The following is a 53,960-nucleotide window of genomic DNA, read 5'->3' on the forward strand; positions in this document are numbered from 1 at the left end:
CCCGACGTGTCTACTTTCCGGGGGTCAGGCCCTGCCGCTGGTCAGCACACGCACATGCAAAGAGCATCCCTGAATACGGCAACAAAGCAACGAAAATGGTGACTTTCACCCCGGTGTGCTTGAAGGGTCGTACAGGCGCATTTTCGTACCTGCCCAATCCACCTGCATCGTATGCCCTGGTGCATGGGTGATCCGGGCGGTCAGCCCGGCCGCGTCGACATGGGAGGCAACCAGTTGGCGGAACCGGTCGTAGCTGTAGTGACGCTGGCCCGGCTGGGCCAGCGTTGTGGTGTAGCGAGCCCACAATACTTACAATGTTAGCTTCACACGTCTTGTGCGTGCTTTGACGACCGCGTCAAAGTCAATCGGGACGAACGTGCCTTGCCCGCTACTGCGCTTATCTACGAAAATCGCGTCCAACTCGTTATTGATGGGCATGTGAAATATGACGGAATCACCTACGGCAAACCGGTGGATGAGGTCATCCGGGCGGAGCGGCAGCGTGAAAAGCACATCCAGAATCTAGGCTTTGTTGTCTTGCCGTATTCCCCGAGCGAATTGCTTTATGAAAGACCACGAGTGGTCAGTGAGGTGCGGGCAGCGCTCAAGGCTGTGAGGTCGCACCGTAGCGCATAGTGGTGGGGTGGAAAGCGAGCCTCATCAAGCACCGCCGAGTTTAGATGGTCCTTCTACTTTGGTTTCTTAGTGCTGATAAGGGACCATCTCCACACCAAAACCCCATACAAATGGTCCCTTTGCTGAGTAAAGGGGACCAGAGTAAGGGGACCATTTGCGATGAGGGTGGCGCAGGCTAGTTGTTGAGCGGCTTGCGGGTCGCGGCCATGTGCTTGGCGCGCTCCACGTTGGCGGGCAGGAGGACCAGCGGTACGTCGTACTCCACCTCGCGGTCGCAGAACTCGGTGAAGCTCAGCGAGCCGGAGCCGGTGTACATCTCGGCGAGCTTGGCCACGATGACGTGGTCATTCTCGGTGGTGCCCTCGATAGGCCAATCGCGGTCGAGGGCGGGGGAGCCGGAGTACATCTCAATCTCCTCATCGGCCGGCGGGGTGTAGGAGCCGGCCAGGGTGGCGGCCTCCTCCATAGCGCGGGCGAGGACGTGGTCGTAGGACATGAGCACGACATCATCCGAGGACAAAAAGCCAGCCTTCTGTGCCTCGAAAGCAGACGAGAAGTTGCGGGCGGACGCGATGAAATCGAAGGCCTTCTGGTGATAGTCTTCGACACCGGCCGCCTTGAGGCGCTCCAGCGAGGAGATGGTGCCGGTCCAGCCGGGGTAGAGGCCCACGGTGCGCTCCGGGAAGCCAAGGCGGGTATCGGCGTGGGCCACGATGCGGTCGCAGGCCAGAGCGGTTTCGAAGCCGCCGCCCAGAGCGACGCCACGCACAGCGGCCACGACCGGAACCGGGGCGAACTTAAGGGCGCGTAGGGTGGTCGAGCCGTCCGAAAGGAGGGATTCGACGAGCGAGGCATCGCCGGACTCACCAGCGGAAGCGATGGAAGCGAGGTCTGCGCCCGCGCAGAAAACCGGCTTGTCATTACCAATAACCAGCGCGACGAGGTTCTCCGAGGTCACGGCGCCCAGAGCGGCACGGATGACTTCGAGGGCGGGCGTTGGCAGGGAGTTCATCGGGGTGTGTAGGTCGATGATGCCGATGCGGCCAGCCGGGGTGGAGACCGCGTGGACAGCGCCCGCCTCCTGAGACACGATGGTCTCCGCATCCAGAGAAGCCAGGGTGACAACACCCTCGCGCGGCGCGAGTTCCTGACGTTCTCCCTGAGAAGAGAGCACCGAGCCCTTGCCGTAAAAACCGCCCGCCGAAGCCGCGGCGGAGACCAAGACCGGGACGTTGGAGCCGTAGGCGGAGGCGACCCAGTCGATGCCGATGGCGTCGGCAAGCGCGAAGATGCCCTTCTTCCAGCCGAAACCAAGAGTAAGGCCCTCGTCGATGAGGCCCACGTGGTCCGCAATGTCAGGTGCGACCTCGCAGCAGTACGCCAGCGTGCCGAGGAAGACGGCGCGGGCAAAACGGCCGCCCGGCGAATCGGTCTCCATGACCTCGCGCGGATCTTTGAGTCCCACGACAGGATCGGTGGGCTGAGTGCGGGGTACGTATTCGTAGGAGGCGTTGATGACCTCGTCACGGCCGCGGTAAAAGCCGCCGTCACCGGTGCGGCCGGTGAGCCCTCGAGAAACGAGACCTTCGATAAAGGAGTCATCGCCGAGGGGGACGTCAAGAAGCGGATCGCCCGCCGGCAGGGCCGTCTCCAAAGACTTCCAAATCGGCTTGACCAGCTGGAGGCCGATGTAATCGAGCAGCCCGAAAATACCGGTGCGCGGAATGCCGAAGGCACGGCCGAAGGAGGCGTCGGCAAGCTCGTAGCTCACGTCGAACTCGCGGGCGCGTGCCACACCGGCGGCCATCCAGTAGCAGCCCACGCGGTTGGCAATGAAACCCGGGGTGTCGCGGCATTCGAGCGCAATCTTGCCCAGGGTTTGCTCGATGGTCGTGCGCAGAGCGGCCTCCGTGGAGCCGGAAGCGATGAGCTCCACTAGACGCATGACCTTCGGCGGGTTGAAGAAGTGCGTGATAGCGAACTTCTCGCGGCGGGCCTCCGGCACGCCCTCCAGGAGGGAGGCCAGCGGCAGGGTCGAGGTGTTCGAACTCAACAGAGCATCCGCAGACAAATAAGGCTCGATGGCCTCGTAGAGCGAGTGCTTGGCGCCGAGGTCCTCGAAGATGGCCTCGATGACCCACTCGCGGTCCTCCAACAGCGCGTAGTCATCGCTGGCGCGCACGCGCTCGGCGAACTCTGGCAGGTGGAAGCCTTTGCGCTTGAGCTGGACATCGACGCCCTTTTGAGCGCCCTCCACATTCTGGTCAAGCAAGACCACGTCCATGCCTGCGGACGCGCAGAGTGCTGCGATGCCAGAACCCATAGAACCTGCGCCGATAACGGCTACCTTGGTGATGCTCATTTACTTCGCTCCATTCTCAATAATCATGGCGATTCCCTGACCGCCGCCGATGCACATGGTGACCAAGCCATAGCGCTTGCCCTGGTGGCGCAGCGCATAAGCCAGCTTGGTCAGCAGGATGACGCCCGTCGCACCAACCGGGTGGCCGTGCGCGACAGCCCCGCCGTAGATATTCGTCTTGGCTGGGTCAAAGCCCAGCTGGTCCTGCACGGCGATGGCCTGGGCGGCGAAGGCCTCGTTGGATTCGATGAGGCCGATATCCTCTAGGCTCAGGCCGGCCTTCTCCAGCGCCTTCGGGACGGCAGCGATGGGGCCGATGCCCATACGCGTCGGGTCCACGCCCGCGATGGACCAGGACACAATCTTCGCCAGCGGGTCCAAGCCACGCTTGGTTACTTCCTCCGCGGTGGCGAGCACAGCGGCCGCCGCGCCATCGTTGATGCCGGAGGCATTGCCGGCGGTGACGGTTCCGTCCTTAACAAAGACGGGCTTGAGCTTCGCCAGCTTCTCGACGTCCGTCTCCCGCACCGCCTCATCAAAGTCCAGCTCGCCGACGGGGACGATTTCTTCCGCGTGGACGCCTTCCGCGCGGGCCTGGGCGGCCCGCTCCTGGGACTCGGCGGCGAACTCGTCCTGGCGCTCGCGGGAGATGTTGTTATCGGCGGCGACGTTTTCTGCGGTCACGCCCATGTGGCCGGTGCCGAAGGGGCAGGAGAGCGCGCCAGTAAGCCAGTCATAAAGCTTGCCGTCACCCATGCGCTTGCCAAAGCGCGCACCTTCGACGGAGTAGGGCGCGTTGCTCATGGATTCCGCGCCGACGGCCAGCGCCAGGGAGCCGTCGCCAGTCTGCAGGAGCTGGGCCGCGCTGATGACGGCCTGGACTCCGGAGCCGCACAGGCGGTTGACGCCCATCGCAGTGGAGGAGTCCGGCATGCCGACGTTCTTGGCAATGGCGCGTGAGAGGTAGAGGTCCTTCGGCACGACGGGCATGACGTTGGAGGCCACAGCGGTATCGAGGTCTGCACCAGTAAGCCCCGAACGCTCAATAGCCGCTTCGGCGGCAAGCGAACCGAGCTCGGTAAGGGAAAAACGGGCCAGGCTACCGCCGAATTTTCCGATGGGCAGGCGTGCGGCGCCCGCGATGTAGATGTCTTGGGGCATGAGCTCCTCCGTAGGTTTAACGAATCACCATTAGTTAACTCGGTATCCTAGGTCACTTTTTCGCCGCGCGCAACGGAGCTCCACTGGAAAGTGTGTGAGGGACTGTAGTTATGGCGTGGGTGTAACGTGCGCCACCCCCGCGTTGTTTACAGATTGTTCAACAACCCTTATGCTTTCACCATCGTTAAATGCGACCTTCGTCACGAAAGGTGCCCAACAATGAGCTTGGAATCAACCAATTCCTCCGCAGCTTCCCAGGAAGCAGCCCAGGGAACTACACAGGACGCGCCGAAAGAAGCGCAAGCCCCCAAGGGCATCGGCGCCATGGCCGGCGCCATGTTCCTCATGGCCACCTCCGCCATCGGCCCGGGCTTTTTGACCCAAACCTCCGTCTTCACCGTGCAGATGGGGGCGGCCTTCGCCTTTGCCATTGCGCTGTCGATCATTGTGGACATCGCCATCCAGCTCAACGTCTGGCGCATCCTCGCTGTCTCCGGCATGCGCGCCAACGAGCTGGGTAACACTGTGCTGCCGGGCCTGGGCTGGTTCCTTGCCGTACTAGTCTTCATCGGCGGCGTTGTCTTCAACATCGGCAACATCGCCGGCTCGGGCCTGGGCCTAAACGCCATGATCGGCATCGATGCACGCATCGGTGGCCTCATCGCCTCGGCCGTTGCCATCTTCATCTTCCTGTCCAAGCGGGCGGGCGTCGCGCTTGACCGCATCGTCGCCGCGCTGGGCGCCATCATGATTCTGCTCATGCTTTACGTGGCGATTGTCTCCCAGCCGCCGGTGGGCGAAGCCCTGAAGAATACCGTTATGCCGGAAAGCATTGACTTCTTCGTCATCACCACCCTCATCGGCGGCACGGTGGGCGGCTACATTACGTTTGCCGGTGCGCACCGCCTCATTGATTCGGGCCTGTCCGGCCCGGAGAACGTCGGCGCGATTACGAAGACCTCAGTGCTCGGCATCATCGTCACCGGCATCATGCGTGTGCTGCTCTTCCTCGCGGTCCTGGGCGTCGTCGCCACGGGTGTTGCGCTCTCCGAGGACAACACGGCCGCCGATGCCTTCCGCCAGGCCGCCGGCGAGTTTGGCCTTCGCGCCTTCGGCGTCGTCCTTTTCGCGGCCGGCCTGTCCTCCGTCATCGGCGCGTCCTACACCTCCATCACCTTTGTGACCACCCAGAAGGTCAGCCCGCGGACCCGCAACTTCCTCACCGTCGGCTTCATCGTTGTCTGCGCCATCCTCTTCGCTATCCTCAACTCCGCACCGCAGAAGCTGCTCATCTTCGCGGGCGCCTTCAACGGCATCATCCTGCCCATCGCCTTCGCCATGATCATGTGGGTGGCCTTCAAGCGTCACGACCTCACCCACGGTGTTAAGCAGCCGATGTGGCTGCTTATCGCCGGCGTCCTAGCGCTCGTGCTGGAAATCTTCATCGGCATCAAGTCCCTTTCCGGAATCGTTGAACTATGGGCATAATGCAGACGCCTGCAGAGGTGCGCGCCTTTGCCCGCGCACACGACATGACCACCACCGCCGGCCACGCCCGCGGCTTCATGCAGGCTAACCTCATTGCGCTGCCGCGCGAGTACGCCTTCGATTTCCTCCTCTTCGCACAGCGCAACCCCAAGCCGTGCCCCATCGTCGGCGTGCTGGAGGCCGGGCAGTTCACCTCTGAGCTCATCCCGGGCGGGGACATCCGCACGGACATCCCGGCCTACAACCTCTACGAGGATGGCCAGCTTACGCAGACGCTTGGCGACGCTTCCTCCTTCTACTCCGACGACATCGTCTCCTTCCTCATCGGTTGTTCCTTTACCTTTGAGAATGCGCTCGTGGAGAACGGCATTTCCATCGCCCACATTGATCAGGGCCGCAACGTGCCGATGTATCGCACCTCGATTCCCTGCGCGCCGGCTGGAGTCTTCTCCGGGCCGATGGTCGTCTCCATGCGTCCCATCCCCGCAAGCCAGGTTGCCGATGCCGTCCGCATCACCTCCCGCTACCCGGGCGTCCATGGTGCCCCGGTTCACGTGGGCGACCCTGCTGCCATCGGCATCGAGGACTTGTCGCAGCCCGATTTCGGCGAAGCCGTCGACATCCCTGAGGGCACCATCCCGGTCTTCTGGGCGTGCGGCGTGACCCCGCAGGCCATCGTGATGAACTCGCGTCCCAGCCTGGCCATTACGCATGCCCCGGGCAAGATGCTGGTCACCGACATCCCGGACCGCGATTTCCTCATCCCTTAAATTTTGTGCGGTGGTGCTACCACCCCAAGCCCTCAGTGCGTCGATGCATGGTTCTACTCAGATGGTTCTGGTCAGAAGGTTTGTTTGGGGGCAAACAAACCTTCTTCGAGTGCATAGATGGTTCACTTGGGGGTAAACGAACCTTTTGACCCGAACCATCTCACTCGAACCATGTGGTGCCGGTTAGTTTTGCGCGGGTGGAACCGGCTAACAGGAGCGAAGGCCATAGTGGGGGACTCGGAAACTAAAGGAAACTAAAGGACCCGGAGAATCGAGTTCATCGCGCGCATCAGGTCTGCGCGGCAGGCATCGGCGGCCGCCTCGCGCTCACCTTGCGCAATGAGGTGGGCCAAGTCGATGTTGGCTTGCACGTGGTTATCGTGAATCTGCGGGTAGCGCTCCAGCGTCAACAAGAAGGTCAAGCGCATGCGCGCCAGCAGGTGCGACATGGAGCGGTCCAGCGTCGGCGAGCCCAAACCGGCGACCAGCTGCTTGTGGAAGCGCTGGTTGATGAGGGGTCGGGGAGCGTCGGCAAGCACGGCGGATTCGGTCAGCCGCACCAGCTCGCCCGGGTCCTCGAAGGTGGCATAGCGCGCCGCGGCCGGCTCGATGGCGGCGCGCGCCAAGTAGAGATCGCGCACGAAATCGGTATCCGGGGTGGCAATGAAGACGCCCCTGTGCGGGATGCGCTCGACGATTCGCTCGGAAGCGAGCATGGCGAAGGACTCCCGCAGCGTGTTGCGGGAGCATTCGAAGCGCTCGGCCGCGCGGACCTCGCTGAGCTGCTGTCCGGGCATGTACTCGCCCTCGGAGATGGCGGCGCGGAGCGCGGACGCGACGGAATCTGCAAGCATGCGACTTACAGTAGCCCGCCGCTTAGGAAATCGTGGCGATTACCGCGCCCGGTTCCAACCTCGAGCCTTCCTTCGCCACCCGGCTCAGTTTGCCCGCAGACGGGGCCTTGACCGCGGACTCCATCTTCATGGCCTCAATCGTGGCGATGGCCTGGCCTTCCTCGACGGCCTCGCCGTCCGCCACGTTCCACGCCACGAGGTTGGCCTCATAAGGACAGGTCACTTCGTTGCCGCTGGCGCCGGCACCGGACGCCGCGCTTGCCGACGCCCCCTTCGCCTGCCCCTGCGACAACATATCGGTGGGGAAGCCCACGCTGACCAGCTTGCCGTCGATTTCCAGCGCGACGCGGGTGCGCTGCGCGTAGATGGCCTCGACAGGGACGGTAGCGCTCGTGGCTTCCGCGGAGGGGCGGTAGTTGTGGTCGAGCCAGTCGGTGTAGATACCGGCTGCGGCATCGGCGTCGCCGTGATCCACGAGGACCTGGGAGGAGACCATATCGCGGTGGAAGGGCAGCACGGTGCGAACACCTTCGATGTCGAATTCCTGGAGGGCCTGCTGTGCACGCTTCAGTGCGATCTCGCGGGTCGGACCCCAGACCAAGAGCTTGGCCACGAGCGAGTCGTAATAAGGCGGCACGATGGAACCGGAGCGCACGCCGGAGTCCACGCGGATGCCAGGGCCTGTCGGCGGCTCGAAGCGCACGATGGTGCCCGGGCACGGCGCGAAGCCGTTGAGGATATCCTCGGCATTGATGCGGAACTCGAAGGCGTGGCCGTCGGACACGGGGTCTGAAGCTTGCGCTTCAGACGAGGAAGAGGAATCAGACGGGGAAGCGGAATCGGACGCGAAGGAGAGGGGTTCCCCGGAGGCGATGCGGAATTGCTCCGCAATGATGTCCACGCCCGTGACCATTTCAGTCACGGGGTGCTCCACCTGCACGCGGGTGTTGACCTCGAGGAAGGAAATCGTGCCATCCTCGGAGACGATGTACTCCACCGTGCCGGCACCGGTGTAGCCCACCTTCGCGCAGATGGCGCGGGCACCCTCGTGGATGCCGGTGCGCTGCTCGTCGGAAAGCGCAGGCGCTGGGGCCTCCTCGATGAGCTTCTGGAAGCGGCGCTGCGTAGAGCAATCGCGGGTGCCCAGCACGGCGACGTTGCCGTGCGTATCAGCCAGAATCTGCGCCTCTACGTGGCGCGGGTGGGTCAGGAACTTCTCCACGTAGCACTCCGCGCGGCCGAAGGCCTCCTTGGCTTCGCGGCCGGCGGAGTTGAAGGCAGCCTCGATGTCTTCGAGGTTTTCCCCCACCTTCAGGCCGCGTCCGCCGCCGCCATAAGCGGCCTTGATGGCGATGGGCAGGCCGTGCTCCTCGGCGAAGGCGCGGGCTTCCTGCCAGTCATCGATGGGATCGGAGGTACCCGGTGCCAGCGGGGCGCCAACCTCCTCGGCCACACGGCGTGCGGCAATCTTGTCACCGAGCAGCTCGATGGACTCCGGCGACGGGCCAATCCATGTCAGGCCGGCCTCGGCCACGGCACGGGCAAAGTCGGCGTTCTCCGAGAGGAAGCCGTAGCCGGGGTGGATCGCATCCGCGCCGGCGCGCACGGCGATATCGAGGAGCGCGGGGACGTTCATATAGGTATCCGCCGCGGAGTTGCCGGGCAGGGCGTAGGCTTCATCAGCCACCTGGGTGTGCAGGGCGCCGGCATCGGCCTCGGAGTAAATGGCGATGGAGCGGATGCCCATGTCGCGCGCGGTGCGGGCGATACGGACGGCGATCTCGCCGCGGTTAGCAATAAGGACTGCAGAAATCATGTGTGGTTGTTCCTTAATCAGTGTTTAAGCGAGTTCAAAGCGGACTGTTGCCCCCGGCGGGAGCTGCGCGGCAATATCAATATCTTCTTCGAGGACCGTGGCGATGACCGGGTAGCCGCCGGTCACGGCGTGATCGCGAAGGAAAATCACGGGTTCGCCACTTGGCGGAACCTGGACTGAACCTGCGACCATTCCCTCCGAGGGTAGCTCGCCCTTTCGTGCACGGCTCAGGGTCACGGAACCTTCCGGGCCGACCAGACGCACGCCCACGCGGTTGGACTGTGCAGTAACGGTCCACTCTGTGGCGAGGAAGGCCTCTAGGCTTTCGGGAGTAAACCAGTCATCGCGCGGACCGAGCACGCAGCGCAGCACACCCTCGGTCTGTCCGTGCGCGCCTTCGCGAACGCGCATGGGGTTGCTCAGCTGGGCATCGGTCATCGCGGTGGAGCGGGGGAGGACACCAATGACATCGCCCAGTCGCACCGGTGCAGGTCCCAGCCCAGAAAGCACGTCAGTGGAGGCCGACCCCAGCTCCGCATCCGCCACGATGCCACCGCGGATAGCGATGTAGCTGCGCAGGCCTACCGTCGCGGGATCCACGGTCACCGTTGAACCAGCCGTGACGAGCACTGGGCGCGCGAGGTGCACCGGCATATCGTCGAGAAGCACGCGGGATTGGGCGCCGGTGACGCACACGACGGCGTCGGTCAGCGCGCGCAGGCGAATGCCACCGATATTCTCCAGCACGGTGGCACCGCGGGGGTTGCCCACCGCGACGTTGGCCGTCGCAGCCGCCGCCAAGTCTGCTGCGCCCGAAGGAGTGACGCCCAAGTTGCCGCGGCCGGGGCGGCCCTGATCCTGAAAGAGGGTGAGCAGGCCGGCATCGAGGACTTCCAAGCGCGGCAAGCGCGCGGGGGTACGGCGGCCAAAAGGCGTGGTGGACACCACGTCCGGCAGCGAGCTCACCGCGCGGTAGCGTACGCGGTCACCGGGCTGGACCAGTGCCGGCGGGTGGGCATCAGATTCCCACATCGGAGTTGAAGTAGTGCCCAACAGCTGCCAGCCGCCCGGGGAGACGCGCGGGTAGACAGCGGAGAAACCGCCGGCAATACCGACGGCGCCCGCCGGCACCGCGGTGCGCGGGGTGGCGCGGCGCTCGATGTTGAAATTCTGCGCCGAGTCCGCCGGGGTGCAATAAGTAAAACCGGGCGCGAAGCCGCCAAAAGCGGCGAGCCACTCGGTGGACGTGTGCCAATCAATGAGGCCTTCGCGCGACATGCCCATCAACTCGGCGGCCTCATCGAGGTCCTCGCCGTCATAGAGAACGTCGATCTCCACAAAGCGCGGATCCTCGCCCGCCTGCGCGGTGGGGTGGAAGTCCTGCAGCTTCTCCGCGGCTGCGGCGGCGGAATTCGGCGTGGCAAAGGTCAACAGCAAGGTGGTGGCGGCAGCAATCGCGTCGACTTGATCTTTGAGCGGATTAGCGTCGAGGGCCGCGTGCCACGCCATGACCTGGGGCAAGTCCTCCAGCTCTATGAGCAGCGCGCGCGTTCCTACGGGGTGAATATGCATCAGATGGCGCTCCGAATCTCGATTCCGCGCTCCTGCAGCTCGGCGACCACACCGCGCAGCAGCTGCACCGCGCCGGGCGAATCACCGTGCGTGCACACCGACTGGGCATCCACGTTGAGTACGGAACCGTCGATGGCGGTGATGGATCCGGTTTCGGCGACTTCGAGCACGCGCTTGACGACGTCCCCCTCATCACCCATTACAGCATTCGCCTCTCGCCGCGAGACGAGCGTGCCATCGGGGTTGTAGTTGCGGTCGGCGAAGGCCTCGCGGATGACGGTGAGCCCCTTCTTCTCGGCGATGTCGACGGCGACGCCGCCTGGCAGCAGCATGACGGGCAAGTCGCCGAAGGCCTTGATGCCGTCGATGACGGCGTGGGCCTGGGCCTCGTGGTGGACGATGGTGTTGTACATCGCGCCGTGCGGCTTGACATAGGCCACGCGGGTTCCGTTGGCCTGGGCCAGGGCTTGGAGGGCACCGATTTGGTAAGTGACTTCGTCGGCAAGCTCGGCAGGTGCGTAATCGATGAAGCGGCGCCCGAAGGCTGCCGGGTCGTTATAGCCCACGTGTGCGCCGACGGTGACGCCTGCTTCTGCGGCCGCCTTGAGGGTGCCCGCGATGGAGTGCGGGTCGCCGGCGTGGAAGCCGGTGGCGACGTTGGCGGAGGAGACAAGCTGGAGCATCGCGGCGTCATCGGCAACGGGGTTGCCGGCGGTGGTTTCGCCGAGGTCAGCGTTGAGGTCTATGTGCAGCGCGCTCATATTAGGAGGACACCTCTTCTGTAGTTCCCAAATTGTTGAACAATCTATGGGTGCCTAGTGTAGCCCGCATCACGTCGGTTTGTGAAGTGTGTCCCGTATCTGTGGATGGGTGGGACGTGAAAACACCCCCATCACGACGGTGATGGGGGTGCGGCTGCCTCGCGCCGGTGGGCCGGCGCTGCTAAGAGCTTCGCGTTTGAAGCTCGATGGTGCAGGATTCAGATTAGAACGGGAGGTTGACTCCCAGTGCCTGTGCTGCGGCCGGTGCGGCTGCGGCCAGCGCGCCTACGACGCCGAGGACGATGACGGCGATGCCCAAGCCGGTTGGCTTGCCGTCCTCGGAGGAGAGCTTGCCCTTGATGTCGTCGGAGGAGCTCTGGTCCTCGCTGCTCTGGTCGCCCTTGCCTTCGTCGCTGCTGCCGGCGTCGCCGCCCTGGTTGCTGCTGCCGTTATCGCCTTCGGTGCCGGTGCTGGAGGTGGCGTTGGTGCTCTGGCCGGTGGTGTCTTCAGCGTTGGCGGCGGTGACGCCTGCGAGTGCGAGGGCGCCGGCCAGGGCTGCGGCGGTGAGGTTGCGGGAAATGCGCTTCATGTTTCTTACTCCTGGGGTTAGATCGGGAAAGTTTGGTCAACGCCGTATCAGACGATGTTGTCACCGTTAACTGATGTCGACTTCCCACATACTAACCGAAAAATAGTGAGGTAGGTCAAACTATTTCCAATTTTTAAGCTACTCCACGCAAATTTTCATGGTTGTGTCAGGGTGCGCTGGCTCGTCGGGTGGTGCCGGCCCTTGTGGTGATGGGATGAAACTTCCTGCGTGGTTCGGGTTTTGAGGCTTGCTTGCGCGCTAGTTCATCCATTGAATCTTTTAACTTCCTCCAAGGGGTGCGGCCGGAAAAGTGGTGGCCCAACGGGCGTATAAAACTGCAAAAGCCGCGTCTCTCCACCCCCGGTAGGGAGGGGGAGAGACGCGGATGGGTTGCCTGTTGGCCCTAGGCCTCAAACCTCTTAGATGAAGAGCTTGCGGCGAGCAACGACAGCGCCAGCGGCGATCATCGCTGCGATTGCCAGTGCGGCGAGGCCGCGGGCAACGGTGTTGGAACCGGTCTCAGCGGAGATACCGCGGGACTGTGCTGGGGTCTGTGCGGCGGTGCCTTCAGCAACCTTGCCGCCCTGGGCGATGACCTCGTCCTTGTTCTCCTGCAGCATCTTCTCGGAAGCGGCCTTCTCCTCAGCGGAAGGAGCGTCCTTCTGAGCTGCCTCTTCGGACTTCACGTAGGTCTTGCCGTCCTTGGCCAGGTACCAGGTCACGCCACCGATGATGAGGGCGGCCGGCAAAGCCAGCCAAGCCAGCTGCTTCTTGTCGAACTCGGCGCTGGTCGGCTCAGCCTCGGACTCGCCGTTGATCGGGTAGTCAACGGAAGACGGAGCGGTAGCCTCGCCGGTGGCTGCCATGTCCATGTCCGGGGCCATCACGCTGGTGGTGGTCGGCGCGTCGGCATCCTGCTGAGCCTGCTGCTGCTCCCAAGCCCACTGTGCCTGCTCTGCGGTCAGTTTGGTGGTTCCGTCCAGCTCGCCGTTCTCGTTGCGGTGCTGGTAGCTACCGTCGGCCTGCTTCTGGTAGGTGACGCCATCGACCGTGAGTTCAGCCGGAGCCGGAATCTGGGCGGAGGCAACGGCGGTGCCGCCCAGTGCGAGGGAGCCAGCCAGAACGGCTGCGGTCAGGGTGCGGTTGATGCGCTTCATAAGCTTCTCCTTGCGGGGTTTGTGAGGTATGTGAGAGGGATTCAACCCGACGTGAACCACAATAGCCACAACTTTCACATTAATCACAAGGGTTTCGAAATTTCGCTCCGTAACATGGCGGATGCTTTTCGTGCCAAACGGGTGGCATGTTCGGTGGGTTGAGGTCCTCACGGGCGGCGCTACAAGGCGTGTTAACCTGCAAGGATAAGAACGGTGTTGTCTGTTGAGCTGCGAAAATGTTCGATAACTGCGCGTAGTGGCGGAAATCCCCCTGAACGGGGGATGCTGCATGGGGCTTAGCTCTGTTCTGCGGCGGGGTCAGGAGCTTCGGTTACGCCCTCAAACTGCCATCCCACCACGGCATTGCGCACCGCAGCAGCCAAAGGGTTGGCCGGCTGGATGCAGCTGATAGTGAGAAGGCGACCGGGCTGGGCATCGGTGCCCCAGATGCTCTCATCCTGCTCAAGGCCATCCTTCGACGGATCGTGCAGATCTGTTGCGGTGTATACCAGCCATTGCTCGCCGGAGTTCTGCGTGCGCAGGTACAACTTGTCGCCCACAGAGGCTTTGTGCTCGTCGGCGCTACCGTCGTAGAGGTTATTGAACACCGCTGGTACTCCTGCACCGGTATGCCCGGCGACCACCACGACGTCCTGCGCATCCGTACCGGGGAGCGAATAGGGTTTATCGTCTGCGGTGTAGGTGCAGGCCCTATTCATCGAGTCGGGGTTGATCTTGTTGTCTTTGATCCGACAGGAGCCTTCTTCAAACTCTGCACGCACATCAATTGTCGGGATGTACATCTCCACCGCTGGGGAGGGCTCGATGACGGCGGCGGGTTCCGTAACCACATCGGTTGGTTGCGGCGCGGGCGCGTCTGGCTCCTTATTGAACTGGAGTGCGGCGACGATGCCGACGAGAACCAGTGCCAAAATAAGGAGGACTCCCAACCCGCGACGGCTGATGGGCGTGCGAGGGCGCGGTGATTTCCGCCGTGGCGCAGGGGCTGTCGTCTTCTTCGGCGCGGTTCGGGTCGGCGCTTGTTGGGATGGCGTTTGTTGGGCAGGCGCCGACGTTGAAGCGGATCGACGGGAAGGGGAAGTTGTCGACGGGGACGAAGCTGGGCGATCGTGGCTGGGGCGGCGTCGCGGGCGGTAGGAAGGGCGCTCAGGGGCAGTGCTCTCGCGGTCGTGAGTAGAGCCTCTCTGGCGGGCACGCTCGGCGCGCAGATCAATACGGATTCCTTCTTCTGGCAGGCGGTAGTTATCGCGCTGCGCCGAGTAGCGAGAATCCATAGTGAGCTCCTGAAGAGAACGATAATTAGAAAGTTACAGTACTACTCGCTAAGTAACTATTCCGTATGCGCTCACTATGGCGGCAGGAGCGGGCATAAAATGCCGGCCTGAACTCTCGGCCTGGATGGCTGGCGATGAGGGAAGCCGTTGGCTAATGCCTTCCGTCGGCAGCGAGCTGAAAGCGCAGCGCGTAGGTGATGAGCCAGTGGGTGGACATGAAGTGGCCGTCGACAAGCTGCGTTTGCGCACTGGCGGCGAGTGCATGGGTGCGGGGCAGGACGGAGGCGTCGAAATGCTCAGCGAGTTCAACGAGCATCCATGCTCTGGTCAGCGCCAGGCCGTAGAGGTGGGCCAGGCGGCCATCGGTTGGGTCAAGCACCTCTGGGATTTGTGTGAAAAAGTCCAGCGCTTCGTTGTGGTGGGGAAGAAAGCCGTCGAACCAGTGTGGGAAGTCCGGTAGCACGCGCGACATGAGTAGAGCCTCCGATAGCCCGTTGGATAGGAAATCATGTCCGGACAGCTCCCATTTGAGCGGGTAGTCGCGGTCTTCGCCGAAAAGGCGGACAGCAGCCTCGCGCACCGAGCTCGCCAGTGAATCCAGCCCGAGTTTCTCCGCGGCCTCGTGGATGAGGAAAAGGTTGAAGGCTGTATTGGAATGCATGCCGTGGCGCACCGGTTGGTTGAGTGATTCAAGCCAGTCGCGGCAGTGCTGTGCGGTTAGCTCTACGAGCTTGTCCATCGCTTCGCCAGGCCGAACGGAGGCGAGCTGCAGCAGCCAGGCGCGCCCATAGGGCATTTCATATCCGGGGCGGGCGAGGAGGTAGTTGTATTCCGTGGTGAGGGCTTCTGCGCTGAGGCGATCGTCGAGAAGCGCGGCAAGTTCTTTGGGAGACTCGGGCCCGAGAATCTTGTTTAGTAGCGCGCCTGAGTACTGCATGTGGACGCTGGAGTGCCAGTCGAAACAACCGTAAAAACTGGGGTGCAGCTCGCGCGGGCGCACGTCGCAGTCTTCTGTGGAAGCGCTCGTGTGGTGCATCGCGGCGGGGAATTCGCGCTCGGGTGCGGCCATAATTGCTTTCGCCCAGGCGCTGGCACAAGTTTCTAGCGTGGTCATGCGTCAAGTATGGCAAAGCTGAAGGTGGGATGTGCGTTTCAGCGCAAACGTCGAACATATATCCGAAAATGTGGTGTTGGTGTCCGGTCGCCCTCGTAGTCTTTAGGGCAGGCATCCAAGGGGTGGGGGATGTGTGGGTGTCTGAAAATGCTGGCAATGCTCTTCGTCTTTGGGGGTTGCCACTATCGAAGAAGGGGGAACTGTGCAGTTCTTGGAAAACAGGCCGACGACGTTTAGTAAGAGACAAGTACATCGAATAGGTAGTGCGTTGCGCACTGGGCAAGAGATCGATGAAGAGCTATATCGGCGCATACTCATACATCAGTCTGCTCTTTGTGACCATCTTGAGTCCTTGGCAGCGTCGACACTGAATGAACTGAGCGTGCCGCTGGAGCGCTCGACAGATTCCGTTGTGGAACCGGACTCGAAACGATTCCTTATAGGTTCGCGGGTCAAGACTCGGCAGGTGCTCGTTGAGAAACTGCGGAGAATGCCGAGCTTCCCGCTAGAGAGCATCCAAGATCTTTCAGGAGTGCGAATGGACTTTGATGTGGCGCTCTCTGAACAATCAAGGCTGGCGGAGCTACTCGCCCAGGACTTCGAAGAAAGGGGAGCCGACCGCGTCAAAATTCAGGACATGAGAGAAAAGCCGCACTCTGGGTATAGGGCGATCCATTTACATATTTACTCTCCGGCAGGCCGGGCTGAGTTTCAGCTTCGGACGGCGCTCCAGTCACGATGGGCCAACCTTTATGAACTTGCTGGTGACTTGTACGGTCGCGGCATCCGATACCTTGAGCTCGGAGAGCACGTACCGTTGCAATTTGAGACCCAGGTTCGCTCGTTGCATGAGCTTTCAGAAGTGGTGCATAGAGTAGAAAAATACTTCGATGTGCTCTCTTCTCCGTTTGCCGAGCGCCCAGTGGAAACGGTGGAGTTGCGTGAAGCCCGGCCATTGCGGCAAAGGACTTCTAGGATGTTGGATAGGCTAATTAGTGAGCTCGACCGGAGACGGACAGAAAACGAGTCGGAAGGGAGTAAATAGTATGCCGGCTTTTCTTATTAAGTATCACCGTCCGACGGGTGCACTGAATGTCACGGAGTTTGAATCCCTAACTGCGGCAACTCTTGCCCGTCACGACCTCGATCAAATCAACGATGACCCAGACGTTGAGCTCGTTGCCATTGGCGCTGAAAGCCTAGAGTCCGTTCGACACACGCACGCGCGCTACTTCTTCCGTGAGAAGACCGCGCCGCCGTATCCCTTTGTGGCTTAAAGCTTGAAGCTTTGAATAGCGTAGTTAGCGAAGGCTAGCCGCGAAGGATTTTCTCCATGGCTTTTCCTTTGGCTAGCTCGTCAACGAGCTTGTCCATGTACCGAATATTTTGCATCAGCGGGTCCTCGATGTCCTGGACACGGTGCCCGCAGATGCTGCCGGTGATGAGGGAGCGGGATGGGTTCAGGTGCGGGGCCTGCTCGAAGAAGTCCTCGAGGGTGACCTTTTGCTTCCGGACCCGTTCCAGCTCCTCAACCGAGTAGCCGGTAAGCCAAGTGATGACTTCGTGAAGCTCGCTGACAGTCCTGCCTTTGCGCTCTACCTTCTTAACGTAGTGCGGATAAATATCGGCGAAGGGAACGGAAAAGATGCGGTGAGACATGGGCGCAGTATATCGGTGGGCCTCATGGCGCGCGGCGGCCGTTCGTTGTCGCGGTTTAGCCGTGCCAGAGCGTCGAGATTGGCATTGCCCAGAGGTTTTCACCCATCGGCAAGACGTCCTTGCCTGTGTACAAGACAATTCCTGCGCGGAAAGAATCACCAGCTACCTGCTGAAGATAGCGCAGGCCAGCAAAGTCCTTCGGCTGGATCGACATTGCGGCTTTGACCTCCACGCCAACAACGTCCCGGGATCGTGATTCCAGCACAAGGTCAACCTCTTTGCCAGTAGAAGTCCGAAAGTGGAAGAGGCGATAATCAACTGATGACCATGCTTTCTGCTTCAGAAGCTCGTTGGCAACAAAGGCTTCGCAGATGCCGCCGCTAAGCGTGCTGGAAATGTTCATCTCCAATGCCTCTGGCTCGAGGCCTGCCAGACTTGTGGCCAGTGCGGTATCCGAGAGGAAGACCTTAGGCTTAGAGATAGCTCGCTTCTCAAGATTTGTTCCCCATGATGGTAATTGGTTAATCAAGAAGACATCATTCAGAGCAGCTACATAGGTAGGGACTGAGCGTTCGGGAATGTCGAGTGCACGCCCAATGTGCGCCGCTACAAGTTCCGCGGTGCCTTGTGCAGCAAACTTGGCGAGAAGATTGTGTAAGCGGTCAGGGAATTGAATGCCGTAGAGCTCGGCAGCGTCTTTTGACAAGACTCGCTCAATATAAGCATCGAACCACCGGTGTTGCCGTCGCCGACCAGAATCCCTAAGTCCTGGAAAACTCGGCGTGCAGAAGAGCTGGAAGTAGTCAGCCCGGGAAAGGGTGGATGCGGGTTGTACGCCTGCATCTTTTAATGACCATATTCGGCCTGCAAAGTCTTCGTGGATACCTAAACGTTCGCCCACGCTGAGGCCGTGAAGGCGAATAGTTTCTGCGCGGCCAGCGAGAGATTCTTCGGCTCCTGTGAGGCTGAGGAGGTTGGATGATCCGGTAAGGATAAAACGCCCCGGCCGTCGATCTTTTTCGAGTGCGCCTTTAATCGCGCGAAACAGCTCTGGTGCGCGCTGAATTTCATCAATGGCTAGTGTGCCCTCGGGGAGCTGTCTGACAAAGCCGTCTGGGTCCGCTTGTGCAGAGGCCAGCGAAGCGCTCTCATCAAGGTTAAAGAACCTGTGTTCTCTACCTTCGAGTAATTGATGGACAAGGGTACTCTTTCCTACTTGGCGCGCGCCGGAAATAGTCAGCACAGGTGTATCCGACAGAACTTCTTCCGCCAGATCTTGTGCGTTTCTATGTAGAAAAGAATCAGTCATGGCAGTCAATCTACCTGCGATGTTGCGGTTCTGCAAGGTGTTCATTGCGGTTCTGCAATGCTCTCGTTGCGGTTCTGCAAGGTGTTCATTGCCGTTCTGCAAGGTTCCCGCTGCCGTTTGATCACGCTGTGGAACGCCAAAAAGAGGGCACCCGCAGCCGTCGTGAAACGGCTTGGGGTGCCCTCTTCTGTGGGGCCTAGGGAGGTGAGCTAGTCCCAGACGGGGGCGTCGCCAAGCTGCAACTCAGAGTAGCGCGCTTCCGGAACGGTGGCGGAGTAGGGCTTGCCCACGGCCTCCCATTCCTGGTCGGCATTGCAACGCACGTCCTGGCCGTCGGTGTCGAGCATGGTAAAGCCCCACACCAGCTTGCCCTGGGAGTTTGCCGGCAGCGTGTACGGGCCAACCTCCTGGTTCAGCTTCCAGTGCTGCTCGTGCACGTAGTTGAAACCGTAGGTCTGGGTCAGAACCTTGGCTAGCTCGCCCTCGCCCTTGATGGAACCGGAGACCTCGATGGTCTGCGTGCGGGCCTGGGTCACGGTGTGGCTGACCGGCACGGGCTCATCATTGCGGTTGGCCACACTAGCGGCATCAGTCTGCTTGAACCACCGGCGGGTGGCGGTGACGTAGGTGCCGTTCTCACCGGGCGTCGAGCAGTGCGTGCCCGGCTTGAAATCATCATTCCAGCGCTGCGGCAGCTCGAAGTCCCCGCCGAAGTCAGCGGCGTGGGCCACAGGAGCGGCCGCCAATAGGCTGAGCGCGGCGAAGGCGCTCGCGATGGACTTCTTCAGCACGTCTTAGCCCCAATCGTTGTTGTCGCGGGTGGAGACCTCCACGTGGCGCTCCTTCGGCAGGGTAGCGGTGAAGGTGCCACCGTTGGCCTGCCAGGTGTTATCGGAACCGCAGATGGTCTTCTGACCCTCGAAGTCGGAGACAACCCAGCCGGCGCGCATGACTGCGGTCTTGCCCGGAGCAATGTTGTACGGGCCGACCTGCTCGCCCACCTCGTAGGACTGGGAGTCGGTGTAGCTGGAGGAGAAGGTGAAGTTGATCAGATCCAGCAGCTTGAAGTCAACGCCGGCGGAAACGTTCCAGGTCTTGGTCTTGGTTTCCTTGATGGAGCGGGTGACCGGCAGCGGCTCGTCGTTGTAGTTGGACACGGTCCAGGATCCGGCAGAGCCGTCGAAGTAGGTGCGCTTGATCTTAACGGTCTGGCCGGTGTCACCCGGGTTGGTGCAGTGCTCACCGATGGTGGTTGGGTTGGCCGGGCCCAGGTCACGTGCCGGGAGGGCGTTAGCGGCCGGGGTAGCGATCAGGCCGCAAGCGATGGCCACGGCGGCGGTGGTGGAAGCAATCTTGGTCTTGAACATGGTGAATTCTCCTTGGGAAGTAAAGGGGGATTAGTAGATGGTCTGGGTCGGGACTGGGAGTTCGCGGTACTCGTCCGGGGTGACGTCCTCGGTGCGAGTGGAGCCGTCCTTGCCCGTGATGGTGGCCTCCGCCCAGAAACCGCTGGGAGCGGTGGTCTGCTTGTAGTTGGAGGTCAGGCTGTACTTTCCGTCCTTACCGCAGTGGATTTCGCGGTAGTTGATACGGGTCATGGTGGTGCCGTACTCCACGCGGACGCGCTCACCAGGGGCCAGGTCGATGTGCTGCAGCTCGGTTCCCACCGGCATGTAGGCGCGCTTGACCGCGCCAACGGACTCCAGCCAGCCCTTCGGGATATCGCCGCGGTTGCCCTGCCAGTTGGTGTACGGTGCGTGCTCGGCGCCGACGACGAAATCGGTGACCGGCGCGTACTCATAGTCACCCTTGGACCAGTTGAGGAAGTCTGTGGAGTAGCCCGGCTTGCGGAAGGTCGGCTTCACCGCAGTGATGTCCAGCGGGTACCAGGAGCTATCGCGGCCTTCGCAGGTCTCGCCTTCCTTGGGCCAGGATGGGTCGCGCTGCAGGTCCTCGGAAGGCTGCATGATTTCATCCTTCTTCGGGTCCGCAATCTTCTCCAGGCTGGGGCCGGACACGGAGGTGTAGTTGCCCTCGATGGGCTTGGAGTTCGCGCCCGGGGAGCGGGAAGGAATCTCCATGGCGAGGTCCGAAATCGAACCATCCGCCTTGATGATGTAGGCAAAGGCATAGCGCTCAGCCGGGCCCTTGCCGCGGATGACGTTGGCGCCGGGCATGTTCTCTAGGCGGTCATCGTTGCAGCCGACGAACATGGAGATGAAGTCCTTTTCCACCACGCCGTATTCCACGCGGAAGGATTCGCCCGGCTTCAGGGTGACGGGGCCGAAGGTTTCCTTCTCCTGCCAGCCGTTGCTCAGCTTCAGTCCGATGTCGGACTTGGCGGTGGTGTCCCAGCCGGAAGGCATAGCGGCCTTGGAGTTGGCCTCAATCTTGTGGTTGGTGCCCGTTTCCACGGAGGCGGTGTACGGCACCTCCTGGTTCGTGGTGTTCTTAAACTGCAGGGTGCCGTCGCTCAAGTAGCGGCGGCCGGTCTCTGCGAAGTGCCACTCGGGAGTGGCGTTGTCTTCACCTGCTGCGCTGCAGCTCTTGTAGAGGTTGGTGATGGGGTAGGCCTGTGGCATGGGCGGAATGTTGGCCGCCTGTGCCGAGGGGGTAACTAATGCCGCGGTTGCCACCAGTGGTGCAAGCGCGCGCAGTCCCTTAGAGAGCACCTGTGTACCGTCCTTATGTTTTATTAAGCGAAAAGTGAGAGATTTGTAGAATCCGCACTTATTTTAGGAGCCAAGCAAGGGGGTAGCCAATGGATATTGAAAACGGCTTCTAGCCCCTGAAGAAAGTTAGTGGCGTTAAGTATTTGCTGGCCAGCCCGTTGATCTTTCGTACACGAACTTCTGTATAACCCCGTGTGGGTGGGTCAACGCAGACCCGGTCTCTTGACTTTATGGGATACGCGCACCGGTGGTTGGAAGCCGGAAAACCTTCTAATAGTCCACCGCATCACGCACAATAGGGCAGGTCATGCAGTGCCCGCCCCCGCGCCCGCGGCCCAACTCCGCCGAGCCGATCTCGACCACCTCAATGCCGGCGGCGCGCAGCTTCTTATTGGTGTGCTTGTTTCGGTCATAAGCCACCACCACGCCCGGTTCAATGGCCACGACGTTATTGGCGTCATCCCACTGCTCGCGGGCGGCGGCATAAGTGTCCCCACCGGTTTCGACCACCTGCAGGCTCCCGACGCCAAGCGCCTTGGCGACGACCTCGAGGAAAGACTGGGTGGGCAGTTCGACGTCGAAAGGCGCCGTGCTCGTCGAAGGGTGCAAGACGATGGGCCGGATAGTGCCCACGACCTTGGGGTAGGCGGTGACCTTATCGGCATCCAGGAAGGTGAGCACGGTGTCGAGGTGCATCGAGGCGCGGTCGGCGGCCATGGCGGCGATGATGATCTTCTCGGCCGCGCCTTCCTGGAATAGGCGCATGGCCAGCTGGCTCACTCCCTGCCAGGTGGTGCGCTCACCCATGCCGACGAGGACGATGCCCTTGCCAATCGGCATGATGTCCCCGCCCTCCAAGGACGCCAGGCCCGGCTCCTCATCGGTATTGCCGTACCAGAACTGAAAATCCGCCTGCGCAAACCGCGGGTGGTAGTTATAAATCGCTCTGGTCAGCAGCGTTTCCTGGTGGCGCGCCGGCATCCGCATGGGGTTGAGCGAGACCCCGCCATAAATCCACGCCGAGTTATCCCGCGAGTACTGAGTGTTGGGCAGCGGGCGCAGCGCAAAAGCGGAAGGCCCGTAGACCTCTCGCATGGCGTCGATAGTTCCGTGGCCTAAGCCCTTCGGAATTTCGGCGAAGGGTAGCCCACCGATGAGGAGCTCCGCCAGGCGTTTGTTAGACATGTCCTCGAACCAGTGGCGCAGCTCGCCGCCGATGCCGACACCAACGTTCTTATCTAGCAGCTTGAAGTCCAGGATGAAATCACGCCCGCCTGGGGTGGCCAGGGTTTCCTCCAGGAGCGTGTGCATCTCCAGCACCTCGACGCCGTAGCTGCGCAGCTTGGCGACGAACTCCGCGTGATGCTTCTTGGCTTCGTCGACCCAGAGGACGTCGTCGAAAAGCAGCTCCCCGCAATTGCTGGGGGTCAGCCGCTCGTGCGCGAGCCCTGGCGCGCACACCATGACCTGGTGGAGCTTGCCAACCTCGGACCAAACGCCCAGCGGGGGAGTTGTCATGTGTGTGAACCTTTCTCGGCGCGGGTGTGCTGTGCCATCCAGTTGCGTGGTGAGCAGCAACACCCGGGGTGGTGATATGTGAACTAGACGACAATTCTAAGAAAAGTTCGAGCTTTTTCAAGCTCCCGCGAGCCGAAGAAAGCCCACGTAGGTGCAGGTTTTGCGGCTGTGTGCATACTATTATCCCCGTTTATTCACACGGCACGGGCTGTCACATGGTGCGGTTCCGCGCCGCGCTTGCCGACGCCCCGCCTTCCGTCACTGCGGCAACACCGACGCTGGCAGGGGCGGCATTGCCCGGCGAGCTTGATGAATAACTTCGAAAAGAGTGGAAACTCTGCGCGAATAGTAGAGATGTAAACGCGCGGGGGTAGTTGTGGCGTGCAGTCCGAGGGCGAGGGAGGCCTCGCTACTGGGCGTCGAAGTCCTCGGCTATGAGGCTTGCCGCGTGTTCGCGGAGGTAGTCGCGTAAGTACGGCAAGGCGAAATCGACTTCGCCGTGGCCCGTGGTGGTGATCATTTCGGCGTCGAGAAGCCGGCGGCGATAGTTGCCTACATAAGAATCAGTCTTATTGAAGCGTGCCTTGATATCCGCCATCTTGGAAGGGCCATCGCTTTGAGCCATGTAAACCAAAAAGCTTCGGTCGACGGGGGAGAGGTCCGACAGCGCTGGCTCATGAACAAGCTGGCCGAGCTTGCGCTGTGCTGTTGCGACTCCGCGCCGGGCAGCGTCGATAGAAATCTCGGTACCTCCGTCAGCGGTACGCGCCTTTTCCCGAAAGGAGCACTGGCCAACGAGTTGGATCATGAATGGATATCCATGGCACGCCTCAACCGCGGTTTCCAAAGCGTCCTGTGACCATGAGGTGGCGGCGCTGTGAAGGGGTTCCTCCAGTGCTTCACGTACATCCGAATCGGAGACCCTGCCCAGCTCAATGCGGTTAGCGCGTCGAAGAAAGGTAACTGGATTGGTGTCGCCACGACTGTTCAGCTTCCCGGAAAGCAAAGGTCTAATTGAGGACGGGATGCCTGCCATGACAACGGAAATGTCCTCACCCTCGCGAACTAAATGTTGAATCGTGGCGCCGAACTCTATGAGCTCCTGGCTGCGTTGATGGTGCATTTCATCCAGTGTTACAAGAACCCCACCGGGCTCCTGGCGGGATTTCCGGTCGAGCTCACGTTTATAGGCCAGTAAATCCTTGAGCGCATTGCGGAGCGAGTACGTGGACTCTGCGATAGCTCGGGTATCCCAATTGAGCCCGCCTCCAATGCCGAGGATAGAGACGTTGAGGCCTTTGAGCTGTTTCCTCTCCTTAGCCAGAAGCTGAATAATGCTGCTACGCAGTCGCTCAACAAAACCGGTCGTTGCAGTGTCACTGAGCGTGAGCCAACCGCGCTCGAGCGCTTCGTCTTCGAAGGCATTAAGAAGGACTGTCTTGCCGATGCCGCGTGGTCCGATGATGAGTGAGATCCTCTCATGGGCACCAGGGCCTTCATCGAGTGCAAAACCGAAATCACGAATGGCATCGCTGCGGCCAACCAACAGTGGGGGAGCGGCGCCGAAGGTAGCCCTAAAAGGATTGGTGTTCTTCGGCTTCATGGAACTCACGTTAACCCACGGCGCTTTTGAAGTCTTGTGAAGTTTATGAATTTTGTGAATTTTTTGAAGTTTATGAAGAGCTTTGAAATTTGAAAGAGGGGCCGCGCCGCTATCAATAGGAAGTGGCGGCACGGTCACGGCGTGATTGGGAAAGCTGATTTACCAGCCCTTTAAGGAGCATCTTTGGCGCAAGGGATGCGCCCGGACATCGTCGTGGATGAAGCGAGTTTGGGGGAGCGAGCATCCGGCCGGTCGGAACAGAAAGCGAGCACGTACTCACTCAGCAACATTTAACTGGCCACGTACTGTGAACGTATGACTCAGGACGCTTTGAAACCTATAGCGGAACTGCCCCGCGGTGAGTTCGCCTTCCCTGGCCCGCTTCGCGACGCCCTCGTCACCGCCATCCTGGACGGAACCAAAACCACTACGACGTCCTTGTTGGCCGAGCACCCGCGCGACCACGACCCGCGCGAGGACGTGGGCACTCTTGAGGCCGTCCTCGACTCACACGACAACGTGGTGTGCGCCATCCGCACCATCGAGGTCCAGGTCTGCAGACTCGCCGACGTCAGCGACGAGCACGCCATCGCCGAGGGCGAAGGCTACGCCGATGCCAGCGAATGGCGCGCCGGACATGAAGAATTCTGGCGCTCACCCGAATTCGTTGAGTACATCGGAGAGCTAGAAATCGACGACGATACCCAGGTGGTGTGCCAGCGCTTTGCTGTTGAAGGACGGTACCCGGTTAAGGCATTGGAGCCGTGGGATTCCTGAAGGGGCATGCCCGCGAGCTAGGCGTATTCGTAGCTTGGGCCCAGCGGTAAACATGTGGACGATGAATGTTCATCTAAATTTTGCTTCAAGGTTGGGACCCCTCCAACAGCGTTAGGCAAGATTCCTCTATGCGCAATCGTCACACCATTCTTGCTTGGACTGCTCTTCTTTCTCTCAACGCATCTAACGCTGTCGCTGCTGAATCGGACCCAGGTCAGGCGGCAGTAGCGACCGGAGACGTTGTCTACTTCCAGGACATGAAGGAATTTGAGCCCCGAGCCTGGGATGACGGTAGCCACCAAGGTGGCATCGCCTACTTAGCAACTGCCCTCGAGAAAACCCGCCAAGAAGAAGGCGACCCTATTGTCGCCTTTGGTGGAGAACTCGCTGCCGGCAGCCTATTCGGCTCAGTCTTTCGCGGTGAGCCATTCGTAGAGGCTTTTAACGAACTCGGTGTGGACGTTGGCAATTTTGGCAACCACGACTTTGATTACGGCGTGGACCATACTCGTAGCCTTATCGAAAAAGCCGAGTTTCCGTGGATTTCCAGCAACCTGACTACCCAGAATGGCGAGCCGATCAGTGATGACGGGACCACGTTCACCGCTAAGTCTGGCGACCTCACCGTCGGGTTTGTTTCTCTTACTGCCGACCTTGATCGAACGGTAGCCGCCAAGGATGTGGTAGTGGGGGACTTCATTGATTCCGCACGCGCCGGGGTTAACAAGCTCCAAGAAGAAGGCGTCGATGCAATCGTTTTGCTGAGCCAGATTTCAAAAGAAGACACCACTCGGGTAATGGAAGAGAATCCCGAGCTTGCAGCAGCGTTGCGTGAAGAAAACGAGGCGCAATCACCGGAAGAAGTAACCTACACCGCAGATGGTCGGCCGATCGTCGCACCGCGCGCTGATTATGGAACGTTGGTTCACCTCGACATCACCGTTGACCGGTCCACACAGGAGAACACAGTGAAAGTGGTGAACCATCCGGTCAATCCATCGCTAACCGCTAACGAAGAGTGGAAGACACGCAGCGAGAAACTCTACGGTGAATTAGACCGCCAACTGGGCGAGCAACTTGGTACTGCGACGCAGGCTTTATCAAAAGCAGAACTAGGTCCGTTGGTAGCGGATGCATACCGCGAACATTTCGATACCCAGCTCGGATGGCAGAACGGTGGCGGCCAGCGTGCCGACATGCAAGAAGGGACTTTGACCCGTCGCGATGCACAATCGGTGCTTCCTTTCGGGAACTCACCAATCGCGATTCAAGCAACAGGCGCACAGATCAAGGATGCACTGGAAAAGGGTATTGAATCCAACCCGGACGGTGGAAACGGCTTCCCACGAACTGCCGGATTCACGTTTGATTTCGACGCATCTGCGCCATTTGGCGAGCGTGTCACGGCGATAAAGCTGGATGATGGCACGTCAATGGACATGAATGCCACCTACTCACTGGCCATTAGCAACTACGTGGTAAATGGTGGCGACAAGGTTGATTCATTCGTCGATGCGCGTGTTACTTCTACCGGCACGGCAATCGACGTCGATGTCTTCTCCGAGTATATTAAGCGGCAGGGTGAGCTCTCACCTTTGAAGACTCCTGATAAGCCAAACAGTCCAGCAAACGATGGGAAGAGAGAAGAATCATCGATTGGATCTTCGCGAGGAGCAGCCGTTGCTATCGGGGTGATTGCCGCACTGGCGGGTGCTTTCGTCGCGTTTACTCCCAAGCCCGTACTGGAGGGGATTGTTCGCTACCTGAAGACCTTCTTGCCGGGCTCGTGGCAACTAAGTCTTCCTTCGGATCGCTTCCCCTTGCAGGGACTGCATCAATAACCAGGGCATTTCAGTTCTACGGAGTCATTCCCACGTATCAAAAGAGTGGCTGAGCTGCGAGTGTCGAGATATTTTTATCAGCCCAGTCGGTAGACCTCATAGTCGTCCGGCACTCCGGCGCCAGGAACGTGCTGCAGTCCGAGCTTCAATGCTAGGGCAATCGACGCTTCATTAGTGGGGTCGATTATCGCAACGACTGGGAGCTGCGGGAAACGCTCGCGCGCACTGACAATCGTAGCGGCTGCGGCCTCCTTGGCATAGCCTTTGCCCTGCGATTCGGGTGCGAAGCGGTAGTAGAGGTTGAGTACTTCTTCACTGGCCTCCTCGCTATGGCGCACGCCAGTAAATCCTATGGTCGTGCCATCGAGCGTGGATACCACGTAGTAGCCCAGCTGATTCTCGCGCCAGTTGGCCTGCCATGTGCGTGCCAACTCCGTGGCTTCCTCCCTGGTCTTCATAGCTAGGTCAGGGCGGTGTTCGTAAGTGCGGGCGTCCGAGTGGATGGCAAAGATGGCGTCTATGTCGGCGTCAGTTGGTGCCGACAAACTGAGTCGGGGAGTGCGAAGAGTATGAATATCATTCATTGCGAGTCCTGAGGTTGAGAGCGGCGTTCGGCCAAGTTGTCTAATCTGCACACGCGTGGTGCCGTCGCTCTTGGTCGAAAGCTGCCTGGCTGCGTCGGTCAGAGAGGAAACAACTTTGCCTTAGGCCTCCGAACGTGGGTCAATTACTTCTTGGGCAGTCTCCTCAAGCGCTTCTTCCTCGAAGAATGACGAGTCTTCCACAGCGTTTCCTTCGCTGACATCGCGCTGAACCGTCTTCTTCAGAGCACCCTCAATGAGTGTGCAGAGTGATTCCCTTCGACGCTCGAAGAAAGCATCAAAGTTATCGCTGCGCAGTGCTTCGGGCGAAATGAGGTGTCCGCGGAGAACGTCGTCTACGCCGTTGGCATCAAAGCCTGATTCGCTCTCAACTTTGGTCAAGTATGCCGACGGTGCGACGCCACCGATGACACGGTTCGTACGTGCGCTCAGCGTCGTTTTGTTGACGATAGACTCGCGGCGTTCATCATCAATTCCGTTCTTTTTGCACCAGTCCTTAGGGAAAATATGGTGGATGTCTACGGCCATGTCCCTGTACTGGAAAGCGCCGAATTGCTTCCCTTCGACCCAGTCCGTAGAGCCCTGTGCCATGATCAGTGCAGCAATGCCCTTGTATGCCGCGGCATTGCGGGTGCGCAAGGAATGAAGGCGGGATTCCGCAAAGGTAGCGTCCTGCACGGTGCGTGGGGCGGTAGTCTCTTCACCCATCGCCCAAGCAGGCACCCCTTCAAGGTCACGCACGAAGCGCGTCTCAATGGCAGAGCCATAAAGCTCGCCCAAGACTCCACTCCAGAACCACTGCGTAATCTTCTCTTTGACGTGGTGCTTGTCTGCTTCCTTGCCAAGAACAACGGCGATGGCAGCTAGCGGAACTAATTGCTTCGGGTAGGGGACATCCCTGAATCGGTAAATATGCAGATCCGCTAGGAAGCCTGCTACCCAGATGAATCCTTGACGTAGGGCGTCGCGCCAGGTGAGGTAGTCGTTCAACTCAAGCCTTAAAACGTCTTCCCTCTTGGCAGACAGACCGACTTTGCGGCCTCCCGAAGAATGCTTGCTTCGCTCAAGAGTCGTCAGCATCGTGATTGCTTGGAGGAAGTCAGTGTTCTCCACCTTGTGGAGGACATCATGTTCTTTCCACAGTTCCTTAGTCTCCACCCAGTCGTCGTTGAGGCGGAAATCGTGCTGGTACCTGTCGTAGTACTCGGCATCGCCTGCAAACACTGCTGTGAGGAGCTCAAAAACGTTGAGTGGGAGTCCACCAACATTGACCTTTTCGAAGACGGTGGCCACCGCTGCCTTGTCCGTCTGCTTGTCTAGCTCAATTGCAGGAATCTTGTATTCGTTGACCTGACGGATGATCCCATCGCTGAATGCGGTCATGAGTTCGGTATCACCCAGCTTGCCAAACCATTCGAAGAGCCCCATTTGATCGAGAAGCAACGAAACAGGGATGTATCCCGCTTCGTGTTGCTTTTCCATACTGCTGAGATCGAGAACGATATCGCGGTTGAAGTTGGTTCGAATTACCCCATCAGCCGGTACCGAGATCACTGCTTCATCCAGCTCGAAGGGATCCTCAATAGACTTCTGGATATTGATGAAGTACCTGCGGTCGAGGCGCTTGCCGCGTGAGTCTTTGGTGTGAACAACACCATCACCCTTGAGGGCTTGGGTAAGCGATGTCAGTCGTTGCTGGCCGTCGAGAAGCAAGAACTTGGGCTCGGAAGTAGCAGTCGCCTCGGTGCTTTCGATGGGCCGTGGCTTGAACCTGACAGAAGAATTGCCGGTTTCCAGCAACATGATGATGCCCAACGGATGCCCACGGAAGATGGTTATGAGGAGCTGGCGGACGCGCTCGTCCTCCCACTTGTACTTTCGCTGAAAATCGGGGAGCTGAATCTCTCCGTTCTCGGTATTGCGCATCAGCGCCGATAGTTGGTGCATGTTGGTGTTGAAACCCACCGGAGCCTCCTCTGTAGCGAATAGTCTTCTCCAGCATGCCTTAAAAGGGGCAAAGGGGAGGAGAACTCTGGAGATTTATTTCAGCAAAAGGCTGCGTTTGGTGTTGAGCTTAGCCAGGTGAAATGTTCTCGAACTCCTGAGCCGCAATCCTCCCAAAAGGTCCAGCCCCGCTGATGCCTTGGACTCCATGAGCCTTTCCGACTACTCCCAGCTCGCCCTCGATGTACCCATCTCCTGCTGTGATGAGCACTGGCTGGTCAGCAACGTCGCGCGCTCCAGCGCATCTATGGGCAGCGGTTGGTGCTGCGTGATTACGGGATTGAAACGCGAGGGCGTGCCACGACGAAGCTGCGCGTGAATTACCGCACGACCCGGCAGAACCTGGGCTATGCCACGGCGATTCTGGACGGTGCCGAGTGGGTGGATTCGGAAGAGAATATCGACGATCTGCATGGTTATCGTTCGGTGCGCCAGGGTCCTGCGCCGGTTGTCTTGAATTCTGCGAGCAAGGCGGAGGAAGCTGAGGCCTTGGCCGCGCGTATCCGGGACTGGACCTTCGGGGATGACGATGTCTCCATCGGTGTGCTGACCCGGGCTAATGCCCGCAAGGATGAGATCGCCACGCAGTTGGGCGAGCTGGGCGTGGCCGTGAGCACTGGGCGGCGCACGTCCCGGGAGCGCCCGATGGCGGTGATGACGATGCACAACGCCAAGGGCTTAGAATTCACGCACGTCATCTTGCTTGATGTAAGCCGCGAGGCGCTGCAGCGCGAGCGGGCGTTACTCTACGTAGCAGCCTCGCGCGCCCGCGATGTGCTCGTAGTGAGCGTGGTGGGGAGGCCTCCGAGCTGTTGCCAGGTTAGGTTAGTCAGTTCTCTTCCTTTGCTTCCTTTCGCTGGAAGGAGCTGCATCACAATCGCAGGAGACGTATGATGTCTTATGACTCAAGTGAAAAAGTGAATAGGAAGGGTTCAAGACATGACTGCAAGCACACAGCTCCTGCACGGCGTTGTACCGCCGCTTCTGACTCCGTTTAACGAGGACTACTCCGTCGACATCGATACCCTCAAGCGTCAGGCCGAACGGCTGATTAAGGCTGGTGTTCATGGTCTGTTCGTTCTCGGTTCTTCAGGTGAGGTGGCTTTCCTTACACGAGAGCAGCGTAAGGAAGTCATTGCAACGGTGGCGGAACAGGCTCGCGGGCGAGTTCCGGTAGTTGCAGGCGTGATTGACATGACGACTCCGCGAGTCATTGAGCATATTGAAGATGCCGTCGCGCTCGGGGTCCAGGGTCTAGTTGCCACTGCCCCTTTTTATGTTCGTACTCACGATGTAGAAATTGCTGAGCACTTCCGACTTCTTCACGAAGCCGCGCCAGAGACTCCCATCTACGCGTACAACATTCCGGTCAGTGTTCACTCGGTACTGGATATTTCTACCCTTATTTCTCTCGCCAAGGAAGGTGTGCTCGCTGGCGTTAAAGATTCTGGCGGCAATGATGGATACACGCGTGCTCTGATTAGCGCCCGCGACAAGGCTGGGGTGAAAAACTTTGTGGTTTTAACTGGCTCGGAAACTACGGTCGACTTTGCTTACCTGGCAGGTGCCGATGGCGTGGTACCTGGTCTGGGCAACGTGGACCCGGTTTCCTACGTGAAGTTGCATGAGCTACTGGTGGACGGGGCGTATGCCGAGGCCGCGGAATTGCAGTCTAAGATTTGTGACCTTTTCACCATCGTTGGTGTGGGCGATGGGACCCGCATGGGCGGAAGCTCGCAAGGTCTCGGCAGCTTCAAGGCAGCGCTTCACCACCTGGGCGTCTTTCCGTCGGGGCTGATGTCCCGTCCGCACGTCGCTCTGAATGATGAGGAGCTGGCTAAGATTCATGAGATCGTCGATGCCGCTCAGGTGATCGAGCCCTAATTTCGCTGAACTACGACGAAACGAGTGAAGAGTGACTAGTACCCTTGCGCTTGATGTCGGTGCAACAAAGATTGGTTGGGGCTTCGTGTCTGATGAAGACCCAACGCAGGCAGTTGCGTTGGGAAAGATTCCTACCCAGCCGGCCGGTGCTTCGCCACAGGAGCAGATTAAGAAAGCCGTTCAGCTGGCGTTGGAAGGATCGGGCATTGCCCCGGCGCGAATCGGCATTGGTTCGCCAGGAGTGATTCAGGCACCTGAGGGACTCGTCACCTACAACGGGGACACCATTAAGAACTGGTCTGGTACCAATCTTCGTGAGGTCGCGAAAGAGGTTGTTGACCTTCCGTGTGCTGTTCACAATGATGTGAGAGTCTGGGCGTACGGAGAGCTGATGCTCGGAGCCGCGAGGGAGTTCCAGTCCGGCAGAGTCCTGTACCTTTCGTTGGGAACTGGTGTCGGTGGTGCGGTAAGCGATAACGGGAGTCTGCTCAGCGGACCTACCGGATCGGCCGGAGAGTTTTCGGAGCTCTTGTGCGCTGATTTCCGGGGCTTTGCGGACCGCGCCGAAAACATTATGAGCGGCAATAGCTTGGCTGCGTATTATGAAGAATTTTCTACGAACCCGGCGAGCGAGCGGGTGCAGTGGAAGGAACGGGCCCAGTTAGTGCTTCCCCTCGAAAAGGTCGTGGAAAGAATGAACCAGGGAGATGAACTCGCTTCCCGGATTATTCGAGGGAATTCTTATGGCCTTGGCCGTGCGGTGGCTGGTCTTGTTTCGGCTCTTGATCTTGATGCCGTTGTCTTGGGCGGCGGTGTGTGTCAGATTGGTGCCGCTGTGGAAGAACCATTCCGTCAGGCCATAGAGGATTTCGCATTGAAGCCGAATCGCTCCGTTGCAATTCGGGTTACTGAATCTCCGGCGACAGCACCGTTAGTGGGTGCAGCGGCTTTTGCTCGAGATAACGCTTTTTAGCACCGTTTATCTGCGATATATCCAGAAGAAGGCTCAGGTATATGTTTAGGTTTAAGAGTAGTGAACTGGCGGAACGCCGAGAAGAAGTCCAAGGGTTAATTCGAAACTCGGTGATTGTCTCGGTGCAAGCGCCAGATGGTCACCCAATGCGCGATACCCATACCTTGACGCATGTCGCTCGTGCGTGCGTTGAGGGAGGAAGCCGTGCAATCCGGTGTGGCGGGTATGGCGGCATCGAGGATGTCGAGGCAATCGCAGCTGCAGTAGATGTACCAGTTTTCGGCCTTACAAAGGAGGGGAGTGAGGGGGTTTATATCACGCCAACTGTAGAGTCCGTCCGTCGATTGGCTGAGGCAGGGGCAGCTGTTATCTGTGCAGATGCCACGGATCGCCCTAGGCCTGATGGCTCAAGCTTTTCTGATCTTGTCGCAGAGTGTCACCGGCTTAATGTCTTGTCAATGGCCGATTGTTCAACCCCGGAAGAAATGCAGCAGGCGCACCACACGGGGGCGGATATCATTTCAACGACGCTGGCCGGCTATACAGAATTCCGGAGCAAGACTGAAGGTCCGGATCTTGAATGCTTGGCAGAGGGGCGACGGCTCTGTGGTGAAGATGCTTTTTTGATAGGCGAAGGCAGGTTTGCCTCGCGCGATGATGTGGCTGCAGGAAAGCGCGCTGGCGCCGATGCAATCATCATTGGCACTGCCATCACAGATCCTGCCTGGATTACGCGGAGCTTCAATAGCTGACGCGGATTGTCACAGCGAAGTCAGCAGAGGCTCGTAATGCCTGAGTACAGACTCTTGATACTTCTTCAGGTCATTGTTCTGTAGAGCATCGACGATGTCTTGGTGCGCGCGAACCGTCCTGCTGAAGTCCTGTGGTTCTTCCAACTTGCGAAGTGGAATGACGTTCATGTGCACTTGCCAAAAGGCATCATTGAGCTCACGGATGATCGGGTTATCAATTTCGGAAAGCAGCACCTGATGGAACTCCCGATCCTCTTCGGCAAAGTTTAGGCCCTGCTTCCGCTTGGCTGACATCTTTTCCACGATGATGCTCAACTGCTCTAGCTTCGAGGGGTCGAGTTTGGCTGTGATTTCTTGCCCGATAGCAAGATCAATCGCCTGCCGGATTTCCACTACATCACGAAGTGTTTCAAGGTTGTCATCAGCGTCGAGAGTCGCTCGAAAAATGAGTCCTTGAACTAGAGCTTTGAGGGACGTGCTGGAGACAAACGTTCCTGTTCCGTGCCTGACGTCGACGATATCTAGCGTCGTTAGGATTCTGATGGCCTCTCGGACAGAGGAGCGAGAGAAGCCAAGCTCTTCGCAGAGCTCTGATTCGGTTGGCAAAGTGTCCCCGGGCTTGAGGGCGTTGTCCCGAATGTATTGTTTGATGCCTTCTACAGCCTGCTGGGTGGTTGAGGCAGGGCGATGTGTGGCTTCACTGAATCCCCACGTTCCGGTGTGCACTGGTTAATCCCTCTTTTCTTTTCGATATATCTTAAGCCTTCCACGTTGGCGGGGTGCTTAAAGGATGAGCGCTGCGGGGGAGTAGCACTCCGCTCTGACGATCAGGGGTAGACGGCTATATCTTAAATCCCTTCAAACATCAGACGTCTGATGTATTGTATCTTCTAACATGCTTTGTTGCACAGACAAATTAGAGAGTGATTTAGCTCTCTATATCGAAAGCCCTGAAGGGAAGGCCAAATGCAATCATTCGGAACACTCAACTGGATAGTTCTGATCCTCTATCTCCTGGGAATGCTTCTTGTCGGCGCTTATTTTGCGCGTAGGGCCGGCAGTGATCAGGACGAATTCTTCAAAGCGGGTGGCAGGATTCCTGGCTGGGCGGCAGGATTCTCAATCTATGCCACGACGCTGTCTGCCATCACGTTTATGTCCACTCCGGAAAAGGCGTATCTGACTGACTGGGCTTACTCGGCTGGTAACCTCGCTATTTTTGCCATTGTTCCAATTTTGATCGGTTACTATGTTCCGTTCTTCAGGAAGCTGGATGTCACTACGGCCTACGAATACCTCGAGGAGAGATTCTCCGTAGCCCTCCGAGTCCTCGGCTCGCTCCTCTTCGTTCTTTATCACGTCGGGCGCATCGCCATCGTTATCTATTTGCCAACATTGGCGATCACGTCGGTGGCAGATATCAACCCGCTGGTCGTCGCCGCGTTTGTAGGCGCTCTTTGTATTGTGTACACCTTCCTGGGAGGCATGGAAGGCGTGATTTGGTCTGATGTGATTCAGGGTGTCCTGCTGCTGGCTGGCGCTGCAGCGGTAGTGCTGACGGCCATGGCTATGACTCCCGACGGATTTAGCGGTGCGGTGGTTAACGCCGCTGAAGAAGGAAAGTTCTACTCAGCGGACAACTTCACCACGAATGCAGTCTTCTCCTCGATACCATTCATCTTTATCGGAAATGTACTGAACAGCTTGCACCAGTACACCTCTTCTCAGGACGTCGTTCAGCGCTACCAAACGACTCCTACGATTCAAGCGACGAAGAAGTCTCTCATCGTCAACGGAATTCTGGCGCTGATAACTATTCCGCTGTTCTACGGGATGGGAACGGCTTTGTATAACTTCTACGAAGCGAAGGGTGGTCTGCCTGAGGGAGTCAACACTTCTGCTGTAGTGCCGTATTTCATTCTTTCGGAGCTGCCTGCAGGCATTGCCGGACTCTTGATTGCTGCCATCTTGGCGGCTGCGCAATCGACAATTTCTTCTTCGCTCAACTCGATTTCCGCGTGCGTTGTCGTGGATATCTATAACCGCTTCTCCCCGAAGGAAGCGTCGGTTACTTTCTCTCGCCTGGTCATCATCGTTGCCGGAACCTTCGGATTGGCCGTTGCGCTGTATCTCATCATTACCAACCAGTCGGACCTGTGGGACCTGTTCCTCGCGATCACCGGTCTTTTTGGAGTTCCGCTCACTGCGGTATTTGTCTTGGGTATCTTTACGAAGTCCGCAAATTCCAATGGCGTTCTCATCGGGCTCCTTTGCGGAGCGATTGCTGCGTACTTCGCTGGAAAGCTGGACCAAGGCCCATTCTTGGTCTCGATTGTCGCGTTCGTAGGAACTCTCGTTATCGGCTATCTGGCATCCTTCATCTTCCGGAAATCGGACCAGCACGACATCACGGGCTTGACTATTTACGGAAAGGACCTTGAGTACACGCGGCGTAGCGCCATGCAAACGCCTGTTGCTTAAATCAAGTAAGTTAAGCCCACGCAGCGTGAGTTGTTGCTCTCCGTGGGGTACATCTCGCATGGCCGCGGCGTGCTCGTAACGAGTGTGGAGGGGCTTCGACGCTGTTGCTGTGGTCGGTGGGGTTGCCGCCTCTGGACCGGTGTCCCAGTAGTTGTGCTTCAAGCAGCTTCATCCTGATGCTTCAAGGAAACGTGGAGGATTTCTTCGATGACCGTTGCAATAACGCCCGGTGTTCCTGGATTTATGGTCCGCCAATTCTCGCTGCCAAGGACTGGAAGGAGCCTTAAGGAGTTGTCAATGGGGTGGCTATCGGCGACAAGTAGTTCGCCCCAATCCTCTTGGTGTAGGGATAAATAGGCAGGGGAGTGGGAGTTCACAATCATTTGCTGCAGGGGATTGTCCGGGCCCACTTGGTGGCGTGAATCGACAGCCAGCTCATGCAGGAGCGTATACATAGCGCGAAGCTTGTCGGGATAAATGCCGTTTTCTGGTTCTTCGAAGCATAAAACGTCGTTCGTGCTGGGGTCGATGGCGAGGAGACCCAGGACGATGAAACGCAGTGTTCCATCCGAGAGCGCACGCGCGGGAAGCAGCGGTGCATTGCCAATTTCTGCTTGAAGCGTGATCAATTGACGCGAGCTGTCGATGTCGAGGTCAATCGAGCGAACATCAACGAGATCGAGGAGCGTGTCTTCTAATTGAACAGTTGCTTGATCGCCGATTTCCTGCGTGAGGCGGGCAAGGGTCGCCGGGAGGTTGGCGCCGCGGGCATCGACGCTTGACGGATCACTCATCGCGCTCGGAGCACGCATCGCACTCGGCTCAAGGCCCAGTAGCTTCCACGTGGAAAGCTCTCTGCGTACTGCAGCAATTGCTGGGTAATCCGCGCTGCGCCCGTAGACGGATAGAACCGTGGAGCGAACTTCCTTCAGGGGAAGGTGCGGATTGCGCCCCCGTCTGCCCGACTTAACCTCGATGGAGTCTTCGGCCGTTGTCTTAATGAACGCGGGGCGGCCACCTGTGCTTTTAATAGCAGTCTTGCGAAATGCTTCTGCAGCCCAGGGGTGCCTTTCACGGGCGTCCTTTTGGGTGAGTGCCGTGAGATCCTCACGGACAAGTTCGATGGTTCGCACGACTTGATCCGCAGTGAATTCCTGCTCCACGAGTTGGAACTCAAGCTCGTACCGCAGGAAAGTCGTGGCGATTTCTACTTCTTGTCCGAAGTCATCTCGAAAAGTTGCGGGGACGATCATCTCGGCGGCAAACGTGATCGAGTTCGTGTCGTTGCCAAAGATTTCGCTGATATCGCCACGCAGACCGCGGAGATTGGCGGCGGCATCGTTAAGAGAGGCATTGGCTGTTGAGCCGAAGAAAGAAATTGCGTCGAAGATATTTGACTTGCCGACAGCATTGCGGCCCACGATGCAGGTGTAAGGGCCGAGATCGACGCTGAAATTCTTGAGGTTCTTGAAACCATCAACTTCGAGTCGCGTGAGCATGGAGTCCACTATAGCGTGCAGCGAGTGGACACCCAGGGGCGCAGGATGAGCCGCCTAACTGCGCCCCTTTCGGGTTTTAGATCTACCGCCCAAAGTTCTGCACGGCGTACAACCGGCCGTCGGGAGCGACAGTCAGGCCGATTCCCACGGACTTAGCGCGGGGGTCGAGCAGGTTCTTGCGGTGGCCGGGGGAATCCATCCACAGCTGTACCAGGCGGGCATCGGAGTAGTCGCTCCATGCCTGGAGGACGTTCTCACCACCAGCGGGCAGGCCGGCGGGGTAGAAGGTCCAGTAGTTCGGACGGTGGCGAGTTCTGCCATCGCGGCTCAAGGTATTGGCCCAATCCTGTGCCAGGTTGGTCAGGTTCGGATCAACGCGCAGCGGCGCGAGGCCATTGGCCACACGTTGCGCATTGGTTTGATTAATAAGGCCTTGAACGCTGGCTGCAGCGTGCGGAGCCGGGGCTGCCGGGCCGGCAACGGACGGCATGGTGAAGCCAAAGTCAGCCGGGTTGAATGCACCGAAGGAACTACCAGCCTGAGCAGGGGCGTTGATGGAACCGGCGAAGAGTGCTGCAACGGCAGCAACCGGGGCGACGATCTTTGTGGCTTTATGTCCGAATGGGAGGCGGAACATGACGGGCACCTCTTTCTGCTTCAGGTGTTAAGTGGAGGCTTTTTCGACCTCGTACCGAGCGGTACTTTCACTTAAAATTAAAGCTCTTTGGGATGCTCAAAAGCCACTTGACCAGCAGTTTTAAGGTTTGTCTGTGAGTTTATGTGCCTTCGCGCGGCGGGCTTAAGTTTCTTTTGGGTTTGCCGCTCTGAAGGCTTGAAATTGCATAGTTTTCTTTAGAAATGACGGGCGGCGGGGGTGGCACTTGGGGGTGGCTTCTTAGGTTGATGGAAAGCTTTGCCAAGAAAATGCTGGTGATGTGTCAACCATTCTCAAAAACTCAGGAATTTCTTCAAAAATCCCTGGGTTAAGGCTGGGAAAGTATAGTTTGCGCTTATTGGCCCGTGAGAAATCCGGGTAAGAGCGGGATGTCGAAAAGCATGACAATGAGCAGGAGGAAGGGCTGTTGAGGCTCAGTGTCAGAAGGTAAAAGATTAAGAAAAGTAATGCAACTATTAATGAAACCTATTGGCATGGTGGGGGTCGGCTGCCCACGCATTGCTAGGCTCGTGCGCCATGGCCCTCTTTGACGCGCCGCTGCTTTTCGACGGCGGCCTTGGAACCCACCTCGAGGCCCTGGGGTACGACATCTCGGGTCCGCTGTGGTCGGCGCGTGTGCTGCGTGAGAACCCCGCCCTCATCGAATCTGCCCATGCGGATTTCTTTGCCGCCGGCGCCCAGATTGCCACCACGGCCTCCTATCAAATCACCTTCGATGTGCTGGGCGGGGAGGCGGAGTCTCTTTTGCGCCGCAGCGTCACGGTAGCGCGTGACGCCGCCCGCAAGGCCGGCGACAGACATGCTGCCCACGGTGATCTAATGGTTGCCGCATCCATTGGCCCCTATGGAGCAGGCCCGGGCCGGGGCAACGAGTACGACGGTGCCTATGGTCTTTCGGCGCACGAATTGCGCCGCTGGCATGCCCGCAGGGTAGAGGTGCTCGCGGACACGGAGGCCGACTTCCTTCTTGCTGAAACCATCCCGAATGTCGATGAGGCCGCGGTGCTTCTGGAGCTGCTCTCGGCCCAGCCCAAGCCCTTTGCGTTGAGCATCACCGGCGCCATCGCGGCCGACCCGACGAAGCTCTCACAGGTGATCGCGCTGGCCAACCAGATACCGTTGCTGGGTGCGGTGGGTGTGAATTGTGTGCGCCCACCGCAGGCATGGGCGGCGGTGAAGGCATTGCGCGCTGGAACCGATAAGCCGCTTTTAGCCTGTCCCAACAGTGGGGAGATCTGGGACCGCGGCGCCCGCGACTGGCGTCCTGCTCCGGCCGGTGCGATGGGCTTGAATGAGGCGGCAGCCGAGATGCGCGTGGCTGGGGTCGGTCTTCTGGGCGGCTGTTGCCGCGTGGGGCCCGCTGAGATTCGGCAGCTGCGTCGATCGATCCGCTTCGAAGACAAATAGAAAACGCCGCGACAATCTTCCTGCTGGAGGATACAGTGTTCCTATGAAAAAGTTTTCTCTACTTGCCGCATCCGCTGCACTTCTCATCACAACGCTGTCCGTGCCCGCCGCCAATGCCGAGCTGACTCAGACTGAGCGGGATCAGTTCCGCACCGATCCCGTCGGGGCAGTTGCCTGGCAGGCCATCAAGGGCTCCTCGGAGTACGTGCGCGCCGATGGCAACACCATGATGGCCGCGTCCTTCTTTTCCATGACTATGCCGGGGCAGAGCATCGGCATGCCTGCTCTTGAGAATTGCGCAGAGCGCGTCGGCTCCTCCGCGCCGGAGGGCGGCGTGCGCTACGTGGCGGCGGCCCTGTGCGCCACCTTTGATCCGAATGCCCGCGGCGAGGTGCAGCGCGGCGACTTCGGCTACGGTCCACTGGGCTAAGCCGCGCTGTGGTCAGCCGCGCTACGCCACGTAGTGCGTAGCGCGTAGGATCGGGTGCTGTCTTAAGGAGGATTGATGCGCAAGCACGTGGTGATCATGGGAGTCTCGAGCTGCGGCAAATCGACGGTCGGGGAGTTGCTGGCGCAGCGCACCGGCCTGCCCTTCCGGGATGGGGACGATATGCACCCCGCGGCGAACATCGAGAAGATGGCCTCGGGGCAGGCGCTTGACGACGATGACCGGCAACCCTGGCTCGAATCCATCGGGCGCTTTCTAGCCGAGCAAGAGTCCGGGGCCATCGTGGGCTGTTCCGCGCTCAAGCATTCCTACCGTGACATCATCCGCGCCGCAGCGCCCGATACGGTCTTCATCCACCTGCATGGCTCCTATGAGTTGCTCAAGGAACGCATGAGCCGGCGGACCGGACACTTCATGCCGGTATCTCTGCTGGATTCGCAGTTCGAGACTCTGGAGGAACTGCGGCCGGAGGAGGCAGGCATCGTGCTGGATGTCAGCGCCACCCCGGAGGAGCTGGCCGCCGCGGCGGCCGAGTACCTGCAGGCCTAGAACAGCGCGGCGGCGCCGTAGAAGATAAGGACGATGCCGAAGCCAATCGAGGAAATCAGCGCCTGATTGACGGTCCACGTCCTCAGGGTGGTGGACACGTCCATGCCCATGAGACGGCCAACGAGCCAGAAGCCCGAGTCATTGACATGGCTGCCAAAGACGGAGCCGGCTGCGGTGGCGAGCGTGATGAGGACCAACTGGATTTCGCTGAAGCCGCCAGCCTCCACGGCAGGCACCATGAGCGCGGCGGCCGTCGTCAGCGCAACGGTGGCCGAGCCTTGCGCCAGACGCAGGGCTACCGCGATGAGGTAGCAGGCCAGGATGACAGGGACGCCGAGGTTAGACATGGAGTCCGCCAGCGCATCACCGATACCGCTGGTGCGCAGCACCCCGCCGAACATGCCGCCCGCACCGGTGATGAGGACGACGGAACAGATCGGTCCGAGCGAAGACTCCACGGTCTTCTCAATTGCGCTCTTGCCCTCCCCGCGGCGCAGGCCTAGCACGGCCATCGCTGCAAGAGTGGTAATCAACAGCGCGATGGGTGTTTGGCCCAGGAAGACGAAGAAGCGAACCCACGTGGCGGAAGGATCAACAACACCAGCGGTGCCCAGCGTGGTCAACCCGGTATTGCCGAAGATGAGGATCATGGGGATGAGCAGGATGCCAATTACTGAGGCCGGGGAGGCCGGGCGATCCGGGAGTTCGGCATCGCTGACCAAGGCGCCGGTGATGGCTTCCTCGAGGCGGTAGGGATACTTCTTTCCTAGGTGGAGACCGAAGCGGTAGCTGGAGAGATACCACGTGGGCAGCGCAACGAGGAGGCCAAAAATGAGGATCAGACCGATGTCCGCGCTGAAGAACTCACCGGCGGCCACAGGGCCCGGGTGCGGCGGCACGAAGACGTGCATGACGGAGAAGGCGCCGGCGGCGGGGATGCCGTAGGCCAGAACTGGGCCGTCCAGGCGCCTGGCGACGGCAAAGATGACCGGCAGCATCACCATGAGCCCCGCGTCGAAGAAGATGGGGAAGCCCATGATGAGGGAGGCCACGCCGAGTGCTAGGGGCGCTTTGTCTTCGCCGAAGAGTTTCACGAGGGCGTCGGCAAGCGTTTTAGCACCGCCGGAAGTTTCCACCAGACGCCCGATCATGGCGCCCAACCCCACCAGCAAAGCCACGGACCCCAAGGTTGAGCCGAAGCCGCTCGTCATGGTGGGAACCACACCATCCAGCGGGATGCCAGCGGCCAGGGCGGTTAGCGCGGAGACCGTGACGAGTGTGACGAAAGCGTGCACCTTGAAGTAGATGACGAGGACGAGGATGACGGCGATGGCCGCAACCGCAATCCCTAACAGTGGTCCGGTGCCCAGCGTGGGCTCCCAAGTATCCATGACATTCATGAATGTTGATTTTACTTCTGCAGCCTGCGGTGATCTAGGGGTTACACCCCGAGCGCTGGGCCAACCGTGGCCCAGCTGATGGCCAGCTCGCGCCGGAACAGCCCCCATGTGTGGCGCCCCGCGGGAAGCTCGTAATAGTCAAGGTCTACGCCAGCTGCGGTGGCCTGCTTGGCGTAATAAGAGCTGCACCAATAATCCAAACGCTCGTTGAGACCCAGCGCGGGAAGTGGTGAGTCCTCGATGTCGACGTCAAAATCGGCCGGGCCGCCGCGGGAGACGATGACGAAGGTTTTACGCCCGCGTTGCTGATCGAGGTTGAGAACCGGCGAATGCTGCGCCCACGCCGGATCCCACGGCGCGCCGAAGGAGCGAGCCGGGTCAGTGCCGTAGAACGCAGCACTTGCCCACGCAAAGGACTGTGCGAGAACGCCTGTGGTCGAGGGACAACCGGAGAAGGAACCAGACACCGTGAAGCGCGGATCGAACGTAGCCAGCTCCAATGCGGGGCCACCGGAGTTGCTTACACCCGCGATTCCGTCGCGGCCGTTGCCGTGGAACTCGGCGTCGATAAGCTGCGGGAGTTCCTTGGTCAGATAGGTGGCCCACTTGTATTTTCCGTGGGTGTCATGAGGCTGCGCCCAGTCGGACATCATCGAGCCATATGCGCCACGCGGGGAAATGACATTGACCTGCTTGTCACGGAAGAACTCGGAGGCCCCTCCGCCGTCCCACCACAGTGCGTCCTCGCCACCGCCGGCACCACCCAGTAGGTAGTAGCTCGGGCGGGGCTGCGTGTTCTCCAATCCTCCTGGGGGAAGAATGATGTCGTTGGTGATGACACGGTCCATGGCCGGTGAATAGGCCTTGAGCTCCCATACGTTGTCCTGGACGTGACGCAGTTCGTGCAGTTGTGCCGGGGCTGCCGTCGCCGGTGGGCGCGTAGCGTCTGGTGCTAACACCGGGACTTTCAATTGCTGAAGCACCTGTGACCAGGCGGCGAAAATGTTGTCGGCGAAGAGTAGAGGTGCCAACGGGCCTAAGGCGATGGGATCGAGGGCGCTGGAGTGCTGATCGATGTTGGCGGCATCGCTGCTCATCGTATCCAGTGCTTGTGCGTGTGCCGGCTGGGCGAGGGCGGGGGAGATGATCAACCCCGCCGAGAGAATGCCCGCAAGTGCGGAGCGAAAGAACTTCATTAGTTCACAATAGCCAACTAACCCTGCAGCGCAGAACTTCCCCGGCGTTAACGAAGGCGGGGTAGCGGGGAGAACTGCGGGGCAGGTGGCGAAGCCGCGGACTAAGGGCATAAAGAAACCCCGACCGCTTTCACAGCGGTCGGGGTCCTCTCACTCTCTCACTGCCGGACTAAGCGCCGGCGGGCTGTGCACACTCTCTGCAGTGGGCGAGGGATGTTCCTTAGAACAGGCCCTCAGCCTTCTTGCCGGTGTCCTTCACGGTGATCTCGCGGGAGTCAACGTTCTGGTCGTTGTCGGTGGAGTTGTCGCCCTTCAGGCGGGAAATCTGGGTGACCTCGATGTAGTTCTTCAGGCGGCCTTCCTTGGTGTTGCCGTCGCCGAAGTCCAGGTTGGCAACGCGAGCGGACTCGCCAGCGTTAATCGGGTTGGCCAGGGTGACCTCGAAGGAGCGGGTCGAGGACTTCTCGTCGAAGCCCAGGTCACGGATGTGAGCACCGTTGGAGGAACGCGGGGTGATGAGGCGGTCAACGCCCTTCGGGCCCTCAGCGGTCTTCACATCAACGCGGTACTGGACGGCCGGGAAGTCGCCGTAGTAGCGCTCGGAACCGACGTTCTCCAGGCGGAGAGCAACGGTGCCAGCGTAACCAGCGTGCTTAGCGCCGGAGGTGGTCAGAACCGGCTTCAGGTCCAGCTTCTGCTTAGCCTCGTCGGTCTTGCCGTTCTCGACGTCCTCCTGGACCTTCTTGTCGGCTTCCTCTTCCTTCTTGCCCTCAGCCTCGGACACGGCCTTCTCCTCCGGAGCGACCTCGTTGTCCTTGATGACCTCAGCGTCAGCCTCCGGGGACTTCTCCTCCTCAACAACCTTCGGGTCGTTGACGTCGGTGGTGTTCTGAGCGTCCTTGTTCGGAGCGTAGGAATCAGCGATGTCGTCGTACAGCTTGACGCGAACCTCGTTCTTCATCGGCTGCATTGCAGACCAGAAGGTCGGGGTGGACCAGGTGCCGTTCGGCTTGCAGTACTGCTGGGTACCGGTCATGTTCAGAACGCGGAAGCCGTAGGTAGCCTCACCGGTGTGGTTCGGCGGAACATCGTACGGTCCGATGGACTGGCCAGCCTCCCAGGACAGGGAGTAGGAAGCGGAAGCGCCGAGCTTGGTGGCGATCTCGTGGGAGATGCCGAAGGAACCCTCGGAGTTCTTGCCGGAGCCCTTGCCGCCAGCGTTCATGGAGGTGGTCTCAGTGCGGTCACCGTTGACGGACAGGGTGATGGACTGGGACTTGGACAGGTCCTGCTGCAGCGGGATGTCCTTCTTGGTCTGGTTGGTGGTGGAGATGGTGCCTGCCGGCATGAAGTTATCGGTCACCTTGTAGACCACGGTGCGGTGATCCTCCCACGGGTTGCACACCGGGCGCGGGTTGAGCACGTTGGCCTTCATGTGGTCGGAGCCGTGGGTGGTGTGAACGATAGGCAGCTTTGCGTTCACAGCCGGGGTCTCCGGGTAGGACTCGGTCTGGGTGGCTGCGGAGGCAGCCGGTGCGATGAGGGCGGTGCCTGCGATCGCAAGGCCGGCGATGAGGCCGGCGGTACGACGACGCTGGGTCATTGTTGTTCTCCTGGATGAAAGTTTGGGGCAATGCGGTGACGCACTGTGGTGACACTGTGTTTGCGCTGTAGTGCCCAGTGCGTGACGTGTTGCAACAATAAGGCCCTTTTCAGGATCGCGCACCCCTTGAATTGTTTATATTTTCGAATGCAGAAATACATTTCGATCGGGTGGCCCCCGGGTGAACAATTGACTAAGAAATTTGCGCCGACCTTGGTTTTGTCTAACTAGACCGTATTCTGGGAAAACGTCTCTTTGACCGTTCGTTCACAAACTAAAGAATGACCCCATTAGGGGGAGTGAAAGGGTGTTTGTGGGGTCGTGTCACGCTCAATTTCAGCCTCTGTGGTCTAAGGGGTAGAACCCAGCCGACCGCCGTTTGCTTAAGTAATTCTTAAAAACGGCGCGTTAGTCTGCTTCGATCTCTGGGTCTTCCGCGCGTGCCTGTTCGAAGACCTCAGCCGCCGCGCGCAGGTTGATGGTGCCGATGATGAGGCCGACCACGATGTCGGGCCAGGGGCTCGCCCATGCCAGCATCACAAGACCGGCGCCGAGGATAAGAATGTTGGCGGCGACGTCATTGCGCGCGGCCAACCACGCCCCGCGAGTGAGGGCACCTCCGTGTCGCAATTGCACCAGCAGCACCGCGCAGAGCAGGTTGATGAGCATGGCGAAAATGGCCGTGCTGGAAAGTGTGAGCGGCTCAGGAACGGCGCCGTTGATGATCTTCCATATCGCCATGCCATAGGACGCCACGGCGGGGATCAGGATGAGCCCGGCTAGGCCATAGCTTGCTTTGCGACGCCCCTCCACCGACCAGCGCAGCGCTAAGAGCACGAGTGCGTTGATGAGAAAGTCCTCGAGGAAATCGGCGGCGTCAGCGAAGAGTGAGGCCGAGCCGATGACGCAGGCGACGACGAATTCGACGAAGAAGCCAAAGAGATTCAAGGCAGCGACCCAGGCGACAACCCGCCGGGCGCGTGCGTTCAGGGTGGAGGAGGAGAGATCGTGAGACACGGTACCTGAGCTTAATGGGCTTGAGCACCGTGTCCCAACTTGTTTTTCTTATGAACTGTTTCGGGCTAGTCGACGATGGTGACATCGTCTTCGCGGCGGTGCTTCTCGCCGGCGAAACCGCCGAAGGCTGTGATCAAGGCGGTGACGGCCAAGATGATGATTCCCGGTATAGAACTGGGGGTCTCATTGGATGCGTTCAATGCGGTGGCGAGGAAGGGTAGCAGCCCCGATACTGCCGACGCGATGTTGGCGGAGATAGCCACCCCGGAATAGCGGACATTCGCAGGGAAGACCTCCGAGAGGAGGACTCCAGATACGGAATAGGTGATCGTAACTAGCGACAGGCCGAGACAGACGGCGAGCGTGAGGAGTACGGGGTTCCCCGTGTCGATCATTGCCCACAGCGGCCACGCCATGATGGCGGTGGCAAGCGCGCCGTATCCGATAACTCGACCGGGGCCAATCTTTTCGCCGATGCGGCCGAAGATGATGTTGATGAAGATCTGGCACACGGCGCCGAGGAGGGTGGCATTAACGACAGTTTGCCGCGGGAAGTCCAGCGTGGTCGTGGCGTAGGAGAGGACATAGGTGCTCATGACGAAGAATCCGCCGATGCCCAGGAAAGCGGCCGCGGAAGCCAGGCACAGCTGTGAGAAATGCTCAGTGAAGAGCTCTTTCAGTGAGCCCTGGTGAGCTGCCTCGTCTGCTTCTGCCTCCTCTTCAAGGGCCTTGTAAACAGGAGATTCTTCAGCCTTCGTGCGAATCCACAGTGCTACCGCTAGGAAAGGAAAGGCGATGAGGAAAGGCACACGCCAACCCCAGGAACTCACTGTGGCATCGTCCAGCATGAGCACAAGCGCGAAGGCTCCGGAAGAAAGCAGCGTGCCGGCGGGGGAACCGATCTGCACGAAAGCGGCATAGCGACCGCGCTTCTCGGCTGGGGCGTGCTCGATGGCCATGGTTGTAGCGCCGCCCCATTCGCCGCCGACGGCAATGCCCTGAAGCAGGCGCAGGATGACCAGCGTGATGGGCGCCCAGATGCCAATGCTGTCAAAGGTGGGGAGCAGGCCGATGACGCCGGTGGCCATGCCAATGACGACGATGGAGATGATGAGGGCCGGTCGGCGGCCCATCCTGTCGCCGATTTGGCCGAAAATGACCGCGCCGAGAGGGCGTGCCAGGAAACCTACTCCGAAGGTGGCGAAGGATGCCAGGGTTGCGCCGGTGCCTGACATTCCTGAGAAGAAGAGATCGTTGAAGACAAGCGCGGCTGCGGTACCGAAGAGGAAGAAGTCGTACCACTCGAGGGCTGTACCGACGAACGCGGAACTGGCGATGCGGAAGACGTCCTTTGACTCGACTTGGATTTCCTCGGTGCCGGATTGGGCCGGGTTGGAAGGAGGTGCGTGGGTAGTCATATCGAAGTGCTCCTTATGTGAAACGCATTACCTTTGTGGGACACATTAGGTGCACGTCACCTTCCGGTGAATGGCTTGAAGAGTTTTCTATGCATCGACCCATTAACGGAGAGGGAATCTTGTTCCTCTGCACAAGAGCTATCGCTTTGTCCGGTGCAACGCCAGCAATGCTCGCGCGGCGTCTTTCGGTCGCGTGATGTCGAGTCCCGTGAGTTCCGTGACCTGCCGCAGGCGGTTGAGCACCGTGTTGCGGTGGCAGTGCAGCGCCTCAGCGGAGTCTTTGATGGAGCCGCAATCCAGGTAGGTGGCGATGGTCCGGTACAGCGGCGCGTTGCTTTGGCGTAGCTCGGTGATGGCTTGCGTGAGCTCCGTGATGCCGCTGGCTGGGAAGTTTGCGATGGCATCGCCGGCGACGGCCCAGAGGACGTCGGGCGCTTCGGCTAAGTTGTCCAGCGGGCCGGTGGCATCGAAGATGCGCGGCGCTTGCTGCGCCGCCGCACGAACTCCAGCTAAGCCGCTGACGTCGCGGAAAAGTATGCCCGAGATCGTCGCTAGCCCTGCGCCGATGTCCCTTGTGGACTGTCCGCTGGGTCGCTGGCTTATAGGCCAGAAGGCAACGAACATTCCGCGCACGCCATGGCCGAAGGCTTCGCCGGAGGAGATGGGGGCGTCGAGAAGCGCGCGCAGCTCCACCGCCGCGGTGGGGTGGGCCACCGCGACGTCGAAGTGGCAGTCAGCGTCCAGGTTGAGCGCGCGGGTGATTTCCGCGATGCCGAGCGCACCCAGGGATTCGGCGGCGAAGAGCCTCTCCAAGTGCCGGGCGTGGGCGCGGTGTACGTCGTGCTGACCGCGAGCCTCCTCCAAGCGGTAGGCATCGCGCACAACTAGGTTGTACATCGTCACAACGGAGTGCACCTGCGCCACGTGGTCGATGAGCGCCTCCTGATCCGCGCCGGCGGCCCGGCGCAGGTGCTCCCAGAGGACGGTGAAGTCGAGCTGGATGGCGTCGATCAGCGTGGCTAGCTCCACGCCCTGGTGCGCGCGCCGCCGGCCCAAACTCTGGGCGTGGGTACGCAGCTCCTCCTCATCCATCGCCCCAACCAGCACGTCAGTGATGCGCGCGAAAACCTCGAAGGCGGTCAGGCGCAGCTCGTCCTCACTCACCAAGGAATCGCCGTAGCGCCCCGAGCGGGAAAAGGCGGCGAGGAAATCCTCAACCAAGCGGGGGATGGTGCCGTGGACCTTCGCGACGATATCGTGCCAGCGCTTCTCGTGCATGTGCACAACGCTACACGTTGGGTGCTGGTGAATTGCCCTCTATGTGGAGAGGTGTATCACTGCTGCGTTTAGCATGTGGGGACTAGCACAGCACGCGCCGCGTGCAGTGTGCCGGAGAAACAGGAGAACTCAGGAGGACGCATGATCACGCGCATCGACAACGCCCACATCCTGACCCAGGATCCCGCGCGGCCGGTTGCGGATTCGGTGGCTTTTGCCAACGGGCGCATCCTCGCGGTGGGGGAGGCTGCACAGGCACTGCCCGCCGACGAGACGTGGGATGCCGGCGGGTGCACGCTCACCCCTGGCTTTAACGATGTGCATTCCCACACTGTGTGGTTCGGCCAGACGCTGCTCGAGGTGGATCTTTCCCAGGTCACAACTCCCGAGGAGGTCTACACCGCCGTGCGCGACGCCGAGCCGAACCCCGACGGCTGGGTGGTGGCCGCAGGGTTTCGCCCCTCCGGGCTGGATGCGCCGGTGGAGATCGCAGAGCTTGACCACGCGACCGGCGGTGCTCCGCTGCTGATCAAGCACAACTCGGGCCACACCTACACGGTCAACACCGCGGCCCTTCGCGCGGCGAGCGTCGATCCCATCAACCCGCCCGAGGTGGACGGCGGCGAGTTCGTCCGCGATGCCGATGGGCACTGCACGGGGCTGCTCGACGAAAACGCCATGCGCGCCATCCAGAACGTGACCCTGCCGGAATCCGGGGAGGAAATCGGCCGCGCATTAGAGCTGGCCACGCGCCGTTACCTGGAGCGCGGTCTGACCTCCGTCACGGATGCCGGGGTGGCCGGCGGCTGGATCGGGCACAGTCCGCGTGAGATCGCCGCCTACCAAAACGCCACCCTGCACACGCGCATGCAGGTGATGGTGACCATGGACGTGCTCCACGAGATTCCTGGCCACGCCGCCGACGGTCCCGGCTGGGGCCTCGACGGTGGCCTGCGCACCGGCTTCGGCGACGAGTGGCTGCAGGTCGGCCCCGTCAAGATCTTCAGCGATGGCTCCCTGCTGGGGACCACCGCCGCGCTGACCGAGCATTACGCCTGCTGCTCCCATCACGGCTACTTCCAGGGCGATCCTGAGCAGATGCGCGCACGTGCGCTGCAGGCGGCGAATTCCGGCTGGTCCTTGGCCATCCACGCTATCGGTGATGCGGCGGTGGATTTTGCGATAGAGACGCTGGAGGAGGCCGTCGACAAGCATGGCGCGCCAGCGATGCCGCACCGCATCGAGCACGGCGGCGTGGTGCGCCCCGATCAGATCGAGCGTCTGCGTGGCCAGCCCATCGTGGTGGTGCCGCAGCCGCTGTTCATCCCGGCTTTCGGTGATGCGATGGCGGAGTCCCTCGGCCCGGAGCGCACCGCGTGGAGCTACCCGGGCAAGCGGCTTCTCGACGCCTCCCTCATCCTCCCCGGCAGCTCCGATCAACCCGTGGCGCCCGGTGTGCCGCTGGAGGTCATGCAGGCCTTCGTGGAGCGGCGCACCGCCTCGGGCCGGGACTATGGGCCTAAGGATCGTCTGACCCCCGCCGAGGCTCTCTACGCCTATACCGCCGGCTCGGCCGCGGCGACGGGGTGGGCCGGGCGCAAGGGGCAGGTGATGCCGGGGCAGCTGGCGGATTTCGTGCTGCTCTCCCAGGACCCTCTGAACACTGATGACCTTTCCACCATCGACGTGGCCGCCACCATCGTGGGCGGCGAGCTGCGCTACGGAAGCTTTTAAGGAGTAGACATGCGAGCAACCACTAACGAACAATTCCTGGCCGATTTCCAGGCCATGTCCGCCAACGGCGCCACTGCGGGCGGCGGCGTGGAGCGGCAGGCTGCCAGCGAAGGCGATAACCTTAACCGCGCCTGGTTCCACGAGGTCCTGGAGTCCCTCGGGGCGCGGGTTATCTACGACGAGATTGGCAACCAGTACGGACTCTTCGAGCTTGCCCCCGGCGCCGAGTACGTGGGCCTGGGCTCGCACCTGGATTCGCAGCCCTTGGCTGGCCGTTTCGACGGTGCTTATGGTGTGCTGGCCGCGGCCCACGCGGCCGGGCGCGTGGCGCAGTCGGGTGCCACGGCACGCTATAACCTGGCGGTTATCAACTGGTTCAACGAGGAGGGCTCACGCTTTGCGCCGTCCATGATGGGCAGCTCCGTGTTCGCAGGCATGCTGGCGCTTGACGACGCCCTCTCCGCCACCGACCTTGCCGGCGTCACCGTCGCGCAAGCCCAGGAGGAAGCGGGCTGGTCCCCGCGTGGCGAGGCTCCGAAGCTCGCGGCCTATGCGGAGATTCACGTCGAGCAAGGTAAGGAACTTGAAGCTGCCGGCAACACGATTGGTTTGGTCACCGCCACGTGGGGAGCGAAGAAATTCCAAGCGGTGGTCTCCGGTGAACAGGGTCATACCGGTTCCACTCTCATGGCCGATAGGAAGGACGCGCTCTTCGGTGCCTCCCTCATCATTGCTTCAGTGGAGCGCTTGACCCATGAATTCGATGAAGGCCAGCTGCAGGCCTCGGTTTCGCAGTTAACGCTGGAGCCGAATTCGCCGGTAACCATCGCCCGCGAGGTGCGCTTCAATGTCGATGTGCGCTCGCCCTCCACGGAGGTGCTGGACAAGGCCCAAGCACGCCTGCAGGAGATCATTGCTGCGGCGGAAGAGGAATCACGCACCTCGGTTGAGCTCACCCCGACGCACGAGTGGGCGCTCAACCCCTACCCGGCCGCCGGCGTGGAATTAGCCCGTGAGGTCGTGCAGGAGCTCGGGTATCCGCACCAAGAGATCTACACGGTGGCCGGCCATGACTCGACCAACCTCAAGGAGGTGGTGCCGACGGTCATGCTCTTCATTCCGTCGGTCGACGGCATCTCACACAACGAAAAGGAGTTCACCACGGAAGAGGACTGCGTGGCCGGTTTGGACGTGTTGACGCACGTGGCGCAGCGCCTCGTGGAAAACGGCTGCGGGGAGGGCTAGGTTCCTCGTGTTATGCCCCTAGCTCGGCCGACGCGCTAGTCCTCATCGCTCCACGGCATATACCCGAAGGCTTTCAGCGCGGTCTCGAACCCACGCTTCATGGTGGTGAGCTCTTCCTCGCTGAACTCATAGGTGCGCAGGCGCGCCGGGCCGGTGAGAGGCACGTGGAGCAGGAAGCGCCGACCTTCCTCTGTGATGCTGCACAGGCGGCGGCGCAAGTCCTCTGGATCGTCGTCGATGGAAATGAGATCATCGCGCACCAAGCGCTTGACCGCCTGTCCGATGGTGGCGGGCTGCCACCCCAGTTCCTTGCGCAGCTGCAGGATGGGGATGGGGCTCTTCTTATCAATGAGCCGGAGGAGCGAAAGATGGGAACCGGTGATTCCATATTCGCGGCGTGCTTCAGTATCGAATCGCGCGCGGGCGCGCTCGAAGCGGCGGTATTCCGCGATGGTCTCATCGATGAGGTCAAAATCCGTCACGTGCTCAAGCCTAAGAGCTCGAGGTTGGTGTCCGCAAATGTATACAGCGGAAACCCTAACCAAAAGTGGATGGGTCGATGGGGCGTTGCGAGCGGGGGAGTTTTTCTACTACGAGGCGGTAGGAGTCCGTCACGAGTTCGGCCAGAAGTTCCGGGGTCAGCTGGGGATCAGGGTGTACCGACACCCAATGTCGCTTATTCATGTGGTAGCCGGGCGTGATAAAGGAGTGCTCGCTACGCAGCGCCTCGGCATCCAGAGGCTCGGCTTTAAGGATGGCTTGGTGCTTGCCAGTGACTGCGGTGAGGAGAAGGAAAACCTTGCCGCGCACCTTAAACACGTCCCAGTCTGGTCCAAAAGGATGCGTCAGCGTGGCGCTGGGGAGCTCCATGGCGCGGGCGGTGGCGCAGGAGTGAAGGTCCAGGATGGCGGAGCCTCTTGAGCTGGAATTCATGCGGTCCAGCCTAGGTGAAAACACGGGTTAAGAGTCAGAAAGTGTGTCTGGGATCGGGGATTTCTAGGTTCTGACCTTTAGGTTCTCGCAGAATATACGTTTGGGGAGCATATATCTGGCTTTGGGATGCTAAATCCACGGTGTGGCTGCCTACCTGTGGTAGTCGGCGGTGGTGTGGTGATTCAATGCTAGAAATCGACCACACTAGCACTGCGGCGGAGATACAAAATGCAATGAATCGAACAGCTGAGGCTTCGACCGATGGCGGTATAAACCAGGTGATTCTTGGCCAACAAGATTCCCGCCGATGTCACCAATGCAGCACTATTTGCCCAGCCCATCGCCTGCTGCGCTGCGCCGAGAACCTGAACGGAACTGGCTTAATGAAATGGCTCTAGTGTCGCGCACGTTGGGACGGCGGCGTAGTAGTTGCTGCCTGTCCGGCGTTTCCTAGCGCACCGTCGGCCGTACCGGCTATCTCAACGATTAGGACTTCACTAACATCGTCTATGCCCAGTCAGCCGGCCTGGAAGTGGCCAAATCTAGCCCCGGTGACACGCCGAGCCAGACACACATTTTGGGGTTAAGGGTCAGAAAGTGTGTCTGGAATCGGGGATTTCTAAGGTCTGACCTTTAGGTTCTCGCAGAATATACGCTTTGGGAGCATATATCTGGTCCTGGGACGCTAAATCCACGGTGTGGCTGCCTACCTGTGGTAGTCGGCGGTGGTGTGGTGGCCCAATGCCAAAGAATCGACCACGCTGTCACTGCGGCGGCGATACCAAACGCAATGGAACGACCAGCAAAGGCACCACCCGATGGCGATGTACGTCGCTTTATTAGGTGTACTGACCGGGTACGTTGCGGGCACGCCGGTTCGGCGCACCGCCACAGCCGCTTGCGCCACACCAGCAGCACCGGCCGCCCCGCCGAGGGGATGTCACGCACCAGATGCTCACGCCGGCCGTGGGCCACCGCGACCACCCCGCACCGCGGGCACCCGGTCACCGACTCGGAGGTCTCCACCAACAGCTCCAGCTCACCGCCGTACTCACCGACGGCAAGCACCACCAACCCCGAGATGCCGAGCATCGCAGCGGGCAGGACGGTAGCCTCAACACTCACCTGGGACTCCTCTCGATCCGTTGCTTGGTCGCTACGAATCGTGGAGTCCCAGGCCCGTCTTCACCAGCCCAACCCGGTCAGCGCGTCGCAACCCGGCTACCACGCTTGGTGAGGAAAAGCTGCTAACATGGTTCGGCGACGGCCCGGGCACGTCCTTGTTCCTAACCGTCGTGCGCTGGGGTCCGCGTGGACCGCTCGGCCAGCGTCCATCCAGTCAGGAGGCAGTCAGCAAATGTTCGACGACAACGGCTCATTCCTACTCGCCATGTTCGAGTTCTTCATCTTCTTCGCATGGTTCATGTCCCTGTGGTGGATCTTCGGAGATCTCTTCCGCAGCAAGGACCTCGGCGGCTTCGCGAAGGCGCTGTGGGTGGTGTTCATCCTCGCGCTGCCGTTCATCGGAATGCTCGCGTACCTGCTTGTTCGAGGTCGGGGGATGACCGACCGCGCGGTCGAGGCGCATCAGGAGCTCCAGCAGCGGCAGGATGAGTACATCAAGTCCGTCGCCGGCGGCTCCGCCGGATCGAGCCCGGCCGATGAGATCGCCTCGGCGAAGGCCCTTCTCGACTCGGGAGCGATTACCCAGCAGGAGTTCGACCAGATCAAGGCAAGGGCGCTCTCCTCGGTCTGACCCTGGTCCGCTCCCTCGCCAGCCGCAGCGTCGCGGTCCGAGGGCGGCCATCCGGCGCGGCCTAGGTATTCGCCAAGTGTGCGGCTTGCGCGCGCGAGCAGGCGCATACCGGGCAGAGGGTGTCCGATTGTTTGTGTGCGGGGGGGGGTGG

At 60.2% G+C, this 53,960-nt stretch carries 49 protein-coding genes and 1 pseudogene; 19 read left to right on the top strand and 31 right to left on the bottom strand.

Translation table 11 applies throughout. The annotated features are described in order from the left end of the window. Window positions 1–438 precede the first annotated feature (438 nt). Window positions 439–636 carry a hypothetical protein gene (locus HMPREF2808_RS13615; protein WP_158014578.1) on the top strand — a complete coding sequence of 66 codons (198 nt, stop codon included), beginning with the start codon at window positions 439–441 and terminating at the stop codon, window positions 634–636. Window positions 637–811: 175 nt separating this feature from the next. On the opposite strand, the gene HMPREF2808_RS13910 is transcribed toward HMPREF2808_RS13615, so the two are convergent. Both HMPREF2808_RS13910 and HMPREF2808_RS07775 read right to left on the bottom strand, forming a co-directional pair. Beyond that, window positions 812–2,998, bottom strand: coding sequence for a 3-hydroxyacyl-CoA dehydrogenase/enoyl-CoA hydratase family protein (locus HMPREF2808_RS13910; protein WP_070624369.1), 2,187 nt, complete (start codon window positions 2,996–2,998; stop codon window positions 812–814). Next, window positions 2,999–4,159, bottom strand: coding sequence for an acetyl-CoA C-acyltransferase (locus HMPREF2808_RS07775; protein ID WP_070624370.1), 1,161 nt, complete (start codon window positions 4,157–4,159; stop codon window positions 2,999–3,001). Window positions 4,160–4,483: 324 nt separating this feature from the next. Between HMPREF2808_RS07775 and HMPREF2808_RS07780 the strand changes: the two genes are divergently transcribed. Together HMPREF2808_RS07780 and HMPREF2808_RS07785 are read left to right on the top strand one after the other, a co-directional pair. Continuing rightward, window positions 4,484–5,647, top strand: coding sequence for an NRAMP family divalent metal transporter (locus HMPREF2808_RS07780; RefSeq protein ID WP_193629810.1), 1,164 nt, complete (start codon window positions 4,484–4,486; stop codon window positions 5,645–5,647). Next, window positions 5,638–6,417 carry a putative hydro-lyase gene (locus HMPREF2808_RS07785; protein ID WP_210386963.1) on the top strand — a complete coding sequence of 260 codons (780 nt, stop codon included), beginning with the start codon at window positions 5,638–5,640 and terminating at the stop codon, window positions 6,415–6,417. Before HMPREF2808_RS07780 ends, HMPREF2808_RS07785 begins: the two co-directional genes overlap by 10 nt. 254 nt (window positions 6,418–6,671) lie before the next feature. Here HMPREF2808_RS07785 and HMPREF2808_RS07790 read toward each other — a convergent pair whose 3' ends face one another. From HMPREF2808_RS07790 to HMPREF2808_RS13065, 8 genes are all read right to left on the bottom strand, one after another. After that, on the bottom strand, window positions 6,672–7,271 hold the full coding sequence (locus HMPREF2808_RS07790) for a GntR family transcriptional regulator (protein WP_070624373.1): 600 nt from the start codon (window positions 7,269–7,271) through the stop codon (window positions 6,672–6,674). Between the two features lie 22 nt (window positions 7,272–7,293). After that, window positions 7,294–9,087, bottom strand: a complete 1,794-nt coding sequence (locus HMPREF2808_RS07795) for an acetyl/propionyl/methylcrotonyl-CoA carboxylase subunit alpha (protein WP_070624374.1) — start codon at window positions 9,085–9,087, stop codon at window positions 7,294–7,296. A 24-nt stretch (window positions 9,088–9,111) separates the two neighbouring features. After that, complete coding sequence (locus tag HMPREF2808_RS07800; RefSeq protein WP_070624375.1) at window positions 9,112–10,659, bottom strand: 5-oxoprolinase subunit B/C family protein; 1,548 nt, start codon at window positions 10,657–10,659, stop codon at window positions 9,112–9,114. Beyond that, on the bottom strand, window positions 10,659–11,420 hold the full coding sequence (locus tag HMPREF2808_RS07805; protein ID WP_070565109.1) for a LamB/YcsF family protein: 762 nt from the start codon (window positions 11,418–11,420) through the stop codon (window positions 10,659–10,661). Before HMPREF2808_RS07805 ends, HMPREF2808_RS07800 begins: the two co-directional genes overlap by 1 nt. Window positions 11,421–11,643: 223 nt before the next feature. Beyond that, on the bottom strand, window positions 11,644–12,009 hold the full coding sequence (locus HMPREF2808_RS07810; RefSeq protein WP_070624376.1) for a hypothetical protein: 366 nt from the start codon (window positions 12,007–12,009) through the stop codon (window positions 11,644–11,646). Window positions 12,010–12,428: 419 nt separating this feature from the next. After that, window positions 12,429–13,166 carry a hypothetical protein gene (locus HMPREF2808_RS07815; RefSeq protein WP_070624377.1) on the bottom strand — a complete coding sequence of 246 codons (738 nt, stop codon included), beginning with the start codon at window positions 13,164–13,166 and terminating at the stop codon, window positions 12,429–12,431. Window positions 13,167–13,462: 296 nt separating this feature from the next. Continuing rightward, the gene (locus HMPREF2808_RS13765) at window positions 13,463–14,461 is read right to left on the bottom strand and encodes a sortase family protein (protein ID WP_246818532.1); all 999 of its coding nucleotides are present in this window, start codon (window positions 14,459–14,461) and stop codon (window positions 13,463–13,465) included. Between the two features lie 151 nt (window positions 14,462–14,612). Then, on the bottom strand, window positions 14,613–15,575 hold the full coding sequence (locus tag HMPREF2808_RS13065) for a DUF2891 family protein (RefSeq protein WP_141752588.1): 963 nt from the start codon (window positions 15,573–15,575) through the stop codon (window positions 14,613–14,615). A 412-nt stretch (window positions 15,576–15,987) separates the two neighbouring features. Between HMPREF2808_RS13065 and HMPREF2808_RS07840 the strand changes: the two genes are divergently transcribed. Both HMPREF2808_RS07840 and HMPREF2808_RS07845 read left to right on the top strand, forming a co-directional pair. After that, on the top strand, window positions 15,988–16,620 hold the full coding sequence (locus HMPREF2808_RS07840; RefSeq protein ID WP_256375377.1) for a RelA/SpoT domain-containing protein: 633 nt from the start codon (window positions 15,988–15,990) through the stop codon (window positions 16,618–16,620). A gap of 1 nt (window position 16,621) precedes the next feature. After that, window positions 16,622–16,852: a hypothetical protein gene (locus tag HMPREF2808_RS07845; protein ID WP_070597191.1), complete on the top strand. Its 231-nt coding sequence runs from the start codon at window positions 16,622–16,624 to the stop codon at window positions 16,850–16,852. A 34-nt stretch (window positions 16,853–16,886) separates the two neighbouring features. Here HMPREF2808_RS07845 and HMPREF2808_RS07850 read toward each other — a convergent pair whose 3' ends face one another. From HMPREF2808_RS07850 to HMPREF2808_RS07880, 7 genes are all read right to left on the bottom strand, one after another. Beyond that, window positions 16,887–17,234, bottom strand: coding sequence for a DUF2200 domain-containing protein (locus HMPREF2808_RS07850; RefSeq protein WP_070597192.1), 348 nt, complete (start codon window positions 17,232–17,234; stop codon window positions 16,887–16,889). 55 nt (window positions 17,235–17,289) lie between these two features. Next, window positions 17,290–18,543: an ATP-binding protein gene (locus tag HMPREF2808_RS07855; RefSeq protein WP_070624395.1), complete on the bottom strand. Its 1,254-nt coding sequence runs from the start codon at window positions 18,541–18,543 to the stop codon at window positions 17,290–17,292. A gap of 209 nt (window positions 18,544–18,752) precedes the next feature. Continuing rightward, on the bottom strand, window positions 18,753–19,334 hold the full coding sequence (locus HMPREF2808_RS07860; protein WP_070523486.1) for a hypothetical protein: 582 nt from the start codon (window positions 19,332–19,334) through the stop codon (window positions 18,753–18,755). 3 nt (window positions 19,335–19,337) lie between these two features. Then, window positions 19,338–19,910 (bottom strand): hypothetical protein, encoded by a 573-nt coding sequence (locus HMPREF2808_RS07865; protein ID WP_070523482.1) that lies wholly within the window; start codon window positions 19,908–19,910, stop codon window positions 19,338–19,340. A 30-nt stretch (window positions 19,911–19,940) separates the two neighbouring features. Next, on the bottom strand, window positions 19,941–21,215 hold the full coding sequence (locus HMPREF2808_RS07870; protein WP_070523479.1) for a hypothetical protein: 1,275 nt from the start codon (window positions 21,213–21,215) through the stop codon (window positions 19,941–19,943). A 270-nt stretch (window positions 21,216–21,485) separates the two neighbouring features. Further along, a complete protein-coding gene (locus HMPREF2808_RS07875) occupies window positions 21,486–22,733 on the bottom strand; it encodes an arginine deiminase (RefSeq protein ID WP_070624378.1) in 1,248 nt (415 codons plus the stop codon). 409 nt (window positions 22,734–23,142) lie between these two features. Beyond that, window positions 23,143–24,336 (bottom strand): ATP-binding protein, encoded by a 1,194-nt coding sequence (locus tag HMPREF2808_RS07880; protein WP_083309046.1) that lies wholly within the window; start codon window positions 24,334–24,336, stop codon window positions 23,143–23,145. A gap of 315 nt (window positions 24,337–24,651) precedes the next feature. Here HMPREF2808_RS07880 and HMPREF2808_RS07885 point away from each other — a divergent pair, with 315 nt between their 5' ends. Beyond that, the gene (locus tag HMPREF2808_RS07885; RefSeq protein WP_070597199.1) at window positions 24,652–25,113 is read left to right on the top strand and encodes an ASCH domain-containing protein; all 462 of its coding nucleotides are present in this window, start codon (window positions 24,652–24,654) and stop codon (window positions 25,111–25,113) included. 128 nt (window positions 25,114–25,241) lie between these two features. Then, on the top strand, window positions 25,242–26,954 hold the full coding sequence (locus tag HMPREF2808_RS07890) for a bifunctional metallophosphatase/5'-nucleotidase (RefSeq protein ID WP_070624379.1): 1,713 nt from the start codon (window positions 25,242–25,244) through the stop codon (window positions 26,952–26,954). 77 nt (window positions 26,955–27,031) lie between these two features. Here the strand turns inward: HMPREF2808_RS07890 and HMPREF2808_RS07895 are convergent, their stop codons facing one another. Continuing rightward, complete coding sequence (locus HMPREF2808_RS07895; RefSeq protein WP_070624380.1) at window positions 27,032–27,538, bottom strand: GNAT family N-acetyltransferase; 507 nt, start codon at window positions 27,536–27,538, stop codon at window positions 27,032–27,034. A gap of 120 nt (window positions 27,539–27,658) precedes the next feature. Beyond that, window positions 27,659–29,521 (bottom strand): GmrSD restriction endonuclease domain-containing protein, encoded by a 1,863-nt coding sequence (locus HMPREF2808_RS07900; RefSeq protein WP_070624381.1) that lies wholly within the window; start codon window positions 29,519–29,521, stop codon window positions 27,659–27,661. Between the two features lie 187 nt (window positions 29,522–29,708). On the opposite strand from HMPREF2808_RS07900, the gene HMPREF2808_RS13530 reads away from it, so the two are divergent. From HMPREF2808_RS13530 to HMPREF2808_RS07920, 5 genes are read left to right on the top strand one after another with little or no spacing between them, the layout of a single operon-like run. Then, on the top strand, window positions 29,709–29,879 hold the full coding sequence (locus tag HMPREF2808_RS13530) for a hypothetical protein (RefSeq protein WP_154762536.1): 171 nt from the start codon (window positions 29,709–29,711) through the stop codon (window positions 29,877–29,879). Continuing rightward, the gene (locus HMPREF2808_RS07905; RefSeq protein WP_141752589.1) at window positions 29,876–30,454 is read left to right on the top strand and encodes a 3'-5' exonuclease; all 579 of its coding nucleotides are present in this window, start codon (window positions 29,876–29,878) and stop codon (window positions 30,452–30,454) included. Before HMPREF2808_RS13530 ends, HMPREF2808_RS07905 begins: the two co-directional genes overlap by 4 nt. A 45-nt stretch (window positions 30,455–30,499) precedes the next feature. Continuing rightward, window positions 30,500–31,444, top strand: a complete 945-nt coding sequence (locus HMPREF2808_RS07910) for a dihydrodipicolinate synthase family protein (protein WP_070523457.1) — start codon at window positions 30,500–30,502, stop codon at window positions 31,442–31,444. Between the two features lie 31 nt (window positions 31,445–31,475). After that, window positions 31,476–32,417: an ROK family protein gene (locus HMPREF2808_RS07915; RefSeq protein ID WP_070597211.1), complete on the top strand. Its 942-nt coding sequence runs from the start codon at window positions 31,476–31,478 to the stop codon at window positions 32,415–32,417. Between the two features lie 41 nt (window positions 32,418–32,458). Then, on the top strand, window positions 32,459–33,169 hold the full coding sequence (locus tag HMPREF2808_RS07920; RefSeq protein WP_070523451.1) for an N-acetylmannosamine-6-phosphate 2-epimerase: 711 nt from the start codon (window positions 32,459–32,461) through the stop codon (window positions 33,167–33,169). A gap of 9 nt (window positions 33,170–33,178) precedes the next feature. Here HMPREF2808_RS07920 and HMPREF2808_RS07925 read toward each other — a convergent pair whose 3' ends face one another. After that, on the bottom strand, window positions 33,179–33,895 hold the full coding sequence (locus HMPREF2808_RS07925) for a FadR/GntR family transcriptional regulator (protein WP_070523448.1): 717 nt from the start codon (window positions 33,893–33,895) through the stop codon (window positions 33,179–33,181). Window positions 33,896–34,135: 240 nt separating this feature from the next. Here HMPREF2808_RS07925 and HMPREF2808_RS07930 point away from each other — a divergent pair, with 240 nt between their 5' ends. Next, window positions 34,136–35,650 (top strand): sodium:solute symporter family protein, encoded by a 1,515-nt coding sequence (locus HMPREF2808_RS07930; RefSeq protein ID WP_070597212.1) that lies wholly within the window; start codon window positions 34,136–34,138, stop codon window positions 35,648–35,650. Between the two features lie 158 nt (window positions 35,651–35,808). On the opposite strand, the gene HMPREF2808_RS07935 is transcribed toward HMPREF2808_RS07930, so the two are convergent. Next, window positions 35,809–37,149, bottom strand: a complete 1,341-nt coding sequence (locus tag HMPREF2808_RS07935; RefSeq protein ID WP_070624383.1) for an AAA family ATPase — start codon at window positions 37,147–37,149, stop codon at window positions 35,809–35,811. 82 nt (window positions 37,150–37,231) lie between these two features. Next, a complete protein-coding gene (locus HMPREF2808_RS07940; RefSeq protein ID WP_070530969.1) occupies window positions 37,232–37,786 on the bottom strand; it encodes a CAP domain-containing protein in 555 nt (184 codons plus the stop codon). 555 nt (window positions 37,787–38,341) lie between these two features. Here HMPREF2808_RS07940 and mmuM point away from each other — a divergent pair. The 3 genes from mmuM to HMPREF2808_RS07955 all read left to right on the top strand — a co-directional run bounded on the left by mmuM (window position 38,342) and on the right by HMPREF2808_RS07955 (window position 40,229). Next, window positions 38,342–39,232: a homocysteine S-methyltransferase gene (gene mmuM / locus HMPREF2808_RS07945; RefSeq protein WP_070624384.1), complete on the top strand. Its 891-nt coding sequence runs from the start codon at window positions 38,342–38,344 to the stop codon at window positions 39,230–39,232. A gap of 43 nt (window positions 39,233–39,275) precedes the next feature. Further along, the gene (locus HMPREF2808_RS07950; protein ID WP_070523427.1) at window positions 39,276–39,662 is read left to right on the top strand and encodes a hypothetical protein; all 387 of its coding nucleotides are present in this window, start codon (window positions 39,276–39,278) and stop codon (window positions 39,660–39,662) included. A 75-nt stretch (window positions 39,663–39,737) separates the two neighbouring features. Then, the gene (locus HMPREF2808_RS07955; protein WP_070624385.1) at window positions 39,738–40,229 is read left to right on the top strand and encodes a gluconokinase; all 492 of its coding nucleotides are present in this window, start codon (window positions 39,738–39,740) and stop codon (window positions 40,227–40,229) included. Here the strand turns inward: HMPREF2808_RS07955 and HMPREF2808_RS07960 are convergent. The 6 genes from HMPREF2808_RS07960 to HMPREF2808_RS07985 all read right to left on the bottom strand — a co-directional run bounded on the left by HMPREF2808_RS07960 (window position 40,226) and on the right by HMPREF2808_RS07985 (window position 48,141). Further along, a complete protein-coding gene (locus tag HMPREF2808_RS07960) occupies window positions 40,226–41,620 on the bottom strand; it encodes a GntP family permease (RefSeq protein WP_070531104.1) in 1,395 nt (464 codons plus the stop codon). The two genes, HMPREF2808_RS07955 and HMPREF2808_RS07960, sit on opposite strands and share 4 nt — an antisense overlap. 50 nt (window positions 41,621–41,670) lie before the next feature. After that, window positions 41,671–42,825, bottom strand: a complete 1,155-nt coding sequence (locus HMPREF2808_RS07965; RefSeq protein WP_070624386.1) for an alpha/beta hydrolase — start codon at window positions 42,823–42,825, stop codon at window positions 41,671–41,673. A gap of 220 nt (window positions 42,826–43,045) precedes the next feature. Beyond that, complete coding sequence (locus HMPREF2808_RS07970) at window positions 43,046–44,428, bottom strand: hypothetical protein (protein WP_070624387.1); 1,383 nt, start codon at window positions 44,426–44,428, stop codon at window positions 43,046–43,048. Window positions 44,429–44,836: 408 nt separating this feature from the next. Continuing rightward, complete coding sequence (locus tag HMPREF2808_RS07975; RefSeq protein ID WP_070624388.1) at window positions 44,837–45,445, bottom strand: cation efflux transmembrane domain-containing protein; 609 nt, start codon at window positions 45,443–45,445, stop codon at window positions 44,837–44,839. Between the two features lie 65 nt (window positions 45,446–45,510). After that, complete coding sequence (locus HMPREF2808_RS07980) at window positions 45,511–46,863, bottom strand: MFS transporter (protein ID WP_070624389.1); 1,353 nt, start codon at window positions 46,861–46,863, stop codon at window positions 45,511–45,513. A 138-nt stretch (window positions 46,864–47,001) separates the two neighbouring features. Continuing rightward, window positions 47,002–48,141: a PucR family transcriptional regulator gene (locus HMPREF2808_RS07985; protein ID WP_070624396.1), complete on the bottom strand. Its 1,140-nt coding sequence runs from the start codon at window positions 48,139–48,141 to the stop codon at window positions 47,002–47,004. A gap of 141 nt (window positions 48,142–48,282) precedes the next feature. Here HMPREF2808_RS07985 and HMPREF2808_RS07990 point away from each other — a divergent pair, with 141 nt between their 5' ends. Together HMPREF2808_RS07990 and HMPREF2808_RS07995 are read left to right on the top strand one after the other, a co-directional pair. Continuing rightward, window positions 48,283–49,875: an amidohydrolase gene (locus tag HMPREF2808_RS07990; RefSeq protein WP_070624390.1), complete on the top strand. Its 1,593-nt coding sequence runs from the start codon at window positions 48,283–48,285 to the stop codon at window positions 49,873–49,875. A 9-nt stretch (window positions 49,876–49,884) separates the two neighbouring features. Continuing rightward, the gene (locus HMPREF2808_RS07995; protein ID WP_070624391.1) at window positions 49,885–51,120 is read left to right on the top strand and encodes a M20 family metallo-hydrolase; all 1,236 of its coding nucleotides are present in this window, start codon (window positions 49,885–49,887) and stop codon (window positions 51,118–51,120) included. Between the two features lie 35 nt (window positions 51,121–51,155). Here the strand turns inward: HMPREF2808_RS07995 and HMPREF2808_RS08000 are convergent, their stop codons facing one another. The 3 genes and pseudogenes from HMPREF2808_RS08000 to HMPREF2808_RS13980 all read right to left on the bottom strand — a co-directional run. Beyond that, entirely contained in the window at window positions 51,156–51,602 is a 447-nt protein-coding gene (locus HMPREF2808_RS08000; protein WP_070597232.1) for a MarR family winged helix-turn-helix transcriptional regulator, read from the bottom strand. Between the two features lie 55 nt (window positions 51,603–51,657). Continuing rightward, on the bottom strand, window positions 51,658–52,053 hold the full coding sequence (locus HMPREF2808_RS08005) for an MmcQ/YjbR family DNA-binding protein (RefSeq protein ID WP_070597234.1): 396 nt from the start codon (window positions 52,051–52,053) through the stop codon (window positions 51,658–51,660). Between the two features lie 936 nt (window positions 52,054–52,989). Beyond that, window positions 52,990–53,145: pseudogene (locus tag HMPREF2808_RS13980) on the bottom strand (transposase family protein); the annotation flags it as partial. Between the two features lie 160 nt (window positions 53,146–53,305). Between HMPREF2808_RS13980 and HMPREF2808_RS08010 the strand changes: the two are divergent. Next, a complete protein-coding gene (locus HMPREF2808_RS08010) occupies window positions 53,306–53,809 on the top strand; it encodes an SHOCT domain-containing protein (RefSeq protein ID WP_227486255.1) in 504 nt (167 codons plus the stop codon). Window positions 53,810–53,960: the final 151 nt, after the last annotated feature.

It is taken from the genome of Corynebacterium sp. HMSC078A10, assembly GCF_001811565.1.
GTDB classification, from domain to species: Bacteria; Actinomycetota; Actinomycetes; order Mycobacteriales; family Mycobacteriaceae; genus Corynebacterium; species Corynebacterium hesseae.

Bases quoted from the DNA above. Each gene is read 5' to 3' on its own strand.
- HMPREF2808_RS13910 (WP_070624369.1), bottom strand. From the start codon at position 2,998: ATGAGCATCACCAAGGTAGCCGTTATCGGCGCAGGTTCTATGGGTTCT.
- HMPREF2808_RS07775 (WP_070624370.1), bottom strand. From the start codon at position 4,159: ATGCCCCAAGACATCTACATCGCGGGCGCCGCACGCCTGCCCATCGGA.
- HMPREF2808_RS07780 (WP_193629810.1), top strand. From the start codon at position 4,484: ATGGCCGGCGCCATGTTCCTCATGGCCACCTCCGCCATCGGCCCGGGC.
- HMPREF2808_RS07785 (WP_210386963.1), top strand. From the start codon at position 5,638: ATGGGCATAATGCAGACGCCTGCAGAGGTGCGCGCCTTTGCCCGCGCA.
- HMPREF2808_RS07790 (WP_070624373.1), bottom strand. From the start codon at position 7,271: ATGCTTGCAGATTCCGTCGCGTCCGCGCTCCGCGCCGCCATCTCCGAG.
- HMPREF2808_RS07795 (WP_070624374.1), bottom strand. From the start codon at position 9,087: ATGATTTCTGCAGTCCTTATTGCTAACCGCGGCGAGATCGCCGTCCGT.
- HMPREF2808_RS07800 (WP_070624375.1), bottom strand. From the start codon at position 10,659: ATGCATATTCACCCCGTAGGAACGCGCGCGCTGCTCATAGAGCTGGAG.
- HMPREF2808_RS07805 (WP_070565109.1), bottom strand. From the start codon at position 11,420: ATGAGCGCGCTGCACATAGACCTCAACGCTGACCTCGGCGAAACCACC.
- HMPREF2808_RS07810 (WP_070624376.1), bottom strand. From the start codon at position 12,009: ATGAAGCGCATTTCCCGCAACCTCACCGCCGCAGCCCTGGCCGGCGCC.
- HMPREF2808_RS07815 (WP_070624377.1), bottom strand. From the start codon at position 13,166: ATGAAGCGCATCAACCGCACCCTGACCGCAGCCGTTCTGGCTGGCTCC.
- HMPREF2808_RS13765 (WP_246818532.1), bottom strand. From the start codon at position 14,461: ATGGATTCTCGCTACTCGGCGCAGCGCGATAACTACCGCCTGCCAGAA.
- HMPREF2808_RS13065 (WP_141752588.1), bottom strand. From the start codon at position 15,575: ATGACCACGCTAGAAACTTGTGCCAGCGCCTGGGCGAAAGCAATTATG.
- HMPREF2808_RS07845 (WP_070597191.1), top strand. From the start codon at position 16,622: ATGCCGGCTTTTCTTATTAAGTATCACCGTCCGACGGGTGCACTGAAT.
- HMPREF2808_RS07850 (WP_070597192.1), bottom strand. From the start codon at position 17,234: ATGTCTCACCGCATCTTTTCCGTTCCCTTCGCCGATATTTATCCGCAC.
- HMPREF2808_RS07855 (WP_070624395.1), bottom strand. From the start codon at position 18,543: ATGACTGATTCTTTTCTACATAGAAACGCACAAGATCTGGCGGAAGAA.
- HMPREF2808_RS07865 (WP_070523482.1), bottom strand. From the start codon at position 19,910: ATGTTCAAGACCAAGATTGCTTCCACCACCGCCGCCGTGGCCATCGCT.
- HMPREF2808_RS07875 (WP_070624378.1), bottom strand. From the start codon at position 22,733: ATGACAACTCCCCCGCTGGGCGTTTGGTCCGAGGTTGGCAAGCTCCAC.
- HMPREF2808_RS07880 (WP_083309046.1), bottom strand. From the start codon at position 24,336: ATGAAGCCGAAGAACACCAATCCTTTTAGGGCTACCTTCGGCGCCGCT.
- HMPREF2808_RS07885 (WP_070597199.1), top strand. From the start codon at position 24,652: ATGACTCAGGACGCTTTGAAACCTATAGCGGAACTGCCCCGCGGTGAG.
- HMPREF2808_RS07890 (WP_070624379.1), top strand. From the start codon at position 25,242: ATGCGCAATCGTCACACCATTCTTGCTTGGACTGCTCTTCTTTCTCTC.
- HMPREF2808_RS07895 (WP_070624380.1), bottom strand. From the start codon at position 27,538: ATGAATGATATTCATACTCTTCGCACTCCCCGACTCAGTTTGTCGGCA.
- HMPREF2808_RS13530 (WP_154762536.1), top strand. From the start codon at position 29,709: ATGAGCCTTTCCGACTACTCCCAGCTCGCCCTCGATGTACCCATCTCC.
- HMPREF2808_RS07910 (WP_070523457.1), top strand. From the start codon at position 30,500: ATGACTGCAAGCACACAGCTCCTGCACGGCGTTGTACCGCCGCTTCTG.
- HMPREF2808_RS07920 (WP_070523451.1), top strand. From the start codon at position 32,459: ATGTTTAGGTTTAAGAGTAGTGAACTGGCGGAACGCCGAGAAGAAGTC.
- HMPREF2808_RS07930 (WP_070597212.1), top strand. From the start codon at position 34,136: ATGCAATCATTCGGAACACTCAACTGGATAGTTCTGATCCTCTATCTC.
- HMPREF2808_RS07935 (WP_070624383.1), bottom strand. From the start codon at position 37,149: ATGCTCACGCGACTCGAAGTTGATGGTTTCAAGAACCTCAAGAATTTC.
- HMPREF2808_RS07940 (WP_070530969.1), bottom strand. From the start codon at position 37,786: ATGTTCCGCCTCCCATTCGGACATAAAGCCACAAAGATCGTCGCCCCG.
- mmuM (WP_070624384.1), top strand. From the start codon at position 38,342: ATGGCCCTCTTTGACGCGCCGCTGCTTTTCGACGGCGGCCTTGGAACC.
- HMPREF2808_RS07950 (WP_070523427.1), top strand. From the start codon at position 39,276: ATGAAAAAGTTTTCTCTACTTGCCGCATCCGCTGCACTTCTCATCACA.
- HMPREF2808_RS07955 (WP_070624385.1), top strand. From the start codon at position 39,738: ATGCGCAAGCACGTGGTGATCATGGGAGTCTCGAGCTGCGGCAAATCG.
- HMPREF2808_RS07960 (WP_070531104.1), bottom strand. From the start codon at position 41,620: ATGGATACTTGGGAGCCCACGCTGGGCACCGGACCACTGTTAGGGATT.
- HMPREF2808_RS07965 (WP_070624386.1), bottom strand. From the start codon at position 42,825: ATGAAGTTCTTTCGCTCCGCACTTGCGGGCATTCTCTCGGCGGGGTTG.
- HMPREF2808_RS07970 (WP_070624387.1), bottom strand. From the start codon at position 44,428: ATGACCCAGCGTCGTCGTACCGCCGGCCTCATCGCCGGCCTTGCGATC.
- HMPREF2808_RS07980 (WP_070624389.1), bottom strand. From the start codon at position 46,863: ATGACTACCCACGCACCTCCTTCCAACCCGGCCCAATCCGGCACCGAG.
- HMPREF2808_RS07985 (WP_070624396.1), bottom strand. From the start codon at position 48,141: ATGCACGAGAAGCGCTGGCACGATATCGTCGCGAAGGTCCACGGCACC.
- HMPREF2808_RS07990 (WP_070624390.1), top strand. From the start codon at position 48,283: ATGATCACGCGCATCGACAACGCCCACATCCTGACCCAGGATCCCGCG.
- HMPREF2808_RS07995 (WP_070624391.1), top strand. From the start codon at position 49,885: ATGCGAGCAACCACTAACGAACAATTCCTGGCCGATTTCCAGGCCATG.
- HMPREF2808_RS08005 (WP_070597234.1), bottom strand. From the start codon at position 52,053: ATGAATTCCAGCTCAAGAGGCTCCGCCATCCTGGACCTTCACTCCTGC.
- HMPREF2808_RS08010 (WP_227486255.1), top strand. From the start codon at position 53,306: ATGGTTCGGCGACGGCCCGGGCACGTCCTTGTTCCTAACCGTCGTGCG.